The 57,671-nt window shown below is 72.3% G+C and carries 48 protein-coding genes, 2 tRNA genes and 1 pseudogene (1 of these 51 cut by a window edge); 43 read left to right on the forward strand and 8 right to left on the reverse strand.

All coding sequences use genetic code 11. The annotated features are described in order from the left end of the window. Window positions 1-303 precede the first annotated feature (303 nt). From rplU to ACZ404_RS06410, 13 genes and pseudogenes are all read left to right on the forward strand, one after another. On the forward strand, window positions 304-624 hold the full coding sequence (gene rplU, locus ACZ404_RS06350; RefSeq protein ID WP_004001309.1) for a 50S ribosomal protein L21: 321 nt from the start codon (window positions 304-306) through the stop codon (window positions 622-624). A 14-nt stretch (window positions 625-638) separates the two neighbouring features. Beyond that, window positions 639-893: a 50S ribosomal protein L27 gene (gene rpmA / locus ACZ404_RS06355; RefSeq protein WP_351064556.1), complete on the forward strand. Its 255-nt coding sequence runs from the start codon at window positions 639-641 to the stop codon at window positions 891-893. Window positions 894-1,001: 108 nt separating this feature from the next. Continuing rightward, on the forward strand, window positions 1,002-2,450 hold the full coding sequence (gene obgE, locus ACZ404_RS06360) for a GTPase ObgE (protein WP_468436465.1): 1,449 nt from the start codon (window positions 1,002-1,004) through the stop codon (window positions 2,448-2,450). Between the two features lie 800 nt (window positions 2,451-3,250). Then, entirely contained in the window at window positions 3,251-3,646 is a 396-nt protein-coding gene (locus tag ACZ404_RS06365) for an FG-GAP repeat protein (protein WP_468436467.1), read from the forward strand. A gap of 127 nt (window positions 3,647-3,773) precedes the next feature. Beyond that, window positions 3,774-4,920 (forward strand): annotated as a pseudogene (locus ACZ404_RS06370) (hypothetical protein). Between the two features lie 207 nt (window positions 4,921-5,127). Beyond that, window positions 5,128-6,624: a D-ribitol-5-phosphate cytidylyltransferase gene (locus tag ACZ404_RS06375; RefSeq protein ID WP_468436469.1), complete on the forward strand. Its 1,497-nt coding sequence runs from the start codon at window positions 5,128-5,130 to the stop codon at window positions 6,622-6,624. Window positions 6,625-6,811: 187 nt separating this feature from the next. Next, a complete protein-coding gene (locus ACZ404_RS06380) occupies window positions 6,812-8,926 on the forward strand; it encodes a hypothetical protein (RefSeq protein WP_468437164.1) in 2,115 nt (704 codons plus the stop codon). A 237-nt stretch (window positions 8,927-9,163) separates the two neighbouring features. Then, window positions 9,164-10,402, forward strand: coding sequence for a glycosyltransferase family 2 protein (locus ACZ404_RS06385; RefSeq protein ID WP_468436471.1), 1,239 nt, complete (start codon window positions 9,164-9,166; stop codon window positions 10,400-10,402). Window positions 10,403-10,621: 219 nt separating this feature from the next. Next, a complete protein-coding gene (proB, locus tag ACZ404_RS06390) occupies window positions 10,622-11,728 on the forward strand; it encodes a glutamate 5-kinase (protein ID WP_468437166.1) in 1,107 nt (368 codons plus the stop codon). A gap of 189 nt (window positions 11,729-11,917) precedes the next feature. Then, window positions 11,918-12,343, forward strand: a complete 426-nt coding sequence (locus tag ACZ404_RS06395) for a hypothetical protein (RefSeq protein ID WP_468436473.1) — start codon at window positions 11,918-11,920, stop codon at window positions 12,341-12,343. Between the two features lie 141 nt (window positions 12,344-12,484). Beyond that, window positions 12,485-13,771 (forward strand): glutamate-5-semialdehyde dehydrogenase, encoded by a 1,287-nt coding sequence (locus ACZ404_RS06400; protein ID WP_468436474.1) that lies wholly within the window; start codon window positions 12,485-12,487, stop codon window positions 13,769-13,771. A gap of 135 nt (window positions 13,772-13,906) precedes the next feature. Beyond that, window positions 13,907-14,479, forward strand: a complete 573-nt coding sequence (locus ACZ404_RS06405) for an SCO2584 family spore wall biosynthesis protein (protein WP_468436476.1) — start codon at window positions 13,907-13,909, stop codon at window positions 14,477-14,479. Window positions 14,480-14,568: 89 nt separating this feature from the next. Next, window positions 14,569-15,636 carry an SCO2583 family membrane protein gene (locus ACZ404_RS06410; RefSeq protein ID WP_468436478.1) on the forward strand — a complete coding sequence of 356 codons (1,068 nt, stop codon included), beginning with the start codon at window positions 14,569-14,571 and terminating at the stop codon, window positions 15,634-15,636. Window positions 15,637-15,657: 21 nt separating this feature from the next. Here the strand turns inward: ACZ404_RS06410 and ACZ404_RS06415 are convergent, their stop codons facing one another. Continuing rightward, window positions 15,658-16,752, reverse strand: a complete 1,095-nt coding sequence (locus ACZ404_RS06415; RefSeq protein WP_468436480.1) for a M48 family metallopeptidase — start codon at window positions 16,750-16,752, stop codon at window positions 15,658-15,660. 117 nt (window positions 16,753-16,869) lie between these two features. Between ACZ404_RS06415 and ACZ404_RS06420 the strand changes: the two genes are divergently transcribed. From ACZ404_RS06420 to ACZ404_RS06450, 7 genes are all read left to right on the forward strand, one after another. Next, entirely contained in the window at window positions 16,870-17,034 is a 165-nt protein-coding gene (locus ACZ404_RS06420; RefSeq protein ID WP_468436482.1) for a hypothetical protein, read from the forward strand. A gap of 143 nt (window positions 17,035-17,177) precedes the next feature. Then, window positions 17,178-17,333, forward strand: coding sequence for a hypothetical protein (locus ACZ404_RS06425; RefSeq protein WP_194293880.1), 156 nt, complete (start codon window positions 17,178-17,180; stop codon window positions 17,331-17,333). Window positions 17,334-17,389: 56 nt separating this feature from the next. Next, the gene (gene nadD, locus ACZ404_RS06430) at window positions 17,390-18,118 is read left to right on the forward strand and encodes a nicotinate-nucleotide adenylyltransferase (protein WP_468436484.1); all 729 of its coding nucleotides are present in this window, start codon (window positions 17,390-17,392) and stop codon (window positions 18,116-18,118) included. 16 nt (window positions 18,119-18,134) lie between these two features. After that, window positions 18,135-19,826: an LCP family protein gene (locus ACZ404_RS06435; RefSeq protein WP_468436486.1), complete on the forward strand. Its 1,692-nt coding sequence runs from the start codon at window positions 18,135-18,137 to the stop codon at window positions 19,824-19,826. Between the two features lie 100 nt (window positions 19,827-19,926). After that, the gene (rsfS, locus tag ACZ404_RS06440; protein ID WP_468436488.1) at window positions 19,927-20,373 is read left to right on the forward strand and encodes a ribosome silencing factor; all 447 of its coding nucleotides are present in this window, start codon (window positions 19,927-19,929) and stop codon (window positions 20,371-20,373) included. Next, window positions 20,370-21,038, forward strand: a complete 669-nt coding sequence (locus ACZ404_RS06445; protein WP_468436490.1) for a histidine phosphatase family protein — start codon at window positions 20,370-20,372, stop codon at window positions 21,036-21,038. Before rsfS ends, ACZ404_RS06445 begins: the two co-directional genes overlap by 4 nt. 109 nt (window positions 21,039-21,147) lie before the next feature. After that, a tRNA-Ala gene (locus ACZ404_RS06450) sits at window positions 21,148-21,220 on the forward strand. Between the two features lie 53 nt (window positions 21,221-21,273). Here the strand turns inward: ACZ404_RS06450 and ACZ404_RS06455 are convergent. Beyond that, entirely contained in the window at window positions 21,274-22,119 is an 846-nt protein-coding gene (locus tag ACZ404_RS06455; RefSeq protein WP_468436492.1) for a helix-turn-helix transcriptional regulator, read from the reverse strand. Between the two features lie 256 nt (window positions 22,120-22,375). Between ACZ404_RS06455 and ACZ404_RS06460 the strand changes: the two genes are divergently transcribed. From ACZ404_RS06460 to ACZ404_RS06470, 3 genes are all read left to right on the forward strand, one after another. Next, window positions 22,376-23,746 carry an MFS transporter gene (locus tag ACZ404_RS06460; RefSeq protein WP_468437168.1) on the forward strand — a complete coding sequence of 457 codons (1,371 nt, stop codon included), beginning with the start codon at window positions 22,376-22,378 and terminating at the stop codon, window positions 23,744-23,746. Window positions 23,747-23,815: 69 nt separating this feature from the next. Next, the gene (locus ACZ404_RS06465) at window positions 23,816-23,989 is read left to right on the forward strand and encodes a hypothetical protein (RefSeq protein WP_116151156.1); all 174 of its coding nucleotides are present in this window, start codon (window positions 23,816-23,818) and stop codon (window positions 23,987-23,989) included. Window positions 23,990-23,992: 3 nt separating this feature from the next. Then, entirely contained in the window at window positions 23,993-24,226 is a 234-nt protein-coding gene (locus ACZ404_RS06470; RefSeq protein WP_006136074.1) for a hypothetical protein, read from the forward strand. On the opposite strand, the gene ACZ404_RS06475 is transcribed toward ACZ404_RS06470, so the two are convergent. Then, window positions 24,205-25,428 carry a glycosyltransferase 87 family protein gene (locus ACZ404_RS06475; protein WP_468436494.1) on the reverse strand — a complete coding sequence of 408 codons (1,224 nt, stop codon included), beginning with the start codon at window positions 25,426-25,428 and terminating at the stop codon, window positions 24,205-24,207. The two genes, ACZ404_RS06470 and ACZ404_RS06475, sit on opposite strands and share 22 nt — an antisense overlap. 114 nt (window positions 25,429-25,542) lie before the next feature. On the opposite strand from ACZ404_RS06475, the gene ACZ404_RS06480 reads away from it, so the two are divergent. Next, window positions 25,543-25,615 (forward strand) — tRNA-Ala (locus ACZ404_RS06480). A gap of 125 nt (window positions 25,616-25,740) precedes the next feature. Here ACZ404_RS06480 and ACZ404_RS06485 read toward each other — a convergent pair. Further along, window positions 25,741-27,351 carry an NADH-ubiquinone oxidoreductase-F iron-sulfur binding region domain-containing protein gene (locus ACZ404_RS06485; RefSeq protein ID WP_468436496.1) on the reverse strand — a complete coding sequence of 537 codons (1,611 nt, stop codon included), beginning with the start codon at window positions 27,349-27,351 and terminating at the stop codon, window positions 25,741-25,743. Beyond that, a complete protein-coding gene (locus ACZ404_RS06490; protein ID WP_468436498.1) occupies window positions 27,348-28,673 on the reverse strand; it encodes a cytochrome b/b6 domain-containing protein in 1,326 nt (441 codons plus the stop codon). The genes ACZ404_RS06485 and ACZ404_RS06490 overlap by 4 nt, the downstream gene beginning before the upstream one ends. 401 nt (window positions 28,674-29,074) lie before the next feature. Between ACZ404_RS06490 and leuS the strand changes: the two genes are divergently transcribed. The 8 genes from leuS to holA all read left to right on the forward strand — a co-directional run bounded on the left by leuS (window position 29,075) and on the right by holA (window position 39,968). Next, entirely contained in the window at window positions 29,075-31,954 is a 2,880-nt protein-coding gene (gene leuS, locus ACZ404_RS06495) for a leucine--tRNA ligase (protein WP_468436500.1), read from the forward strand. A gap of 183 nt (window positions 31,955-32,137) precedes the next feature. Further along, on the forward strand, window positions 32,138-32,881 hold the full coding sequence (locus ACZ404_RS06500; RefSeq protein ID WP_468436501.1) for a hypothetical protein: 744 nt from the start codon (window positions 32,138-32,140) through the stop codon (window positions 32,879-32,881). A 72-nt stretch (window positions 32,882-32,953) separates the two neighbouring features. Further along, complete coding sequence (locus ACZ404_RS06505) at window positions 32,954-33,799, forward strand: DegV family protein (RefSeq protein WP_468436503.1); 846 nt, start codon at window positions 32,954-32,956, stop codon at window positions 33,797-33,799. A 119-nt stretch (window positions 33,800-33,918) separates the two neighbouring features. Next, window positions 33,919-35,019 (forward strand): ComEA family DNA-binding protein, encoded by a 1,101-nt coding sequence (locus ACZ404_RS06510; RefSeq protein ID WP_468436505.1) that lies wholly within the window; start codon window positions 33,919-33,921, stop codon window positions 35,017-35,019. After that, entirely contained in the window at window positions 35,016-37,685 is a 2,670-nt protein-coding gene (locus ACZ404_RS06515) for a ComEC/Rec2 family competence protein (RefSeq protein ID WP_468436507.1), read from the forward strand. Before ACZ404_RS06510 ends, ACZ404_RS06515 begins: the two co-directional genes overlap by 4 nt. Window positions 37,686-37,713: 28 nt before the next feature. Then, window positions 37,714-38,577, forward strand: coding sequence for an arylamine N-acetyltransferase family protein (locus ACZ404_RS06520; RefSeq protein WP_468436509.1), 864 nt, complete (start codon window positions 37,714-37,716; stop codon window positions 38,575-38,577). 10 nt (window positions 38,578-38,587) lie between these two features. After that, a complete protein-coding gene (locus tag ACZ404_RS06525) occupies window positions 38,588-38,833 on the forward strand; it encodes a hypothetical protein (protein ID WP_468436511.1) in 246 nt (81 codons plus the stop codon). 145 nt (window positions 38,834-38,978) lie between these two features. Next, on the forward strand, window positions 38,979-39,968 hold the full coding sequence (gene holA, locus ACZ404_RS06530; protein WP_468436513.1) for a DNA polymerase III subunit delta: 990 nt from the start codon (window positions 38,979-38,981) through the stop codon (window positions 39,966-39,968). A gap of 282 nt (window positions 39,969-40,250) precedes the next feature. Here the strand turns inward: holA and rpsT are convergent, their stop codons facing one another. Beyond that, entirely contained in the window at window positions 40,251-40,517 is a 267-nt protein-coding gene (gene rpsT, locus ACZ404_RS06535) for a 30S ribosomal protein S20 (RefSeq protein ID WP_055710488.1), read from the reverse strand. A gap of 226 nt (window positions 40,518-40,743) precedes the next feature. Here rpsT and lepA point away from each other — a divergent pair, with 226 nt between their 5' ends. The 4 genes from lepA (at window position 40,744) to hemW (ending at window position 48,091) form a co-directional block, all read left to right on the forward strand. Next, window positions 40,744-42,618 carry a translation elongation factor 4 gene (gene lepA, locus ACZ404_RS06540; protein ID WP_468436515.1) on the forward strand — a complete coding sequence of 625 codons (1,875 nt, stop codon included), beginning with the start codon at window positions 40,744-40,746 and terminating at the stop codon, window positions 42,616-42,618. A gap of 261 nt (window positions 42,619-42,879) precedes the next feature. Next, the gene (locus tag ACZ404_RS06545) at window positions 42,880-44,754 is read left to right on the forward strand and encodes an AMP-dependent synthetase/ligase (protein ID WP_468436518.1); all 1,875 of its coding nucleotides are present in this window, start codon (window positions 42,880-42,882) and stop codon (window positions 44,752-44,754) included. A 258-nt stretch (window positions 44,755-45,012) separates the two neighbouring features. Further along, on the forward strand, window positions 45,013-46,830 hold the full coding sequence (locus ACZ404_RS06550) for a SpoIIE family protein phosphatase (protein ID WP_468437170.1): 1,818 nt from the start codon (window positions 45,013-45,015) through the stop codon (window positions 46,828-46,830). 28 nt (window positions 46,831-46,858) lie between these two features. After that, a complete protein-coding gene (gene hemW, locus ACZ404_RS06555) occupies window positions 46,859-48,091 on the forward strand; it encodes a radical SAM family heme chaperone HemW (RefSeq protein WP_468436520.1) in 1,233 nt (410 codons plus the stop codon). Between the two features lie 73 nt (window positions 48,092-48,164). On the opposite strand, the gene ACZ404_RS06560 is transcribed toward hemW, so the two are convergent. Together ACZ404_RS06560 and ACZ404_RS06565 are read right to left on the reverse strand one after the other, a co-directional pair. After that, entirely contained in the window at window positions 48,165-49,025 is an 861-nt protein-coding gene (locus ACZ404_RS06560) for a DUF3097 domain-containing protein (RefSeq protein ID WP_468436522.1), read from the reverse strand. Window positions 49,026-49,059: 34 nt separating this feature from the next. Continuing rightward, entirely contained in the window at window positions 49,060-49,782 is a 723-nt protein-coding gene (locus tag ACZ404_RS06565) for an MBL fold metallo-hydrolase (protein ID WP_468436524.1), read from the reverse strand. Between the two features lie 162 nt (window positions 49,783-49,944). Here ACZ404_RS06565 and hrcA point away from each other — a divergent pair, with 162 nt between their 5' ends. From hrcA to ACZ404_RS06600, 7 genes are all read left to right on the forward strand, one after another. Beyond that, a complete protein-coding gene (gene hrcA / locus ACZ404_RS06570; protein WP_468436526.1) occupies window positions 49,945-50,961 on the forward strand; it encodes a heat-inducible transcriptional repressor HrcA in 1,017 nt (338 codons plus the stop codon). Continuing rightward, on the forward strand, window positions 50,962-52,095 hold the full coding sequence (gene dnaJ, locus ACZ404_RS06575; RefSeq protein ID WP_468436528.1) for a molecular chaperone DnaJ: 1,134 nt from the start codon (window positions 50,962-50,964) through the stop codon (window positions 52,093-52,095). It abuts the gene before it with no gap. A 79-nt stretch (window positions 52,096-52,174) separates the two neighbouring features. Beyond that, window positions 52,175-53,260 carry a nitronate monooxygenase gene (locus tag ACZ404_RS06580; RefSeq protein ID WP_468436530.1) on the forward strand — a complete coding sequence of 362 codons (1,086 nt, stop codon included), beginning with the start codon at window positions 52,175-52,177 and terminating at the stop codon, window positions 53,258-53,260. Then, window positions 53,257-54,006, forward strand: a complete 750-nt coding sequence (locus tag ACZ404_RS06585; RefSeq protein WP_468436532.1) for a 16S rRNA (uracil(1498)-N(3))-methyltransferase — start codon at window positions 53,257-53,259, stop codon at window positions 54,004-54,006. The genes ACZ404_RS06580 and ACZ404_RS06585 overlap by 4 nt, the downstream gene beginning before the upstream one ends. A 17-nt stretch (window positions 54,007-54,023) precedes the next feature. Next, on the forward strand, window positions 54,024-54,416 hold the full coding sequence (locus ACZ404_RS06590) for a VOC family protein (RefSeq protein ID WP_468436534.1): 393 nt from the start codon (window positions 54,024-54,026) through the stop codon (window positions 54,414-54,416). Between the two features lie 127 nt (window positions 54,417-54,543). Beyond that, window positions 54,544-55,098, forward strand: coding sequence for a hypothetical protein (locus ACZ404_RS06595; protein WP_468436536.1), 555 nt, complete (start codon window positions 54,544-54,546; stop codon window positions 55,096-55,098). 46 nt (window positions 55,099-55,144) lie between these two features. Continuing rightward, window positions 55,145-57,671, forward strand: partial view of a S41 family peptidase gene (locus tag ACZ404_RS06600; RefSeq protein WP_468436538.1) — the 5' portion only. 683 nt of this gene lie beyond the right edge of the window; the window shows 2,527 of its 3,210 coding nt (coding positions 1-2,527); its start codon is at window positions 55,145-55,147; its stop codon lies off the right edge, out of view.

The raw sequence follows: 57,671 nt of genomic DNA on the forward strand, positions 1-57,671 counted from the left end.
GGAAAAGGAATTCGAGGGGGGGGCGGGGCGAGAGAAACCTCCCACATCTTCCTCAGCGGGGGAAGGGGGGTGCGTCTGGTGGTGGGGGTCCTTTCTGCGCCCCCCCCCCCACACCCGGCGGGCCCGGTTTGACCCCTTCGGCCGCGGGCCCGTAACCTTGACCGTCGGCGTGTCCACTGAACACGCCACATCCCCGTAAACCTCTTCCTCCCGGACGCGCTGCGGGCCGGGAGAGGTCGTCCGTGGTGCATTCGGGCGGCTGGCCTGCGGGGGTGCCGTTCTTCGAGCGAAAGAGAGATCCGCGTGTACGCCATCGTGCGCAGCGGTGGTCGCCAGCACAAGGTTGCTGTCGGCGACATCGTTGAGGTTGACAAGATTTCCACCGCCAAGGTGGGCGACACGGTCGAGCTCTCGACCCTGCTCGTCGTCGACGGCGACTCCGTGACCAGCGACCCGTGGGTGCTGGCCGGCATCAAGGTCCAGGCCGAGGTCGTGGACCACCACAAGGGCCAGAAGATCGACATTCTGCGCTACAAGAACAAGACCGGCTACCGCCGTCGTCAGGGCCACCGCCAGCAGTACACGGCGATCAAGGTCACTGAGATCCCCACGGCTGCGAAGTAAGGGACTGAGAACAGATGGCACACAAGAAGGGCGCATCGTCCACCCGGAACGGTCGCGACTCCAACGCCCAGCGGCTCGGCGTGAAGCGCTTCGGCGGTCAGGTCGTCAACGCGGGTGAGATCCTGGTCCGTCAGCGCGGCACCCACTTCCACCCGGGCTCCGGCGTCGGCCGTGGTGGCGACGACACGCTGTTCGCGCTGCAGGCCGGTGCCGTGGAGTTCGGCACCAGCCGTGGCCGCAAGGTCGTGAACATCGTTCCGGTCGCCTGACCGGAAGTTTTTCGCGAGGCGGACCTCACTTCCCGGTCGGGAAGGCGGGTCCGCCTTTCGCGTGTTGCACCGTAGGCATGTCCGCACGTTTTCTGGAGGCACCGAACCATGACCACCTTCGTGGACCGCGTCGAGCTGCATGTCGCCGCGGGTAACGGGGGCCACGGCTGTGCCTCCGTGCACCGGGAGAAGTTCAAGCCGCTGGGCGGCCCGGACGGCGGCAACGGCGGCCGTGGCGGCGATGTGATCCTGACCGTCGACCAGTCGGTCACGACGCTGCTCGACTACCACCACTCCCCGCACCGCAAGGCCACCAACGGCAAGCCCGGCGAGGGCGGCAACCGCTCCGGCAAGGACGGCCAGGACCTGGTCCTGCCGGTGCCGGACGGCACGGTCGTCCTGGACAAGGCGGGCAACGTGCTCGCGGACCTGGTCGGTCACGGCACGTCGTACGTCGCCGCGCAGGGCGGCCGGGGCGGCCTCGGCAACGCGGCGCTGGCCTCGGCCCGCCGCAAGGCGCCCGGCTTCGCGCTGCTCGGCGTGCCCGGCGACCTGCGGGACATCGTCCTGGAACTGAAGACGGTCGCGGACGTGGCGCTGGTGGGCTACCCGAGCGCCGGCAAGTCCTCGCTGATCTCCGTGCTCAGCGCGGCCAAGCCGAAGATCGCCGACTACCCGTTCACCACTCTGGTGCCCAACCTCGGCGTGGTGACGGCCGGTTCGACCGTCTACACGATCGCCGACGTGCCGGGCCTCATCCCGGGTGCCAGCCAGGGCAAGGGCCTGGGCCTGGAGTTCCTGCGGCACGTGGAGCGGTGCAGCGTGCTGGTGCACGTCCTGGACACCGCGACCCTGGAGTCCGACCGCGACCCGCTCTCCGACCTCGACGTCATCGAGGCGGAGCTGCGCGAGTACGGCGGCCTCGACAACCGTCCCCGGATCGTCGTCCTGAACAAGGTCGACGTGCCCGACGGCAAGGATCTCGCCGAGATGGTCCGTCCCGACCTGGAGGCGCGCGGCTACCGCGTCTTCGAGGTGTCGGCGGTGGCCCACATCGGCCTGCGGGAGCTGTCGTTCGCCCTCGGTGAGCTGGTCGCGAAGGCGCGCGCCGCCAAGCCGAAGGAGGAGGCGACCCGTATCGTCATCCGGCCCAAGGCCGTGGACGACACCGGCTTCACGGTCACCCGCGAGGAGGTCGGCGGCGAGCCGCTGTTCCGGGTGCGCGGCGAGAAGCCGGAGCGCTGGGTCCGCCAGACCGACTTCAACAACGACGAGGCCGTGGGCTACCTCGCCGACCGGCTCAACCGGCTCGGTGTCGAGGAGGAGCTGATGAAGGCGGGCGCCCGGGGCGGCGACGGCGTCGCCATCGGCCCCGAGGAGAACGCGGTCGTCTTCGACTGGGAGCCGTCGGTCATGGCCGGTGCGGAGATGCTGGGCCGCCGCGGCGAGGACCACCGCTTCGACGCGGCCCGGCCCGCCGCGCAGCGCCGGCGCGACCGCCAGGCGGAGCGGGACGACGCCACACGCGCGTACGACGACTTCGACCCGTTCGAGTAGACCGTCCGCCCCGCCGCGCTTCGCCGAACGCCGGGCGAAAGCGCGGCGGGCCGCACCCTGCGACGCGCAGCGGACCTTGTGGCTCCCCGCGTCGCGCTTCTCCGGCTGCTGGAGCCATGGCTCGCTCGACGCGTAGCGGGCCCTGGCGCTCCGGGCGTCGCACCTCTCCGTCTCCCCGGCTGCCGGAGCCCACGGCCCCCGCCGACGTGTAGCGGGCCCTGGCGCTTTGGGCGTCGCGCCTCTCCGTCTCCCCGGCTGCCGGAGCCCACGGCCCCCGCCGACGTGTAGCGGGCCCTGGCGCTTTGAGCGTCGCACCTCTCCGTCTCCCCGGCTGCCGGAGTCAACGGCCCCCCCGCCGACGTGTAGCGGGCCTTGAAGCTCCCGGCGTCGCACCTCCCGGGCTGCTGGAGCCGACGGCCCCCTCTCGACGCGTAGTGGACCTTGAAGCTCCCGGCGTCGCACTCCTCCGTCTCCCCGGCTGCCGGAGCCCAGGGCCCCCAGCGGCGCGTAGCGGACCTTGAAGCTCCGGTGCCAGTTCCGCGCATCGCACCTCTCCGTCTCTCCGGGCTGCCTGAGCCAGCGGCCTCCTCCCGGCGCGCAGTTCGGAGCCTCCCGCAGCCTCCCTGGCGGAGTGACGCGGACGACGGGGGAGGGTGGCTGACCGCTCTCGCGGTGGTGCTCCTGGCGGCCGGCGCGGTGGTGCTGCCCCTGCTGCTCTCCACGGACACCGGACACGCCACGGCGAAGCCGCACGACGACTTCGACGGTGGCCGACCTTCCTCAACCAGGACAGCCCGAGCGTGCCCGGCGCGGCGAGGAGCGGCGACGCCTTCGGCACCGACGTCCGGGTCGCCGACGTCGACGGGGACGGGTACGCCGACGTCGTGCTGCGCGGCGGGGCGAAGGGCCCGACCGGGTCCCCGGTGTCCGGCCGGTCACGCCGGAGACGCCCGGTGTGCCGGGGGCGGCGCAGCGCGAGGTCCTCTTCGGTGCGGCCGTGCACCTCGCCGACGTCGACGGGCGGGCCGACCTGGTCGTCGGCGCGCCGGGAGCGGACGGCGGCGCCGGGTTCGTGTGGTCCTTCCGCTCCGGCGGGACGGGCGTCGTGGCCCCGACGGCACGACCGCCTTCGGCCCATCGGCGCTCGGCACACCCCCCCGGCGAACGGCCGGCTCGGCTCGGGTTTCGCCCCGTAACCTCCCTGCTGAGTATCCACCTTGACGATCAGTCAGGAGGCGCCGAGGGCGGTGGGAGCCGGGACTCATCCTGGTCCCAGCCTCCTCTCAGGACTGCCTCAGGGAGAACTTTTACCGTCCCCTAACCATGGAGACGGACGGTAAGAGCCACACCCTGCCCGCAGGCACGCGCCTGCTGCACATCGGCCCCACAAGACCGGCACCACCGCCCTCCAGGGCGCCCTGTTCGCCGCGAAGGACACGCTGCCCCGACACGGCGTGGAGTTCCCGGCGCACACCCGGCACCCCATGGAGGCCGCCCTCGCCGCCTGCGCCCGGCCCGCGATGATGGGCGACACCGCGCCCACCGAGCGGCACTGGACCCGGCTGCTGGAGCGGGTCCGGGCCACCGGCAGCCGGACCCGGTGGTCAGCAGCGAGTTCTTCGCCGACGCCCCCGACGACGGCACGATCACCCGCATCGTGCGCCAACTCGGCGGCGACCGCGTGCACATCGTGGTCACCCTGCGGCCGCTGACGCGCATCATGCCCTCGCAGTGGCAGCAGTACGTGCAGAACGGGCTGCGCATGGGCTACGAGGAGTGGCTGGAGCACATGCTCCGCAGGCCGCCGTACGAGAAGCCCACCCCCAGCTTCTGGCGGCGCCACCGGCACGAGCGGCTGGTGGAGCGCTGGGCCTCGGCCGTCGGACCCGGCCGGGTCACCGTGGTCGTCGTCGACGACCGCGACCGGGGCGGGCTGATGCGCACCTTCGAGGCGCTGCTCGGCCTGCCCGCAAATCTGCTCCAGCCGGTCACGTACTCCGTTAATCGTTCTCTTACCTTGGCCGAGGCAGAAATGCTGCGGAGCCTCAATGTGGAATTCCGCGGGAAAGGCCTGCCCGACGAGCTGTATTCACGTCTCGTGCACAACGGCGCCGTGGCACATATGAAGAACAGGTGTGATCCCGCGCCCCATGACGTGAAGATATCCACGCCCGGCTGGGCGGCCGGGGCGGCAGCCGCGATCGGGGCGGAGGCGGCGGCTGCGATCGGCGCGCTCGGCGTACGCGTCATCGGCGACCCGGACCTGCTGTCGGTGCCCGAGCCGCCCCGAACGGCCCTCTCCGAGCCCCGTATCGCCCCGGATGTGGCGGCTCGTGCACTCTACGGCGCGCTCGCCGCGGCCGCCGCGTCCCTCGCCGGCGGCCCCGCGCGCACCGTGCACCAGACGTCGTCGAAGGAGCTCGTCCGAGTACTCGGCCACCGCTGCCTGAGACGGCTCGGACGGCGCTGAACGGCCCCCGTGCGATCTCTGTGGAGCACCTGTGGACTTACTCACAACAATTTCATCGGCAGTTCAGGCAACCGTTCCGGGGTATCAGGAGTCCTAGGTAAATGACAGGTTGCGCGCACTTATGCATGAGCCGTCACTCACCTTGCATCGCGGTTAGCCCGAGTGGGACCATTCCACGGTTCCCTGTCGCCTTGAGGTAGGTCACCTGTGTCACAGCACATAGCCAAGCCCCGTACCACCGCAGTGATCCTGGCCGGTGGTACCGGTCAGCGCGTGGGCCTGTCGATCCCCAAGCAGCTGCTGAAGATCGCCGGCAAGGCAGTCATCGAGCACACCCTGACCACCTTCGAGAAGGCCGACTCGATCGACGACATCATCGTGCTGATGGCGCCGGGCTATGTGCCCGACATCGAGAAGATCGTCGCCAAGGCCGGGTTCACCAAGGTCAAGAAGATCATCGAGGGCGGCTCCACGCGGAACGAGACCACCGAGCGCGCCATCGACGCCCTCGGCGAGGGTCTGGCCGAGGGCGAGGACCTCAACGTCCTCTTCCACGACGCCGTACGCCCCCTGCTCTCGCAGCGCGTCATCGACGACTGCGTGACCGCGCTGGAGCGCTACCAGGCCGTGGACGTGGCCATCCCGTCCGCGGACACCATCATCGTCACGCGCACCCACGGCGAGGACGGCGAGTTCATCACCGAGATCCCGGACCGCTCGCGGTTGCGCCGCGGCCAGACCCCGCAGGCCTTCAAGCTGTCCACGATCCGCCGCGCCTACGAGGTGGCCGCCGGCGACCCCCACTTCCAGGCCACGGACGACTGCTCGGTCGTGCTCAAGTACCTGCCGGACGTGCCGATCCACGTCGTCGCGGGTGACGAGTACAACATGAAGGTCACTCAGCCCGTCGACGTCTTCATCGCCGACAAGCTCTTCCAGCTCGCCTCCACCGCCGCCCCCGAGCAGAACGGCGACGACGCCTACCGCGAGCTGCTCACCGGCAGGACCGTCGTCGTCTTCGGCGGCTCCTACGGCATCGGCAAGGACATCGCCGAACTCGCCGAGTCCTACGGCGCGAACGTCTACGCGCTCGGCCGCTCCACCACCGGCACCCACGTGGAGAACCCGGAGGAGGTCGACGACGCGCTGTCCAAGGCGTACGGGGAGACCGGCCGGATCGACTACGTCGTCAACACCGCGGGCGTGCTGCGCATCGGCCGGCTCGCCGAGACCGACAACGCCACCATCGAGGAGGCGCTGAAGGTCAACTACCTGGCCCCGGTGCAGATCGCGCGCTCCTCCTACAAGTACCTGGCCGAGACCAAGGGCCAGTTGCTGCTCTACACCTCCAGCAGCTACACCCGAGGCCGGGCCGAGTACTCCCTCTACTCCTCCACCAAGGCCGCCATGGTGAACCTCACCCAGGCGCTGTCCGACGAGTGGGCCGCCGAGGGCATCCGCGTCAACTGCATCAACCCCGAGCGCACCGCAACCCCCATGCGCACCAAGGCCTTCGGTCAGGAGCCGACGGGCTCGCTGCTCTCCTCCGAGGCCGTGGCGCGCACCTCGCTGGACGTGCTGCTGTCCGAGCTGACCGGTCACGTCATCGACGTCCGTCAGCAGGACCCGACGGCCGGCGCCGCCCAGGCCTCCGGCTTCGAGCAGGCGCTGGCTTCGGTGCTGGACCGTCAGGACGGCGTGTGATAATCGGGGTAATCGAGCTTTTGGGAATTCAGGCCTCTGTGGGTATCCGTTCAGCGGGTATGCGCAGAGGCCTGTGTCCGTACCCCACATGAACCGCCGGGCACTCCCGGCGTTACTGAACAAAACCGGCACTCCCCCTCCCAGAGCAGGTTCCTCCGTGATATCCACCGCTATTCGCGTGGCCCGGGTGGGCAGCGCGGCCGAGCTGGCCGCCGCGACCCTCGTGATGCTCGGCTTCCCGGCGCTCATGCTGGCCGCGCTCGTCCCGAGCGTGTACGCCTTCGCGGCCGCGGCCGCCGTGACATACCTGGCGGACCACTATCTCCACCGCAAGGGCAGCTACCTGATCAACCGCCTCAGCAAGGTCCGGGCCGGCCTGTCCATCCGGTTCCTGATCCGGCAGCTCCTGCTGGTCCTCCTGCTGGCCCGCCTGTCCCTCGCGGACAACCTGATCTTCTACGGCGCGATCGCCTGCTTCATCGCCTTCTACGGCCTCCAGGCCCCGCACGGCGCGCTGGTCACCCTGATCCGCAACCGGCGCCGGATGCCGGTCGCCACCCGCAACATCGACCTGAAGTCCCGCATCCGCATCCCGGACGCCCCGCCGCGCCGCCTGCTGCACCGCTCCGCGGAGAAGATCCTCCACCTCGACCTGTTCGCGGTCGCCGGCCTGCTGGTCTCCGCCGAGCTGGGATCGGCCGGGTTCGGCTTCTTCGGCATCGGTCTCACCGTGGGCCTGGGCACCGGCTACGTCCTGTGCCTCGTGCCGTACGTGCGCGGCCGGAAGATCCCGCCGAAGGCCGAGGCCGTCCTCGCCGCCGTCGACGACTGGCTGGCCGCCTACAAGCCCGAGACGGTCCTGTACTTCTCCGGCTCCAAGGACTCCGCGTACCAGGTCAACATGTGGCTGGAGACGATGGAGCAGCTCGACACCCGGCCGCTGATCATCCTGCGCGAGCGCGCCATCCTGAACCAGCTCGCGCCCACCACGGTCCCCGTCATCTGCGTGCCCGGAGGGGTGCACCTGATGAACCTGGACCTGTCGACCGTGCGTGTGGCCCTGTACGCGGCCAACGTCGGCAAGAACATCCACCTGCTGCGCGTGCCCACCATGAAGCACGTCTTCATCGGCCACGGGGACAGCGACAAGCTCGCCAGCGTCAACCCGTACAGCAAGGTGTACGACGAGGTGTGGACGGCCGGCCGCGCCGGCCGCGACCGCTACGCCATCGCCGACGTCGGCGTCCGCGACGAGGACATCGTCGAGGTCGGCCGCCCGCAGCTCGCCTCCATCCAGTACGGGCAGGGCGCGTCCGAGGATCCCCGCGGCGGAGCCGCCGACGGACGCATCCCCACCGTGCTGTACGCCCCCACCTGGGAGGGCTGGGACGGCAACCCCGGCAACACCTCGATCGTGCTGGCCGGCGAGAACATCGTGAAGAAGCTGGTCAAGGCCGACCCGCCGGTCCGGGTGCTCTACAAGCCGCACCCCTTCACGGGCACCGTGAGCGCCGAGGCCGGCGCCGCGCACCGGCGGATCACCGCCCTGGTGGAGGAGGCCGCCGCCGAGCGCGCCGCCGACGCCCGTTTCACCGCCGACACCGCCGCCCAGGAGCAGGCCGCGGCCGAGCTGGCCCGCATCGAGGCCCGCCTCGCCGAGCTGGCGGGCGCCGGCGGCGACAAGGGCGACGAGGCCGAGGCCACCCGCGACGGCGTGACCGACGTGCAGCGGCACGAGGAGATCGCCCGGCTGCGCGCCGAGTGGAACGACGCCTACTGGCGCTCCTTCCCGTCGTACGAGCACCGCGTCATCACGGGCGCCGAGCCGCGCCTGTACGACTGCTTCAACGTCTCCGACGCGATGGTCTCCGACATCTCCTCCGTCGTCTCCGACTTCATCGCGAGCGGCAAGCCGTACGCGGTCACCGACTCCGCCGAGGTCGGCATGGAGGAGTTCAAGCGGCAGAACACGGCCGTGCGCGCCGCGGTCATCCTGTCCAACAGCGCCAAGGAGCTGGGTGGCCTGCTGGACGCCGTGCGCGACCCCGCCGCCGACCCGCTGGCCGAGGCCCGCGCCGAGCTGAAGCACTATCTGCTCGGCCCGGACGAGCCGGCCTCCCTCGTCCGGTTCAACGCCGCGGTCGCCGACCTGGCGCTCAAGGCCGAGGCGCGCAACGTGGGCCAGCAGTCCCGGTCGGCCGCCGCGAACGCGGACCCCGCCGAGACGGCCGAGCTGACCAACGCGGTGCCCGGCCAGCGGGCCGTGTCCGCCGGAGAGACGGACGGCGTCAACGCGGGCTGACCGCCTGCCCTGTGGAGACCGGCCCCGGGAGCGATCCCGGGGCCGGTCCTTTTCCCTCCCCGGACCGGTGTCCTCGCCGGGCGTGAGCAGGTCTTACCGGCTCTGCGTACTCTCCGGTGGCGCCATGGCCCAGTCGCCCTGACGCTGTGTGACGTATGCCACTGCTCGCCCGGAGTGAGGCAACCGCTTCCTGTGGGAGCCCGTCTAACAGGGTGCGATTGAGGTGATACGGGGTAAATGTTCAATTGGCAAGGGGGAGATGTGACCGTCGTGACGCAGCCTGATGTGAGCGTGATCATCGGGGCGTACGAGGCGATGCCGTACCTGGTCGAGTGCCTTGCCTCCGTCGAGGCCCAGACCATCGACCCGGGGCGCATGGAGGTCATCGCCGTCGACGACGGCTCCACGGACGGCACGGGGGAGTGCCTGGAGGAGTTCGCGGCCCGCGCGCCCATGCCGGTCACCGTGATCCGGCAGGAGAACTCCGGCGGCCCCAGCGGCCCGCGCAACGTCGGCCTCGGCAAGGCGGCGGGACGCTACGTGTTCTTCCTGGACGCCGACGACCGGCTCGGGCCCGAGGCCCTGGAGCGCATGGTCGCCATGGCCGACCGGAACGGCACGGACGTCGTCCTCGGCCGCGTCGAGGGCATCAACCGCGTTCCGCCGAAGTCCATGTGGGGCAGGACGCTGGAGCGGACCGACGTCTTCTCCTCCAACATCAAGTTCACGCTCAGCGCCCAGAAGCTGTTCCGCCGCGCCCTGCTGGAGCAGCACGGCATGCGTTTCGACGAGTCCCTGTGGACCGGCGAGGACGCCCTGTTCACGATGGAGGCGTACCTCAGAGCCGGCGGCGTCTCCGTGCTCGCCGACTACACCTGCTACTACCTGGTCGGCCGCGAGGACGGCAAGCATGTCACGAAGGCGGGCAGTTACACGCTCCGCTTCGACTCCGCGCGCGCCCTGATGCAGCTCGTCGCCGACATGGTGCCGGCCGGCCCGCAGCGCGACAGCCTGATGGTCCGGCCCTTCCTCATCACCCTGCTGCCGCAGTTCGGGCCCAAGTTCCTCAAGGACAGCGACGAGGTGCGACGGCACAAGTTCGAGCTCGCCAAGCCGCTGATGGAGGCCTACTGGACCCCGGGCGTGGCCCGCCGGCTCAAGGTCCACGAGCGGCTGCGGCTGCACCTGGTGGCCGCCCAGCGGGCCGATCTCCTGCTGGACGTGGTCGAGTTCGTCAAGGCGAAGAAGCAGGCCGCCGCCGTGCTGGAGGGACGCGGCACCCGCGTCTACCTCGTCTACCCGCACTTCCGCTCCCCGGAGGCCGGCGTCCCCGACGAGGTCTACCGCGCCGAACCCCGCGAGGCCCGCGCCTTCGAGGGCTACCGCGAGGCCGCCGCCCACTCCTTCCTGCGCCGGGCGGCCCGCAAGCTCCGGCGGATGCTGCCGAGCGGAGGCATCGGAGCGGCGGCGGCCTGATCCCGCAGCTGCTGCGCGGTGAACTCGCCCCGCACCCCGACCGGGGCGCCGCGCAGTACACCCTGTTTGCCGCATGCAAACAGTGAACGAACGACTACTCCGGCTGTCCGGGGACTGAAACCCGCGCGCACCGCACCACCCCCTTCGCGTAGATTGCCGCACAGGCAGCAGGAAGCGCGCGAGGGGACGACAGGCAAGGTGGCAAGCGCAAGGCAGGCCGTGGGCGAGGCCCGCAGGATCGTCGTCAAGGTCGGCTCCTCGTCGCTGACCACCGCCACGGGCGGTCTGGACGCCGACCGCGTCGACGCGCTCGTCGACGTCCTGGCCAAGCACCGCTCCGGGGGCGAGCGCGAAATCGTTCTCGTCTCCTCCGGTGCCATCGCCGCCGGCCTGGCACCGCTGGGCCTGCGCCGTCGCCCCCGGGACCTCGCCCGCCAGCAGGCCGCCGCCAGCGTCGGCCAGGGCCTCCTCGTCGCCCGCTACACCGCCTCCTTCGCCCGCTACGGCGTCCGGGTCGGGCAGGTCCTGCTCACCAGCGACGACATGAGCCGCCGCGCCCACCACCGCAACGCCTCCCGCACCCTCGACAAGCTCCTCGCGATGGGTGCCTTCCCGATCGTCAACGAGAACGACACCGTCGCCACCGACGAGATCCGCTTCGGCGACAACGACCGCCTCGCCGCCCTCGTCGCCCACCTGGTCCACGCCGACCTGCTGGTGCTGCTGTCCGACATCGACGGCGTCTACGACGGCGACCCCGGCAAGCCGGGCACCTCCCGGATAGCGGAGGTGAGGGGGCCCGAGGATCTCGCCGGCGTCGAGATCGGCAGCGCCGGGAAGGCCGGCGTCGGCACCGGCGGCATGGTCACCAAGGTCGAGGCCGCCCGGATCGCGGCCGCCGCCGGCATCCCCGTGGTGCTCACCAGCGCCGTCCACGCGGCGGAGGCGCTCGGCGGCGGCGACACCGGCACCTACTTCCACCCCAGCGGCAAGCGCTCCGCCGACCGCCTGCTGTGGCTCCAGCACGCCTCCACCCCGCAGGGCTCCCTCACCCTGGACGACGGCGCCGTCCGCGCGGTCGTCGAGCGGCGCAAGTCGCTGCTGCCCGCCGGAATCGCCGCCGTCGAGGGCGAGTTCAGCGCGGGCGACCCGGTCGAACTGCGCGACGGGGCCGGGCGCGCGGTGGCCCGCGGGCTCGTCAACTTCGACGCCAAGGAGATCCCCCAGCTGATCGGACGTTCGACCCGGGAGCTGGCACGCGAGCTGGGCCCGGCCTACGAACGCGAGGTCGTCCACCGGGACGACCTGGTACTGCTGCACTCCTGACCGGCGCCGGGCGGTCTCCGGGGCGGGGCGCCGGGAGGGCCTTGGCCGGTGGACGTTCCGTAAAACCACCACGCGGAGCGCTGCGGCCTGCTCAACTTTGTCTCGGGACATGTCCGTCCCGGGCGAGGTGTCCCGGAGCACGGTGCGGGGACACGTTCCGTCAAGGGTCGTCGCGTGAAGGAGGCCGTCGTGAGACGAGTGCGCCCTGGGGCGGCGTCCCGCGGTGCTCTGACGAGCGTCGCGGCCGGGGACACCTACGAGGAGCCGAGGGACCTGCCCCGGCTGTGGCACGTCACCCTCAGCGTCTCCGGGGAGGACGTCCCGCTGCCGGACCTGCGGCGCGCCCTCGAGCAGCTGGCCCACGACCACCCCTTCCTGCTGACCAGCAGATACGCGAGCGACCACGCGGAGATCCGGTACTGGGAGGAGGCCCGCGACCTGCACGACGCGGCCGCCGTCGCGCTGCGCCTGTGGGGCGAGCACCGCCAGTCCGCCGGGCTGCCCGCCTGGGAGATCGTCGGCCTGGAGGTCATCGACCGCGCGACCTACCACCACCGCATCGCCGAGGGCTACGGCCCCGCACCGGCGACGCCGGTGGGCGTGCATCCGTTCTGACCGCGCCCGGGACGCCGGTGCGTGATCGCGAGGGCCGCGGATCGGCGCCGTTCCGGGCCCCCGGCCGTTCATCCGTTTTGCCCTGTCTCGCGCTGTGGGACGACGGCTGAACGGGCGCGCGCCGCGCACTACCCTTCCCTCATGACCACGCTCTCGCCGTACGACTCGATGTCCCCGGTCACCCAGGCCGCCTACCGGGCCAAGGCCGCCGCCGCCGACCTCGCGCCGCTGCCGCGCGCCGAGAAGGACGACGCGCTGCTCGCCATCGCCGACGCCCTGGAGGTCCGGACCGGCGAGATCGTCGAGGCCAACGCCAAGGACGTGGCCAAGGCCCGGGAGAACGGCACCAGCGAGTCCATCGTCGACCGGCTCACCCTCACCCCCGAGCGGGTCCGCGCCATCGCCTCCGACGTCCGCGACGTCGCGAAGCTGCCCGACCCGGTCGGCGAGGTCGTCCGCGGCTCCACCCTGCCCAACGGCATCGACCTGCGTCAGGTCCGCGTCCCGCTCGGCGTCGTCGGCATCATCTACGAGGCCCGCCCCAACGTCACCGTCGACGCCGCCGCCCTCTGCCTGAAGTCCGGCAACGCCGTCCTGCTGCGCGGCTCCGCCTCCGCCTACGAGTCCAACACCGCCCTCGTCCGCGTCATCCGCGACGCCGTCGGCGGCTCGGGCCTGCCCGCCGACGCCGTCCAGCTGGTGCCGGGGGAGAGCCGGGAGAGCGTGCGCGAGCTGATGCGCGCCCGCGGGCTCGTCGACGTGCTGATCCCGCGCGGCGGCGCCTCCCTGATCCGGACCGTGGTCAACGAGTCCACCGTCCCCGTCATCGAGACCGGCACCGGCAACTGCCACGTCTACGTCGACGCCGCCGCCGACATCGACATGGCGATCGACATCCTGGTCAACTCCAAGGCCCAGCGGCCCAGCGTCTGCAACGCCGCCGAGACCCTGCTGGTCCACCAGGACATCGCCCCCGAGTTCCTGCCCCGCGCCCTGGACGCGCTCGCCGAGGCCGGCGTGACCGTCCACGCCGACCCGCAGGTCATGGCGTACGCCGAGGACTCCAAGGCCACCGTCGTCGAGGCCACGCCGGACGACTGGGACACCGAGTACCTCTCGTACGACATCGCCGCCGCCGTCGTCGACTCCCTCGACAAGGCCGTCGCCCACATCCGGCTGTGGACCTCCGGCCACACCGAGGCGATCGTCACCACCTCGCAGCAGGCCGCCCGCCGCTTCACCCAGCTGGTCGACTCCACCACCGTCGCCGTGAACGCCTCCACGCGCTTCACCGACGGCGGCCAGTTCGGCTTCGGCGCGGAGATCGGCATCTCCACCCAGAAGCTGCACGCCCGCGGCCCGATGGGCCTGCCGGAGCTGACCAGCACGAAGTACATCGTCACCGGCGACGGGCACGTACGGCGCTGACCGGACGGCCCCACCGGGCCCGACCCGGCGCGCGGCGGCGGGGCCCGGGCGCGCGGCGGCGGAAAGGCGTCTCATCAGGCGGATGAATTTCCATACCGTCTGCCCAAATTGACCCCCCAGGTCTACTCTGGACCCGTGCCGGAGGACGTGGGGGGCACGCCGTTCCCTGACGGCTGGGAGCCCGACGACGACCACGACCACGGGGTGTCGGACGAAGAGTTCGCCTCCGTGGTCTTCGACGAGGCCTTCGTACGGGCGGCCGTGGTACACGAGCCGACCGCCGTCGAACGCCTCCTGGCCGCCGCGCAGGCCAGAGCCGAGGCCTCCGAGGCAGAAGCCCGCCGCGCCCGAGCCCGAGGCGAGCGCTACGACGACGGGTACGGCCCCGGGAGGACCTCTTTCGGTCATGATCCGGACGACGACGAACTGGACGACACCTACGTCCTCGGCGACCGCCACGGCCCCTTCGGGCCCTACGGGAAGCAGGTCCGCTGGCACCGGCCCGTCGCCTGGGTGCTCGCCGTCGTGATGGGCGTCGGCATGGTCGCGCTGGCCTTCGCCGCGGTCTACCGGGGCGCCTCCTCCAGCACCCGTGACCGGGTGCCGTCACCCGCCTCCACCGGACTGGAACAGGGCGCGGCATCGCCGCCCTCGGCCTCCGCCGACTCCATGCCGCCGGCCGTCTCGGCCATCCCGAGATCCCCCTGAACGCCCGCGCCCGCTCCTGGTGAGAACCTGTCAGAACTTGTGGTGCAGCGGGGCGTTTACCCGAGCCTCCCGGGACCTACCCTGAAAGTATGGGCGGGCCTGGAGACCCACCGGAGGGGACACCCGAGGGCGGCCCCGGAGGTGCAGAGGACGAGTACCGATCCGTCGTGTTCGACGAGTCGTTCGTCCGTGCTGCCCGGCTCCAGGAGTACTCCGCGCAGGAACGTATGGCCGACCACGCCCCCGCCGTACGCCGCCGCCCACCCCTGCACCGCGGACTGACCCGGCAGGCGCTGATCCTCCTCGTGCTGATCGCCCTCGCCTTCGGCACCGCGATCTACATGGGCGTCCGCCACCCCTACAGCGCCCCCCAGGCCCGGCGCCCCGTCGCGCCCCTGAGGATGAGCGTCGTCCCGCTGACCCCGCAGGGCAAGGTGCCCGGGGCGGCCGACGCCGAGTACCTGTACCGGCACAGCCCCGCCGCCGACTTCGAGGTGGGCGCCGAGGGCATCCCGATGCCGGCCTACCGCAGCACCGCCCACTTCTCCGAGAGCCAGGTCCAGGCCGCCCTGACCATCGCCCGGAACTACCTCGTCCGCTCCTCCCTCTACCCCGAGGTGCTCACCGGCCGCCAGGTCCGCCCCGCCCGGGCCCTGATCGACGCCGACCAGCTCGACCAGTTCGACCAGAGCTTCGACCACCCGGTGGCGGACGGCAGCCACGCCCCCACCGGCTGGCTGGTCCGGCTCGACCCCTCCCTGGTGCAGCTCGCCGACGACCGGATCCGCGTCCAGGGCACCCTGCAGGCCGCCGAGACCGACCCGGCCACCCTGGAGGTCGGCGCCGACACGATCTTCGTCTATGCCCTGCGCCGGGCCGGCGCCGCCGACGCCCCCGTGTCCCTGCTCACCGTCCGCCGCGAGATGACCTTCCGCTTCAACCGTGACGACCTGCGGGTGGGCCAGATCCAGCTGGTGACCTCCTCCACCCAGGCCGGCCCGCTGCCCTGCGCACAGGACGCCTCCGCCTATCTGCGCCCGCTGCTGGCCGGCCAGAAGGCCCGCGACGGCCACCCGGCCGACACGAACCCCTACGCCACGGACAGCGCACCGGCCCTGTGCGGCACGCTGGCCGCCGACGCCCAGCCGAAGGTGTGAGGCGCCGGCCCGCCCGCGCCGCTACTCCTGCCCGTCGCCCTGCCCGTCCCGGGGCGCCTCCTTCGACGGGGGCGGGCTGCGGAAGCCGTCGAAGCCCCGGCGGACCCGGCCGCCCAGGTCACCGGCACCGCCCGCGAGGTCCGTCACCAGCTTCATCAGCGGGTCCTTGGACGTCTTCACATCGCTCGCGTAGCTCGCCGCGGACTCGCGGAAGGAGTCACTGACCGAGGTGTCCTGGTCCGCGCTGCGCCGCGGGTAGTGCCCGTCCATGATCCGCTGGAAGTCCCGGGACTCGGACCACTTCTTCAGCTCGGCCGCCCGTATGGTGGCGAAGGGGTGCGAGCGGGGCAGCACGTTCAGGATCTTCAGCACGGAGTCCCGCAGGTCGCCCCCGGACTCGTACTCCTCGGCCTGCTCCAGGAACGCGTCCACGTTCATCTCGTGCAGATGGTTGCCGCCCGCGATCTTCATCAGGCCCCGCATCGAGGCCCGCACGTCCTGGCCCACCAGCAGCCCGGCCCGGTCCGCCGACAGCTCCGACTTGCGGAACCACTCCCGCAGCGCCGTCACGAGCGCCATGACCGCGAGGTTGCCCAGCGGGATCCAGGCGATCCTCAGCGCCAGCGTCGTCAGGAAGAGCAGAATCGTGCGGTACACCGAGTGGCCGGAGAGCGCGTGGCCCACCTCGTGCCCGACGACCGCCCGCATCTCCTCCTCGTCGAGCAGCTCCACCAGCCCGGTGGTGACCACGATGATCGGCTCGTCCAGCCCGATGCACATCGCGTTCGGCTGCGGGTCCTGGTTCACGTACATCGGCGGGACCTTCTCCAGGTCCAGGATGTAACAGGCGTCCAGCAGCATGTCGTGCAGGTGCGCGAACTGCCGCTCGGAGACCCGCACCGAGTCGGACAGGAACAGCAGCCTCAGGCTTCGCTCCGGCAGCAGCCCGCTGAGCGCCTTGAACACGGTGTCGAAACCGCTCAGCTTGCGCAGCGCCACCAGAGCCGACCGGTCGGCCGGATGCTCGTACGCACGCGAGGAGATCCCGGGGAAGCGCCTGCGCTGCCTGCTCGGCACGCGCTCGTGCCCCGTCTGCTCGCGGCCGTCGTCGGACATTGTGTCTCCCCCATGTGCGTGTGAGTGGCCTGTGCGTGTGCCTGCCCTGTGCCCCCCGAGGCGGAGCCCAGCCTAGGCGGAGATACCGTGGGGCAGTACAGCCGAAGGAGTCCCGTCATGGAGCACCACCCCGCAGCCACCTGGCTGACCGAGGCCGCCGCGAGCGCCGTCCAGCAGCACGGGGCGGGGAATCTGCTCCGGATCGTCCTGATCGTGATGGTCCTTGGCTGCGCACTGACCGCCTGGTTCCTGCTGCGCGGCTACAAGCGGAAGGACGACTGACGGGCCGCGGAAGTTCCCGGCCCCGCCACCGGCCCCCGCCCCCGCCCGCGCCGACAGCGGAGTCGGCGTGATCGCCGTCGGGCCGCCCGCATACGATGAGCCGACATCTTTATCCCGCCCACACGCGATAGGTCCTGCCGAAGATGAGCCTTCACAGCGCCGCAGCCCAGTTGGTCACCCTCGCCGAAGCCGAGGGCGGCCACCACAACAGCCTCAACCCGGCCGTCACCGGCGGCAGCGCCCTCGCCATCCTGCTGCTCCTGCTGTGGATCACCACCCGCTTCAACCGCGACCGCTGATCCCGCACCCCGTCCCCGGCCGGGGCCCTCAGGCCGGGCCGGTAGGGTCTGCACGCATGGGAGAGCAGGACATGCCTACCGGTCCGGCGCACGAGACGGCCGGGCCCGCGGCCGACGCCGCCGCTCAGCACGCCGGCCCGGAGGCCCGCACCGCGAGGGCCTCGGCGTACCGTCCGGGCCACGGGCCCGTGCGCATCGGCAAGCGCCGCCTCGGCGTCATGGGCGGAACGTTCGACCCGATCCACCACGGGCACCTCGTGGCGGCCAGCGAGGTCGCCGCGCAGTTCCAGCTGGACGAGGTCGTGTTCGTCCCCACCGGCCAGCCGTGGCAGAAGTCCCACCGCTCGGTCTCCCCGGCCGAGGACCGCTACCTGATGACGGTCATCGCCACCGCCGAGAACCCGCAGTTCTCCGTCAGCCGCATCGACATCGACCGCGGCGGCCCCACCTACACCGTGGACACCCTGCGCGACCTGCGGGCTCTCAACCCGGACACCGACCTGTTCTTCATCACCGGCGCGGACGCCCTCGCCCAGTTGCTGACCTGGCGCGACAGCGAGGAGCTGTTCTCCCTGGCCCACTTCATCGGCGTCACCCGCCCCGGCCACCACCTGACCGACCCCGGACTGCCGGAAGGCGGCGTCTCGTTGGTCGAGGTGCCCGCGCTCGCCATCTCCTCCACGGACTGCCGCGCGAGAGTCGCCAAGGGCGATCCCATCTGGTACATGGTGCCGGACGGAGTCGTGCGCTACATCGACAAGCGCGAGCTGTACCGCGGCGAGTGAGCCGAGAGGGGCACCGGTGAACGACCGATACGACGCTGGGTACGGGGACGGCCAGTACGAGATCGTCGGCTACGACGAGTACGGCCGGCCTGTCTACCAGCAGGTAGCGGCGCAGCAGACTCCGCACCAGCAGGCCTACGACCCGTACGCCCAGCAGGGCTACGGCTACGGTGCCTACGACACCGGGCAGCAGCAGTCCGCCGCCCCGGCCTACGACTCCTACGGCTCCCGCTCCCCGTACGACCCCTACGACCCGTACGGCACCGGCACCCAGGCGGCCGCCCCCTACGACCCCTACGGGCAGGCCGCGGCCGGCGGACAGCAGCCCCGCGTCGCCGAACAGACCGCGTACATCCCCCAGCAGGCGGGCCCCGTCGAGGAACCGCCGGCCCCGCAGGAGCCCGAGGAACGGGCGCCCGCGCGGGAACGGGAATACCACACCGAGCAGTTCGCCTTCGTGGAGGAGCCGGACGGTGACTCCGAGGACGTCATCGACTGGCTGAAGTTCACCGAGAACCGCACCGAGCGCCGCGAGGAGGCCCGCCGCCGCGCCCGCAGCCGGATCATCGCCCTCGCCGTCGTCCTGGCGCTCGTCGCCGTCGGCGGGGTCGGCTACCTCTGGTACGCAGGGAAACTGCCCGGTCTGTCCTCCTCCGGCTCGAAGCAGGGCACGGCGACACCGGTCGGCGCCCAGAAACGCGATGTGATCGTCGTCCACCTGCACAACACCGGCAAGGGCGGCACCTCCACGGCGCTGCTGGTGGACAACACCACCACCCGGCAGGGCACCACCGTCCTGCTGCCCAATTCCCTCGCGCTCACCGACGACGACGGCTCCACCACGACCCTCGCCAAGTCCGTGGACGACGACGGCGCCTCGGGCACCCGCGACCAGCTCGACACCGTCCTCGGCACCGACATCCAGGGCACCTGGCGGCTGGACACGCCCTACCTGCAGAACCTCGTCGACCTCGTCGGCAACATCGACGTCGACACCAATGCCGACGTCCCCGACCCGGACAGCAGGAAGAAGAGCACCTCCCCGCTGGTCCACCGGGGCAAGGGCCAGACTCTCAGCGGCAAGATGGCCGTGGCCTACGCCACCTACCGCGCCGCCGGGGAGTCCCCGAACGCCCAGCTCGAGCGGTTCGGCCAGGTCATGCAGGGCGTGCTGCGCAAGATCTCCTCCGACGCGGGCGACGCCACGGTCACCGTGCAGACCCTCGCGCAGATCCTCGACCCGCCGCTGACCGACAAGGACCTCGGCGCCTTCCTCGCCAAGCTCGCCGACCTGGCCAAGGGCGGCGACTACAAGACGGCCCTGCTGCCCGTGCAGCCCGACGGCACGCTGAGCGCCGGCACCAGCGACAGCGTCGTCAAGGACATCCTCGGCGGCACCGCCAAGAGCCCCGACGCGGGCTCCGCGGTCCGGGTCTCCGTGCAGAACGCCACCGGCCGGAAGGACGACACCGAGAAGGCCCGCGTGGTCCTCCTCAACGGTGGCTTCACCTTCCTCGACGGCGGCACCGCCACCGGCGCCCAGGCCGCCTCCAAGGTGGTCTACGCCGATGCCGCCGACAAGGAGAACGCCTCCGAGGTCGCCAAGACCCTGGGGTTGCCCGCCGGCTCCGTGGCCAAGGGCAAGGTGTCCTCGGGCGCGGACGTCCTGGTCGTCCTCGGCAGCACCTACAAGCCCTCCTCCCAGTGAGCGGCCCGGCCACCCCACGTGATGCCACTTATCACGTGGGGTGCGCCCGGCGGTCCGTGAGACCCTTGAGGTCAAGTGACCGCCGACGGAAAGCCATGTAGTGACCGCCACCGACCGTTCCCTCGAGCTCATCAACACCGCCGCCCAGGCGGCGGCCGACAAGCTCGCCCATGACGTCATCGCCTACGACGTCAGCGACGTGCTCTCGATCACGGACGCATTCCTGCTGGCCTCCGCGCCGAACGACCGCCAGGTCAGGGCGATCGTCGACGAGATCGAGGAGCGCCTGCTGAAGGAACTCGGCGCCAAGCCGGTACGCCGCGAGGGCGACCGCGAGTCCCGCTGGATCCTGCTCGACTACGTCGACATCGTCGTCCACGTCCAGCACAGCGAGGAGCGGGTCTTCTACGCCCTGGAGCGGCTGTGGAAGGACTGCCCCGAGCTGGAGCTGCCCGCCGACGCCAAGGCCACCCGCGGCAAGGCGGAGGAGCACGCCAGGCTGCAGGCCGCCGAGGCCGCCGACGAGCCGGACGGGGAGTGGCGATGAGCTCCACCGGCGAGGTGAGCGACCGCACGGGCCGGGGCCGCCGCATCATCCTGTGGCGGCACGGCCAGACGGCCTGGAACGTGGAGCGCCGCTTCCAGGGCAGCACGGACGTCGAGCTGACCGATACCGGCATCGGCCAGGCCCGCCGCGCCGCCCGGCTGCTCGCCTCCCTGCGGCCCGACGCGATCATCGCCTCGGACCTGCGGCGCGCCTCGGACACCGCCGCCGAGCTCGCGGCCCTCACCGGTCTCGACATCACCCGCGAGGAGGGGCTGCGCGAGACCTACGCGGGTGTCTGGCAGGGGCTGACGCACGAGGAGATCATCGCCCGCCACGGCGACGAGTACGCCGCCTGGAAGCGCGGCGAGGCGGTCCGCCGCGGCGGCGGCGAACTGGAGACCGAGGTGGCCGACCGCGCCGCCCCGGTCGTGCTGCGCCACGCCGAGAAGCTGCCCGAGGACGGCACCCTCGTGGTGGTCAGCCACGGCGGCACCATCCGCACCACCATCGGCCGGCTCCTGGGCCTGGAGGCCCGGCACTGGGAGAGCTTCGGCGGCCTCTCCAACTGCTGCTGGTCCGTGCTCGGCGAGGGCGCCCGCGGCTGGCGCCTGCTCGAGCACAACGCGGGCACCCTCCCGGAGCCCGTCCTCGGCGACGACGACTGAGCCGCCCCCGGGCACGCCGCCCCGGCCCCGGGGCCCCGGATTTCACTTTCCGGCAGGTCGCAGGCTAAAGTTCTTCTTGTTCGCCCCGCCGAGCGGGAAGAACGAGCGAGGGGCTATAGCTCAGTTGGTAGAGCGCCTGCATGGCATGCAGGAGGTCAGGAGTTCAATTCTCCTTAGCTCCACGGATCGGCACTCTGTTGAGTTGTCAAAGATCGGTGATGAGGATCCCGTCCCCTCAGGGGGCGGGATTTTCTGCTTCCCGCAGGACCACGAGCTTGTGGCGGCCCTCGTCGTCCACCGGCGTGTAGACGACGATCCGGCACTCCGGCATCCCGTCGATGGACAGCGACTGCGAGGTCATCCGTATCTCGCCCACCGCCCGGTGACGGAAGGTCTTCACCCTGGGCCCCGGAGGCGTCACCTCACCGCTCGCCCACAGCCTCGCGAAGCAGGGGCTCGCCGCCGACAGCGCGCGTATGAAGTCCTCCCAGGCGGGCTCGCCCACGTGTCTGCCGTACGCGGAGCGCAGCGTCGCCACCATCACCGGCAGCTCCCGATCCCGGTGCACCACCGGACAGGACTTCTCCGGCACGGTGAACAGCGTCCACAGCGCGTTGGGCATCCCGGAGGGGGCACATGGCACCGCGAACAGGTCCCGGTAGCCGGGGTTGGTGGCCAGGATGTCGTATCGCGCGTTGTAGACCACCGCGGCCAGCGGGGCGAGGGCGTCGATGATGCCCTGCACCCCCGGACTCACGCGCCGGGTCAGGCCTTCCGGTGCCGGCTCGAAGGGCACCTCCGCCAGCCGGTACAGATGCTCCCGTTCCGGCGGATCCAGCCGGAGCGTCCGCGCGACCGCGTCCAGCACCTGCGGCGAGGCGTTGATCGGCCGGCCCTGCTCCAGCCACGTGTACCAGGTCACCCCCACCCCCGAGAGCTGCGCGACCTCTTCCCGGCGCAGTCCGGGCGTGCGCCGGCGCAGCCCCGGCGGCATGCCCACGTCGGCCGGGGTCACCCTGGCCCGCCTGCTGCGCAGGAAGGCGGCCAGCTCCGGCCTGCGGCGCTGTGTCGTCGTTGCCATCCCCGGTCCCCCGATTCCCCCGTCGTCCGTTCCCATCGTCGGCACCCGGCCCGGGTGCTGCCAGGTGCTGGCAGTACCAGCATCGGCGGGCACTCGGCACCCGTACCGGCCCGTCGTCAGGCTCGAGGCCATGACGACCACATCCCGAACCGGGCCGAGTCCCGCACCCGTTCCGAGCTCTGCGCCCAGCGAAGCACCCGTCACCGACAGTGAAGCACCCGCCACTGACAACCGGCCCCGACTGCTGCTCGCGGTGCTGCTCACCGCCCTGTTCATGGCGGCTCTCGACGTCTTCATCGTGAACGTCGCCGCCCCGACGATCGGTTCCGAACTCGGCGCGTCGGGCGCCGAGCTGCAACTGGTGATCGCCGGCTACGCCATCACCTACTCCGTCCTGCTGATCACCGGTGCCCGGCTCGGCGACCGGCTCGGCCACGGGCGGGTCCACGTCGCGGGCCTCGTCCTGTTCACCGCGGCCTCACTCGCCTGCGGCCTGGCGCAGGGGGCCACCGAGCTGATCGTGTTCCGGCTGGTGCAGGGCGCGGGAGCGGCGCTGATGATCCCGCAGGTGCTCAGCCTCATCCAGCGCACCTTCACCGGCGAGGCGCGGGCGCGGGCGCTCGGCGCCTACTCGGCGGTCCTCGCCGTCGGTGCGGCCGCCGGGCAGATCGTGGGCGGCGTGCTGGTCAGCGCCGACCTGTTCGGCACCGGCTGGCGGCCGGTGTTCCTGGTCAACGTGCCGGTGGGTGTGCTCCTGCTGGTCCTCGGCAGGCGGGTCCTGCCGCCCCGGCCCGGGCGCGAAGCGGGAGGGGAGCGGGCACGCGCCCTGGACCTGCCGGGCCTCGTGCTGCTCGGCGCGGCCGTGTCGTTGCTCACCGTCCCGCTGGTCCTCGGCCAGGAGGAGGACTGGCCGCTGTGGTCCTGGGTGTCGCTGGCCGGCGCGGTGGCGCTGTTCGCGGCGTTCTGCGGCTACGAGTCCCGGCTGGCCCGGCGCGGCGGCGCCCCGCTGATCGCACCGCGGGTCCTGCGGCACCCCGGGATCGGCCTCGCCGTGTTCCGCATCCTGGCCGTCATGTCGGTCAACGCCGGTTTCCTCTTCGCGCTCACCCTGCACGTCCAGGGCGGTCTCGGCTACAGCGCCCTGCGGGCCGGGCTGAGCTTCGCGCCGACCGCGGTTGTCTTCGGCGCGGTCAGCCTGACCTGGCGGCGCTGGCCCGCGGCCTGGCAGCGGGCGCTCACCCCGGCCGGGTTCGCGCTCACGGCGGCCGGCGTGGCCGTGGTCGGCCTGGCCTTCCACGGCGGCGGCGACGGGGGTGCGCTGCTCTACGCGGGCTACGTCGGCGTCGGCGGCGGCCTCGCGCTCGCCTTCAGCCCGACGCTCACCCGGGCGCTGGCCACCGTGCGCCCCGAGGACGCGGCCGACGCCAGCGGGCTGCTGGCCACGGTCGTCCAGCTCGGTCAGCTCCTCGGGGTCGCGGCGTTCGGCACACTGTTCCTGAACCGGCTTGAGTCACTCGAGGCCCTGCGGGCGTATACCTCTGCGGAGGCGTTCTCGGTATGCGCTTGGGCGCTGGCCGGCACGGCCGCGGTGGGGGCTGTGTCCGGACTGGTACTGAGGCGTCGCTGACCGTATTGGCCCGGCCGTGGCAGAATCAAACGGCCGGAAGGGGGCGCGGCCCGACGGGAGGGAGTAGCGATGCCTGCGAGCATCCTTGAGGAGGGCGGCCACCTCCTCGGTGCGGCGTTGATACGGGACACGACCACCCGGCTCAGCTGCCCTTCCTGCGGTTCCGCGCACGTGGCGCAAGTTCTCGGCGACAACGGCGGAATCTCCTACGTGTGCACGGCCTGCGGCCACAGCTGGAGCTGATCGATGGGTGCACACAGGCGAAAGTGCGACTGGTGCGGCAGCGGCACGCCGATCGTCCGTGACATGGAACCGATCAACCCCGACTACCAGTACTGGTGCGAGGAGTGCGCGCGGGCGCTGATCATAAAAGGCGACCCGATCGAGACCTATCGGGAGCTGGAGGGCGAGCCGATCTACGGCCGGCTGCTTGAGGAGCACTGCACACTCAAGAGGTTCTACTCCTTCGTCACCGCTTGACGCGCCGCCGACCGCGACCGGGCTTCTGGCAACGATGTCCGGGCCAGGGCGAGGAACAGCGCGCCGGCTCCCGCGTAGAGGGCCGAGACCGCCAACTGCACGGCGCTCTGACGCAGTTCCGGCCGCGCGCTGCCGTGCGGCACCCACCAGGGGGCGTACGAGCAGAAGACCAGTGCGGTGCCCACGGCGGCCCTCCGGCGCGCGTGCGTCCACAGCAGCAGCACCATGGGCACGCACCACACCCAGTGGTGCGTCCAGGACACCGGGCTGACCAGCAGCGCCGTGACCGCGCACGCGCACACCGCCCAGGACCGGGTGCCGCGCAGCTCGGCCGACACCGCCACCGCGAGCCCCAGAGCGCCCACCAGGGCCGCGCAGGCGACCCAGACGGCTCCCGGGTCCGGGGTGTGCAGCAGGCGCGCCAGAACGCCGCGCAGGGCCTGATTGGCGCCGTCCTCGGTGCGCCCGACGCGGTCGCTGCGGAACACCATGACCGTCCAGTACCGCCAGGAGTCGTACGGCAGCGCCGCCGCGGCGAGCAGCGTCGCCCCGGCGAACACGGCGGCCGCCCCGCGCGCGTGGCGCAGCCACGGCCCCCCGTCACCGCCCCTGAGGCGGGCGACGACGCCCGTGGCGAGCAGGAACAGCGGGAAGAGCGCGGGCGTCAGCTTGACGGCGGCGGCGAGCCCCAGGCCCGCCCCGGCCCAACGGCGGCCCCGGCCCGCGGGCCGGCGGGACAGGTCCCACAGCACCACGACGGCCAGCAGCAGGTTGACCTGGCCGTAGCGCAGGGTCGTCCAGACCGGCTCGCACCACACGGCCACCGCCGCGACCCACCAGACGGTCTCCACGCGCGCGTGGCCGACGAGGTTCAGGGAGAGCCGGACGAACACCACCAGGAGTGCGAGATTGCCGGCCGTCGCCAGTGCGCGCAGGGTGAGCGGGTCCGGCACGGTCAGCGCGGTGAACAGCAGGGCCGCGAACGGCGGATAGGTGGAGGTCAGGTGGGCGGCCGTGGCCCGCAGCGCGTAGAGGTCGTCTCCCGCGCGGACGGCAGCACCCTCGGCCCGGTACGTCATCAGGTCGACCATCGACACGTGTGCGGCCCACTGTGCCAGCCAGCACGCCGTGAACGACACCAGGCACGCGGCGACGGCCAGCGACACCCGGCGCCTGGCTCCGGAGAACGCGATCAGGGTCACAAATGGGGACATTAGCGTCTGAATCGTGGCAGACGGGAAACCGATTTGGTGATGCACCCCGGTGACCGTGTAATGTTGGCGTCGCCGCCGGGGAAACCGGGCGGAACTCAGCAAGGGGCTATAGCTCAGTTGGTAGAGCGCCTGCATGGCATGCAGGAGGTCAGGAGTTCAATTCTCCTTAGCTCCACAGAAGTCGAAGGCGGACCGTTCGAACGGATGGTCCGCCTTCGGCGTGTTCCGGGTTGTCGTCGGGCACGGTGTGGCCCGAAAGACGCGACGGCGGGTCGCCGGTGTGACCCGCCGTTCGTGTGCTCAGCGTCCGAGGGCGCGGCGGCCGCGTCCCTGCGACAGCACCGGAAGGTTGCGCGACGGTGCCTGCCCGCGCGTGTCCTCCTCGATCCGCAGCGCCAGCGCCGGGCAGCGCCGCACCGCGCGCAGCGCCTTGGCCTCCGCGTACCGCGGCACCTGCGCCTGCGCCACCGTCGGGAAGCCGTCCGCGCCCAGCTCGAAGACCTCCGGCAGGATGTCCGCGCACAGGCCGTGGCCCCGGCACAGCGTCCAGTCGACGTAGATCTTCTGGCGGCTGGAGCCGGTCTCCGCGGGCTCTCCGCCGCCGGGGATGCCCGTCGGGGCCTTGCCGCCCTCGAAGAGCGGCAGAACGCCCTCCACGGGCCGTCCGCAGCCGTTCCCGAGGACGTGTGCGGCCAGGTCGTCGGTGAACGCCTTGATCGTCGACTCCAGGAACATCGCGGAGCCGTCCGGGTGCGAACACGCCCCCCGCCGCTTCACGTTCTTCGCGACCTGCTTCAGCGCCTCCAGGGCGGCCGGTCCGCCGCCGTTGAGGATGTCCTCCATGCCGCGAGCGGCGGCGGGCAGCCCCAGGTAGCAGGGTCCGCACTGGCCGGCGCTCTCCTCGGCCAGCCACTGAGCCACCCGCAGCGACTCGCCCAGCGGGCAGGTCTCCTGGCTGATCGGCAGGATCGCGCCGGCGCCCAGCGAACCGCCCACCGCGTCCAGCGAGTTGCGGGAGACGATCGCCTCGTTGACGGTGGCCGCGTCGATCCACTTGCCGTGGTAGCCGCCGGTCAGCACGCCCTGCGGCACCGGTGGGGCGCCGGCCAGCTGCAGGACGTAGCGCAGCGGCACGCCCGTGGGGACCTCGAGCACCATCGGGCGGGCGACCGCACCGGAGACCGTGAGCATGACGGTGCCCGGTTCGTCGTACAGGCCGGTGTTGCCGTAGCGCTCCGGGCCGATGCGGGCGGCGATGGCGAGCTGCGCGAAGGTCTCCGCGTTCGACAGCAGGGTGGGCGCCCCGCCGACGCCGCTCTGCGAGGCGCTGATCTTGCGGCCGGGCGGGATCGCGGGGCCGCCGTCGACCGAGCGGATCAGCGACGCGGCGGCGCCGGTGACCATGCGCACCGGGTTGCGCTGCACCCACGCGCGTAGAGCCGACCTGCGGCTGTTGCTCAGGCCCCGTTCGGCGAGCGCGGCCTCCATGGAGCGCTGCGTGGACTCGCGGGTGACGCCGATGACGAGGGTGCGGGCACCGAGCGCCTCGGCGCACAGCAGCGCGCCGTCCAGGATGAGGTGCGGGGCGCGGTTGATGAGCACCGTGTCCTTGCGGCAGGCCGGCTCGTCCTCGCTGCCGTTGACGACGACGACCGGCCGCACCCCGCGCTTGATCGCCGAGTCGGCGACCGAGCGGAGCTTCTTGTGGAACGGGAAGCCCGCGCCGCCGCGGCCCTTGAGACTGATGCGCTCGGCGAGCTGGGCGAGCTGTTCGCCGCCCAGGGGGTCGAGCGGCCCGTGCACCTTCAGGTGCATGGGCAGATCGAGCCGCTCCACAAGGTCGAAACCCGACGTGAGCTGGGGAAGGCCGACCACGCGGACTTCGGGGACGTCGGGCAGGGCCTCGTTCACCTATAGCCTCCGGAAGGCATGTTCCAAGGTTCGCCCGAACCCGGCGTGTCGAAGGACGCACCGGGGGTTGGTTCATTGGCGGGACCGCTGTTGTACGTGTCGTTCGAGTTGTACGTCCCGAAGCCGGCGTTCGTCTCACCGGTGTTGTACACATCACCCCCGCCGTACCCGCCTGCACCCGAATTGTTGTAGACCGGGATGGTGTTGTAGCCCGTGTCCGCGAGCGGGTCGTACGCCGACGGAGGCGCCTCGCCGACCGGCGGCGGCGACGGGACGGGCCAGCTGCCCGAGGTGCTGGAGGGGCCGTCCACGCGCGGCATCGCCTCCGTCGCCTGCATGTCCGGCGGCAGGTCCATGCGCGCGGTCCGGCCGGCCCCGAAGGGCTGCTGCGACGGGGAAGGCGTCGAGACGGCCCGGTAGGCGGCCGCGAACCCGGACGCGGGCTCCGGGGTCGCGGGGCGCGCCGGAGTGTCGTAGAGGGACGTGGAGGGCGCCGCCGCGCGGGGGGAGGCGCCGGTGTCGCCGAACGCCGCCTGCCGCTCGTAGCCCGGCAGCGCGGACGCGCCGGCGCCGACGGACACCGTCTCCGACATCCTGGCCCGGTTCGCGTCCAGGTCGTCGAGCTCGCGCCGGTCCTCGCCGCCCAGCATCCCGACGAGCCGGTCGGCGACCTTGCGCTTGAACGAGCGGGGCGCGGCGCGCAGCGCCAGGGCCGCCATGATGCCGAGCAGGCACAGCTCGTACGAGATCATGAAGAACGGCTTCGCCGCGCGGCCCGCGAACAGGCCGTGGATCAGCGCGGCGCACAGCGACGGGTAGGCCAGCATGTGCATGGCGCGCCAGCGCGCCGCGACCGGCGCGGGGGTGGCGAACTGGTTGCGCAGCGCGCCGGTGACGCCCACGAAGATCATGAGCAGGCCGGCCAGCGAGCCGAGGCCGATGAGTCCGCCGCTGCCCGAGACGCCGAGGCTGAAGGGGATCAGCGCGGCGATCAGGACGGTGTGCTGCAGCGCCAGCTTGATGGTGATGTGCACCAGGAGGAACGCGATCGAGGCGACGGCGAGTACCCGGTGGATGCCCTGGGCCACGATCCGCTGGCGCGTGTTGAGGAAGATCCGGTCCTGGGTGACCAGACCCCAGATCACCGAGCTGGTGAGGCTGACGAGGGACAGGACGCCCGCGCCGAAGTTCAGGAAGTCCTGGAGCCAGGTGCCTCCGTAGAGCACCACCACAGGTATGAGCAGCAGGACGACAGCCGTCGCCACCCCATAGGCCGAGCGGCCCGGTTTGGGGAGCGAGGTGTTACTGGAACGAGGGTTCATGGGGGCAACTCCGAGCAGTTTCGGGAAAGCGGTCCCGCTGCCGAACTCTAAGTGGCGCCATACCGATCAGTACGAGGTTTGAGTTATTGCGTTGTTATCAAAGGACAATGCGCCTGGGATGTTGTCCCTTAGGGGGTGTTACGCGGAGTAAGTTTTGACCTTGGTTCAGTTCTGGCGGGCTTCGTGACATGTCCCCCACGCATACGGAAGCGCGTCGCCGCTTGCTCAAGGCCTGCGGTACCCTAACGCCATGCGTGCCGTACGCCTTCTGCTTAGCGGGCCGCGCTGATCAGTACCGACCACGGTCGAGCCGTGTGGTCGGCATCGGCGCGGCGTCCCCTCCTGTGCGAGGGGTTTTTTCGTTTCCGCAGGCAGAGACGATCGATGGAGCTTTGAGGATCATGAGCGAGACGAACCCCGCTGCCACTGCCGAGGTGGCCGCGCCGCACCGCTACACGGCCGCCCTGGCGGCCGAGATCGAGGCACGCTGGCAGGACTTCTGGGACGCCGACGGCACCTACGCGGCGCCGAACCCCAAGGGTGACCTGGCCGGCGACCCGGAGCTGGTCGCCCGGCCCAAGAAGTTCATCATGGACATGTTCCCGTACCCCTCCGGCGCGGGCCTGCACGTCGGCCACCCCCTGGGGTACATCGCGACCGACGTCTTCGCGCGGTTCCAGCGCATGACCGGCCACAACGTCCTGCACACCCTGGGCTTCGACGCCTTCGGCCTGCCCGCCGAGCAGTACGCCGTGCAGACCGGCACCCACCCGCGCGTGTCCACCGAGGCCAACATCGAGAACATGAAGGCCCAGCTGCGCCGGCTGGGCCTGGGCCACGACAAGCGCCGGTCGTTCGCCACGATCGACCCGGACTACTACAAGTGGACCCAGTGGATCTTCCTGCAGATCTTCAACTCCTGGTACGACCCCGAGGCGCGCAAGGCCCGCCCGATCTCCGAGCTGATCGCCCAGTTCGAGTCCGGTGAGCGCGCGGTTCCGGGCGCCACGCGCGCGTGGGCCGAGCTGAGCGCCACCGAGCGCGCCGACGTCCTGGGCGAGTACCGCCTGGCCTACGCCTCCGACGCGCCGGTCAACTGGTGCCCCGGCCTGGGCACCGTGCTGGCCAACGAGGAGGTCACCGCCGACGGCCGCTCCGAGCGCGGCAACTACCCGGTCTTCAAGGCCAAGCTGCGCCAGTGGAACATGCGCATCACCGCCTACGCCGACCGGCTGCTGGAGGACCTGGAGGAGCTGGACTGGCCCGAGGCCATCAAGCTGCAGCAGCGCAACTGGATCGGCCGCAGCGAGGGCGCCCGCGTCGACTTCCCCATCGACGGCGAGCGCATCACGGTCTTCACCACCCGCCCGGACACCCTGTTCGGCGCCACCTACATGGTGCTGGCGCCCGAGCACCCGCTGGTGGAGAAGTTCACCCCGGACGCCTGGCCCGAGGGCACCCACGACGTGTGGACCGGTGGCCACGCCACCCCGGCCGAGGCCGTCGCCGCCTACCGCGCGCAGGCCGCGTCGAAGTCCGACGTGGAACGCCAGGCCGAGGCCAAGGACAAGACCGGCGTCTTCATCGGCGCCTACGCCACCAACCCGGTCAACGGCGACAGGATCCCCGTCTTCATCGCCGACTACGTCCTGATGGGCTACGGCACCGGCGCGATCATGGCCGTCCCCGCGGGCGACCAGCGCGACTTCGAGTTCGCGCGCGCCTTCGAGCTGCCGATCCACTGCATCGTCGAGCCGACCGACGGCCGCGGGACCGACACCTCGACGTGGGAGGACGCCTTCGCCTCCTACGACGCGAAGATCATCAACTCCTCCAACGACGACGTCTCCCTGGACGGCCTGGGCGTCGCCGAGGCCAAGGCCCGCATCACCGAGTGGCTGGAGCGCGAGGGCATCGGCGAGGGCACGGTCAACTTCCGCCTGCGCGACTGGCTGTTCAGCCGCCAGCGCTACTGGGGCGAGCCCTTCCCGATCGTCTACGACGAGGACGGCATCGCCCACGCGCTGCCCGAGTCGATGCTGCCGCTGGAGCTGCCCGAGGTCGAGGACTACAGCCCGCGCACCTTCGACCCGGACGACGCCGACACCCAGCCCGAGACGCCGCTGTCGCGCAACGAGGAATGGGTCAACGTCACCCTGGACCTGGGCGACGGCCGCGGTCCGCGCCCGTACCGCCGCGAGACCAACACCATGCCCAACTGGGCCGGCTCCTGCTGGTACGAGCTGCGCTACCTGGACCCGCACAACGAGCGGCAGCTGGTCGACCCCGAGATCGAGCAGTACTGGATGGGCCCGCGCGAGGGCCTGCCGCACGGCGGTGTCGACCTGTACGTCGGCGGCGCCGAGCACGCCGTGCTGCACCTGCTGTACGCGCGCTTCTGGTCCAAGGTCCTGTACGACCTGGGGCACGTCTCCTCGGCCGAGCCGTTCCACAAGCTGTTCAACCAGGGCATGATCCAGGCCTACGTCTACCGCGACAGCCGGGGCATCGCGGTGCCGGCCGCCGAGGTGGAGGAGCGCGACGGCGCCTACTACTACCAGGGCGAGAAGGTCACCCGGCTGCTGGGCAAGATGGGCAAGTCCCTGAAGAACGCGGTGACTCCGGACGAGATCTGCGCCGAGTACGGCGCCGACACCCTGCGCCTGTACGAGATGGCCATGGGCCCGCTGGACGTCTCCCGGCCCTGGGACACGCGCGCGGTGGTCGGCCAGTTCCGGCTGCTGCAGCGGCTGTGGCGCAACATCGTCGACGAGGCGACCGGCGAGGTGACCGTGGCGGACGCCGAGCCCGACGAGGAGACGCTGCGCGCCCTGCACAAGGCGATCGACGGCGTGCGTCACGACCTGGAGGGCCTGCGCTTCAACACCGCCATCGCCAAGGTCACCGAGCTGAACAACCACCTGACGAAGGCGGGCGGCGCGGTGCCGCGCTCCGTGGCCGAGCCGCTGGTGCTGATGGTCGCCCCGCTGGCCCCGCACATCGCCGAGGAACTGTGGCGCAAGCTGGGCCACACCGACTCGGTCGTCCACCGGGACTTCCCGGTCGCCGACCCGGTGTACGTGGTGGACGAGACCGTGACCTGCGTCGTGCAGATCAAGGGCAAGGTCAAGGCCCGCCTGGAGGTGCCTCCGGCCATCTCCGAGGAGGAGCTGGAGAAGGTGGCGCTGTCCGACGAGAAGGTCGTCGCGGCGCTGGGCGGCGCGGGCATCCGCAAGGTGATCGTGCGGGCGCCGAAGCTGGTGAACATCGTTCCCGCCTGACGCCTGACGCCTGACGCCTGACGCCTGACGCCTGACGCCTGACGCCTGACGCCGGGGTCCGTCGGGCGTCGGGGTAGTCCCCTACGGGCAGGTTCGGGGTTTTTCTGGAACTCCGGGCCTGCCCGCAGCGTTTACCGTGGAGAGCGCAGCGGCGCACGCCGTGCCGGCCGGAGGAGGAGCGTCATGGAAGCAGTGATCACCGTGTTCGCTCTGCTCTTCCTGCTCTTCGTCGCCCTCGGCGCGTATGTCACGGTCAAGGCGGTCGGCGCCGCCAAGCGAGGCGTGGACCGGACGATCGCGCAGGCCAGGCGCACGGTCGAGGACCACACCCTGCGCGCGAAGTCCTTCGCCCAGCCGGGCCCGGCCGGCGAGATCGCCCAGCTGCGGCTCACCCTGCGCACCTCGATGCGCGCCACCCACGACGCCCTGTACGTGGGCGCGGCCGAGGACGAGTCGCTGAAGGAGTCCCTCGGCCTCTTCGAGAGGCTGAGCGCGCACGGGCACGAACTGGACGCCGATCTCAAGCGCCTGGAGTCCGAGCCGGACCGGGCCACCCTCGCCGCCCAGCTGCCCGGGCTGCACCGGCGCACCGAGCGCATCACCAAGTCCGCCGACTCCCTGCGCTGGGCCGCCCGCGACCGCGCCCGCCGCTTCTCCGACGACGACCTGGACGCGCTCAGCGCCCAGATCGACGTCGAGGCCGGAGCCCTGCGGCACTGGACCCGGACCGACCCCACCGCGCAGGAACCCCCGCCGTGGCCCGACGCCCCGACCGCCGCCGACGCCCCCACGACACGGCCCCAGACCTGGCAGGAGCCGGCCGCCTCCCACCCGGCGCAGGAGCCGGCGGCCCCCGCGATCAACCCGGCGACGCCACGCCCCGCCCACCCCTGGCAGAAGAAGCCGCGCCCCGAGAGCACCATGTGAGCGAGCCCGTCCGGGACCGGCAGGCAGGGGCCGGGCTGCCGCGCCGCCACCACGGCAGGTAACCTCCAGCTCATGTCCCGCCATGTCGCGATCGTCACCGATTCAACGGCCTACCTGCCGCCGCGGACGATGGAGCGCCACGGCATCACCGCGGTGCCCCTGACCGTGGTCCTCGGTGACCAGGCGCTCGAAGAGGGCACCGAGATCTCGACCCGCTCCCTGGCCCAGGCGCTGCAGAAGCGGCGCCCGGTCACCACCTCCCGCCCCAGTCCCCAGGTGTTCGCGGAGACCTACCGCAAGGTCGCCGAGTCCGGCGCGAGCGGCATCGTCTCCCTGCACCTGTCCGCCGAGTTGTCCGGCACCTACGACGCGGCGGTGCTCGCCGCCCGCGAGGCACCGGTGCCGGTGCGGGTCGTGGACACCGGGATGATCGCGATGGCCCTGGGGTTCTGCGCGCTCGCCGCCGCCCAGGCGGCCGAGGCCGGAGGCACGGTGGACGAGGCCGTCACGGCCGCCGAGAAGCGGGCCGCGGGCACCTCCGCCTACTTCTACGTCGACACGCTGGACTATCTGCGCCGTGGCGGCCGCATCGGCGCCGCGCAGGCCCTGCTGGGCTCCGCACTCGCCGTCAAACCGCTGCTGCAGCTCGACGGTGGCCGCATCGAGCCGCTCGAGAAGGTCCGCACGGCGTCCCGGGCCATCGCCCGCCTCGAGGAGATCGTCGCCGACCGGGCGGGCAGCGGTGAGGTCGACATCGCCGTCCACCATCTCGCCGCCCCCGACCGGGCCTCCGCCCTCGCCGACCGGCTGCGGGCCCGGGTGCCCGGCCTGGCCGAGCTCCATGTCAGCGAGGTCGGCGCGGTGATCGGGGCGCACACCGGACCAGGGCTGCTGGGAGCGGTCGTCTCGCCGCGCTGAGGCCTCCGCCCTCAGGACCGCTCACTCGTGAGGGTGACAAAGTTTTCCACAACCGGGCGCTCGTCCCCGGGAATTGACCAAGATCATCGCCAAGTGACGGGATGTCCGATCCTCGTCCCATGGCACTTCGATCACGTTCACGCACCGCCACCGCGACCAGCGGACCGGGCCGCGGCCCCGCCTCCGACGGCCGCGTCCGCCACCGCCGACCCACCGAACACCGCCGCACCCGCCACCGCGCACCCGCACCGGCGGAGGAGCTGCGCCGCCGCGCGGAACTCCTCTTCGGCGAACGAGCAGTGCAGTGGCGGGAGTCGGGGAACGCTCCGCCGGACGAAGCGCAGACCGGGCGCACGGTGATGGCCACGGGTGTGGCCCCCGGGCTGCGGGCGGCGCCCGTGGGCCTTGCCGGGGCAGAAGAGGTGGCCGGCGAAGTCGGGCCGGCCTGGGCCCCCGAGGGGCAGCCGGCTCTTCCGCTGAGCGGTGCCGAGCCGCTGGAACCTCTGGTGCCGGGCCTGCGGGAGCGGGCCGCGCTCGCGCTGAGGGAGCGGCTGCCGCTGTGGCTGCAGACGCGGTGCGGGGTCGATCGACGGGGAGTGATCGCCCTTTCCGTGGTCCTCGTCATTGCCGCCGTGTTCGCCGTCCAGCACTTCTGGACGGGCCGGACGCAGACGGTGAGCGCCCCTCGAGTGGTCCGGGCCGAGGCCCCGTTCGCGAAGAAGGGTGAGGACAGCAAGTCCGGCGGCGCCGTGGCCGCCTCCGCGACACCGGCGGGGGAGATCGTCGTGGACGTCAGCGGCAAGGTCCGCAGGCCCGGCATCCGGCGGCTGCCGGCCGGCTCCCGGGTGGCGGACGCGCTGCGTGCGGCGGGCGGGGTACTGCCGGGCGCCGGCACCGAGGGGCTCAACCGGGCCCGCTTCCTGGTGGACGGCGAGCAGGTGGTGGTCGGCGCACCCGCCGGGGCCGCGCCCGTCCCACCCGCACCGGGCGCCGCGGCGGGTGCCGGACCGGCGGGCCCGGGCCCCGGGACCCCGGTCTCCCTCAACACGGCCACCGCGGACCAGCTTGACGCCCTTCCCGGAGTCGGCCCCGTGCTGGCCCAGCACATCATCGACTACCGCACCCGGCACGGCGGATTCCGCTCGGTGGACGAACTGCGCCAGGTCAACGGCATCGGCGACCGCCGTTTCGCCGATCTGCGCAGCATGGTGCGGCCATGAGCGGCGAGGTGGCCCGCTCGCTCCGTGCAGGGCGCCGTCGGGTCGCCGATGAAGCGTCCGGCGAGGAGCAAGCAGGCACCGATGCCCGCCCCCGCCGACCGGCCCCGGCCGACCTGCGGCTGGTGCCGCCCGCACTCGCGGCCTGGGGGACGGCGGCGCTGGTCATCGACATGCCGCCCGTGTGGAGTGCCGGCGTCGCGGTCGCCTGCCTGATCGCGGGGACGGTCCTGCTGTCGGCCGGGTCGGTTCGGTCGGTTCCGTCCGTTGGGTCGGCTCGGCCGGCCCGGTCAGCCCGGTCCGGTCGACGGAAGGTGAGGCCGGTCGGGCCGTTCATGCGGCTTCGCCGGTCGCGTGCTCCGATCGCCGCTGTGCTGCTCTGCGTGGCCGCGGCCGCCGCCTCCGCAGGGTTGCACGGGGCGGATGTGAGGCGGGGACCGGTGCCCGAGCTGGCGCGGCGGTTCGCGACCGTGAGCGCCGAGGTCGAGCTGAGCGGCGACCCCTGGCTGAGCCGGCCACGGGTGCGCGGTGATCACGCGGCACCCGTGGCGGTCCTGGCCCGCGGCGAAGTGCGGTGGATCGAGAAGGGGGACGGGGAGGGCGTACGGACGCGGAGTCCGGTGCTGTTGGTTGTCGGCGGAGACGTTCCGGTGCCGCGGGCGCCACCCCTCGGGGACGTGCCTGCCCTGCAGGACGGCCGCGGTGCGCGTTCGGTCTGGCTCGGGTTGCTGCCGTCCACGCGGCTGCGGGTGACCGGGCGGCTGGCGCCCGCCCTGACCGGCGGTGACCGGACGGCGGCCGTGCTGCGGGTGCGGAGCAAGCCGGCCCCCGAGGTCGTCGCGGGGCCGAGCGGTCCCCAACGGCTGGCGGGCCGGCTCAGGGCCGGGCTGCGGGAGGCGACCGAGGGGTTGCCGGCGGACGCCAGGGCGCTGCTTCCCGGGCTGGTCGTCGGCGACACCTCGAGGATCACGCCGGACCTGGACGATGCCTTCAAGGAGACGGACCTGGCGCACACGCTCGCCGTCTCGGGCAGCAACCTCACGATCCTGCTCGCCCTGCTCATCGGCCCGCCCGGCCTCGCCCAGCGCACCGAACGGCGAGGTCTGGCCCCGCGCCTCGGGCTGTCGCTGCGGGCGACGGCCCTGGGCGCGGGAGCGCTCACGCTCGGGTTCGTGGTCGTGTGCCGGCCCGACCCGAGTGTGCTGCGGGCCGCGGCCTGCGGCTGCGTCGCGCTGGTCGCCCTGGCGACAGGGCGTCGCAGATCCCTGATCCCGGCCCTGGCCACGGCCGTACTGCTGCTGGTGCTGTACGACCCGTGGCTGGGCCGCAGTTACGGCTTCCTGCTCTCGGTGCTGGCCACCGGGGCGCTGCTCGTGCTGGCCCCCGGCTGGAGCGAGGCGCTGCAGCGGCGCGGGGTTCCCGCCCGGCTCGCCGAGGCGCTGGCCGCGGCCGCAGCGGCTCAGGCCGTGTGCGCGCCGGTCGTGGCGGTGCTGTCGGCGAGGGTGAGCCTGGTGGCGGTGCCGTGCAATCTGCTGGCCGAGGTGGCGGTCGCCCCGGCCACGGTGCTGGGGTTCGCGGCGCTGGCCACGGCACCGGTGGCGATGCCGGTGGCCAGGCTGCTCGCCTGGTGCGCGGGCCGGCCCGCCGGATGGATCGCGCAGGTCGCCCGGACCGGTGCGGCGCTGCCCGGCGGCGCGGTGGACTGGCCGGGAAGCTGGTCCGGGGCGCTGCTGCTGGCGGCGGTCACCGTGGCCGTCGTCCTGGCCGGGCGGCGGCTGCTGCGGCACCCCTGGTGGTGCGGTGCGCTGGCCGTACTGTTCCTGCTCGCGGTGGTGCGGCCCGCGCCGCTCACCCGGGTGGTCACCGGCTGGCCGCCGCCGGGCTGGCGGTACGCGATGTGCGACGTGGGCCAGGGCGACGCGACCGTGCTGGCGGCGGGGGAGGGGACCGGGGTGGTCGTGGACGCCGGACCCGATCCGGCGCCGGTGGACCGCTGCCTGCGGGAACTGGGCATCACCCGGATCCCGCTGCTTGTCCTGACCCACTTCCACGCCGACCATGTCGCGGGGCTGCTCGGCGTGCTGCGGGGCCGCTCGGTGGCCGCGATCGAGACCACCGACTTCGAAGAACCGCAGGATCAGGCGGCGTTGGTGAGAAAGGAGGCTGCGGCACGGCACATCCCGCTCACCCGCGCCGCCGCGGGAGAGCAAGGACGCACCGGACCGCTGAGCTGGCAGGTGCTGTGGCCGCCCGCCGCCCCGGGGCCGGGCCAGGCCCCGGCCCCGGAGCCGGACGGCCCGAACGACGCCAGTGTCGCCCTGCTCGTCCGCTCGGGCGGCCTGCGGCTGCTGCTGCTCGGCGACCTCGAACCCCCCGCCCAGCAGGCCCTGTTGCATTCCCCGGCCGCGGCCGAGCTGGCCGGTGTCGACGTGCTGAAAGTCGCCCACCACGGCTCGGCGTACCAGGATCCGGACCTGATACGGCTGGCCGCCCCGCGGGTGGCGCTGATCTCCGTCGGCGCGGACAACACCTACGGCCACCCGGCACCGGCGACCGTCGCCGCGCTGCGGGCCGGCGGGGCGGTGGTGCTGCGCACGGACCGGGACGGGGCACTCGCGGTCGGCGGGGGCGGCGGGCCGGACCGGGAACTGCGCGTGACGAGAGACTGAGCGGCCGGTGTTCGCCCAGACTGGGTGCATGGACTCAGCACGGGCAGACGCCTACCTCCACCGTCTCGGGGCCACCCGCCCGCAGCACCCCACCAGCGAGGCGCTGCGTGAATTGCACCTGCGCCATCTGCGGACCGTCCCGTTCGAGAACCTGTCGATCCACCTCGGCGAGGAGATCGTGCTGGAGGAGCAGCGGCTGCTGGACAAGGTGGTCGACGCCCGCCGGGGCGGCTTCTGCTACGAACTCAACGGAGTGTTCGGCGCGTTGCTGGTCGCTCTCGGCTTCGAGGCCGAGCTGCTCGCGGCGCGGGTGTACGGGGACGAGGGACGTCTCGGCATCCCGTACGACCACATGGCGCTGCGGGTGCGGACGGCGGACGGCGGTGACTGGCTCGCCGACGTGGGCTTCGGGGCGCACAGCCACTTCCCGCTGGCGTTCGCGGACCGCGGCGACCAGGCGGACCCCGGCGGGACGTTCCGGCTGGCGGAAGCCGGTCCGGACCCCGCCGGAGTGCTCGGCCCGAGTCCCGCGGGAGGGGCGGGCGGCGTCGCCGCTCCGGCCGCGGCGGACCTGGACGTCGTGCGGGACGGCCGGCCCCAGTACCGGCTGGAGACACGGCCCAGGGCTCTCGGCGACTTCAGGGCGGGGGCCTGGTGGCACAGCACCTCGCCGCGGTCGCACTTCACCCGGTCACTGGTGTGCTCCCGGGTGACGGAGGACGGAGGGCGGATCACCCTCAGCGGGCGCGCGCTCACGACGACGGCCTCCGACGGGACGAAGCAGACGGAGGAGTTGGGCACGGACGAGGAGGTACTGAACTCGTACCGGGAGTACTTCGGCGTGGAACTGGCCGGTGTGCCCACGGTGCGGGGCCGGGACCGCGACAGTTGAGAATGGGCCCGTGAGCGATGTGAGACATGTGCTGGTGCTGCCCGACCGCGACGCCGCCGAGGAGGCGGCTCACGCGCTCGGGGAGCGTTTCGGCGTCGACGAGGAGCCCCGGCTCGTCCGCGACGCCCTGGCCGGCGAGGACGACGCCGAGGACGCCCAGTGGCTGGTGCTCCTGCGCGACGAGGACGGACGCCTGGACGCCGCCGAACTGGACGCGTTCGCGGGGCAGTGGGACGGCTGGCGCGAGGAGCCGTGACCTCGGGTGGGCCCCGGCCGGATCGCGGAGAGGGCCCGGTCACGGTGCAGCCGCGGAACCCCGAGACGGAGTCGGGGTCGGGTCCGGGACCGGTCGGGGTGCCGAGGCCGGTCCGTTGTCAGTGCCGCGTGGGATGCTGTGAGTGATGGCAAGAAAGACTGCGAATGACGACCCTCTCGCCCCGGTGACCTTGGCCGTGGGCCAGGAGGACCTCCTGCTCGACCGTGCCGTGCGGGAGGTGGTGGCCGCCGCCCGGGCCGCCGACGCCGACACGGACGTACGGGACCTGACCCCGGACCAGTTGCAGCCCGGCACGCTCGCCGAGCTGACGAGTCCCTCGCTCTTCGCCGAGCGCAAGGTCGTGGTCGTACGCAACGCGCAGGATCTCTCGGCCGACACGATCAAGGACGTGAAGGCGTACCTCGGGGCGCCCGCGGAGGAGATCACCCTTGTGCTGCTGCATGCGGGCGGTGCCAAGGGCAAGGGGCTGCTGGACGCCGCGCGCAAGGCGGGCGCGCGGGAGGTGGCCTGTCCCAGGATGACCAAGCCGGCGGACCGGCTGGCGTTCGTGAGAGGGGAGTTCAGAGGGTTCGGGCGGTCGGCCACGCCGGAGGCCTGCCAGGCTCTGGTCGACGCGATCGGCAGTGACCTGCGCGAGCTGGCCTCGGCGGTGGCGCAGCTCGTCGCCGACGTCGAGGGGACGATCGACGAGGCCGTCGTCGGGCGATACTACACCGGGCGGGCCGAGGCGTCCAGCTTCACGGTCGCCGACCGGGCGGTGGAGGGCCGGACGGCGGAGGCGCTGGAGGCGCTGCGGTGGTCGCTGGCCACCGGGGTGGCGCCGGTGCTGATCACCAGCGCGCTGGCGCAGGGCGTTCGGGCCATCGGGAAGCTGTCGTCGGCGCGCGGCGGACGGCCGGCGGATCTGGCCCGGGAGCTGGGGATGCCGCCGTGGAAGATCGACCGGGTGCGGCAGCAGATGCGGGGGTGGACGGCCGAGGGGGTTTCAGTGGCCATGCGGGCCGTCGCGGAGGCCGACGCCGGAGTGAAGGGCGGGGGTGATGATCCCGAGTACGCGCTGGAGAAGGCGGTCGTGATCATCTCGAGGGCCGCCCGGTCCCGCGGGCGCGGCTAGCTGTCCTCGGGGCCCCGCCCGCCCCGAACCGGGCACGGGGCTGCGGCCGAGACCCCTTCAGCGGCCGCACCGCCCGACTCGCTCGGTGGCGAGCGACGGCACAGCCAAAAACCCCGTCACCCGCCCTGGGGAAGGGAAGGATGCCGGGGTCTGTGGTTCACGCTGTTGAGCCCGTTCCCGCGTGGCGAACGCAGGCCGCGAACAGGCTCTGGGGTGCCGGGCGGGAGCGGATGAGAGAGGGCCCGCTCTGGGTCCGTCCGGCGGTCAGATCAAAGGGAGAGCTCAGCCCTGGAGGGACGCGACCTTGGAAGCAAGCGCCGACTTCTTGTTGGCGGCCTGGTTCTTGTGGATGACGCCCTTGGAGACGGCCTTGTCGAGCGCACGCGCGGCAGCGCGCTGCAGCTCGGTGGCCTTCTCGACGTCACCCGCGGCAGCGGCCTCGCGGGCCTTGCGGATCGCGGTCTTCAGGGAGGACTTGACGGCCTTGTTGCGCAGCCGAGCCTTCTCGTTGGTCTTGATCCGCTTGATCTGGGACTTGATGTTCGCCACGAAGGAGCCTTTTCAGGTTCTGGTGCGGGGCCGCTCGGGTCCCGTACCGGTGATCCAAAATTTCTCTGACGTGCCTCGCGCTGAGAGGGCATGAGGCACAGCCATCTACAGTACCAGCGGCCCTGCGGGCGGCCCAAAACGGTCCCCGGTCGCTCCCCGTGGGACCATGGAGACTACGTATCGATCCGACCCGAGGCATAAGGCGCCTCAAGAGACAGGACCCTGCGTGCCCGCGACCCCTAACCATGTGCCCGAGCCGAGCCGTACCGACCCGGCTCTGATCCGCAATTTCTGCATCATCGCGCACATCGACCACGGCAAGTCCACGCTCGCCGACCGGATGCTCCAGCTGACCGGTGTGGTCGAGCAGCGGCAGATGCGTGCTCAGTACCTCGACCGGATGGACATCGAGCGCGAGCGCGGTATCACGATCAAGTCCCAGGCGGTGCGTCTGCCCTGGGCCCCGACCGAGGGCCCCGACCAGGGCACGACCCACATCCTCAACATGATCGACACCCCGGGGCACGTCGACTTCACCTACGAGGTCTCGCGGTCGCTGGCCGCCTGCGAGGGGACCATCCTCCTCGTCGACGCCGCCCAGGGCATCGAGGCGCAGACCCTCGCCAACCTCTACCTGGCGATGGAGAACGACCTCACGATCATCCCCGTGCTCAACAAGATCGACCTTCCAGCGGCCCAGCCCGAGAAGTTCGCCGAGGAGCTGGCGAACCTGGTCGGCTGCGACCCGGCGGACGTGCTCAAGGTCTCCGCGAAGACCGGTCTCGGCGTCGACGCGCTGCTGAACAAGGTCGTCAAGGAGATCCCGGCGCCGGTCGGGGTCGCCGACGCACCCGCCCGCGCGATGATCTTCGACTCGGTCTACGACTCCTACCGGGGTGTCGTGACCTACGTGCGTGTCATCGACGGCCAGCTCAACAAGCGCGAGCGCATCCGGATGATGTCCACCGGCGCCACGCACGAGCTGCTGGAGATCGGCGTCAACTCGCCGGAGATGCTGCCGGCCGACGGCCTCGGCGTCGGTGAGGTGGGTTACCTCATCACCGGAGTGAAGGACGTCCGCCAGTCCAAGGTCGGTGACACCGTCACCAGCCAGAGCAAGGGCGCGACCGAGGCGCTCGGTGGTTACAAGGACCCGAAGCCGATGGTGTTCTCGGGCCTGTATCCGCTGGACGGCTCCGACTACCCCGAGCTGCGCGAGGCCCTGGACAAGCTGCAGCTCAACGACGCCGCCCTGGTCTACGAGCCGGAGACCTCCGCGGCCCTCGGCTTCGGCTTCCGCGTCGGCTTCCTCGGCCTGCTGCACCTGGACGTGATCCGGGAGCGGCTGGAGCGCGAGTTCGGCCTCGACCTGATCGCCACCGCCCCCAACGTGGTCTACCGCGTGGTCATGGAGGACGGCAGCGAGCACACGGTCACCAACCCCAGCGAGTTCCCCGAGGGCAAGATCAGCGACGTGTACGAGCCCGTCGTACGCGCCACGATCCTCGCGCCCACCGAGTTCATCGGGTCGATCATGGAGCTGTGCCAGACCCGGCGCGGCACCCTGCTCGGCATGGACTACCTGTCCGAGGACCGCGTCGAGATCCGCTACACCCTCCCGCTCGCGGAGATCGTCTTCGACTTCTTCGACCAGCTGAAGTCCAAGACGCGCGGTTACGCCTCGCTGGACTACGAGCCCACCGGCGAGCAGACCAGCTCGCTCGTCAAGGTCGACATCCTGCTGCACGGCGACAAGGTGGACGCCTTCTCGGCGATCACCCACAAGGACCAGGCGTACGCCTACGGTGTGCGGCTCGTCGCCAAGCTGAAGGAGCTCATCCCGCGGCAGGCCTTCGAGGTGCCGGTGCAGGCCGCCATCGGCTCGCGGGTCATCGCCCGCGAGACCATCCGCGCCATCCGCAAGGACGTCCTCGCCAAGTGCTACGGCGGTGACATCTCCCGCAAGCGGAAGCTGCTGGAGAAGCAGAAGGAAGGCAAGAAGCGGATGAAGATGGTGGGTTCCGTGGAGGTTCCGCAGGAGGCCTTCATCGCGGTGCTCTCCAGTGATGACAGCGCGGGGTCGGCCAAGGGCAAGAAGTAACTACGGGTAACTCCGGGTTACGTCCTCAAACCGGCCACAAAGGGGGCTCGTCGTGCGAAAGTGCGGCGGGCCCCTACGCGTGCGTAAGGTCGCTCTGCGTGGAAAGTGACAGGCCGAGGCCCCTTACGCAGCGGCCGGTCGCGGCTTACTCTGATCCCTGCTCGATAGTTACTCGCGAGTTAAACAAGTAGCTCGAACCCCACCGTGAGTTAACCCAGCCGCACCGAGTCAGCCGCACTGTCGCGGGCCCCGGAGGATGTCGTGAGCGACACACAGACCCTGATCGAGAACCGTCCGCCGTCCGTGGCGGCCCTCTTCCTGGAGCGCGTCGCGGCCACACCGGACGCGGAGGCCTACCGCTATCCGGTGCCGCCGGCCTCGGGCCAGGGCCCCGACGACTGGAAGTCGCTGAGCTGGGGCGAGGCGGCCGAGCGGGTCTACGCTCTCGCGGCCGGGCTCATCGAGCTCGGCATCCAGCCGGAGCAGCGGGTCGCCCTCGCCGCCTCCACCCGCGTCGAGTGGATCCTCGCCGACCTCGGCATCATGTGCGCGGGCGGTGCCACCACCACGATCTATCCGCAGACCAACGCCGACGAGTCCGCGTTCATCCTCTCCGACTCCGAGAGCCGGGTACTGATCGCCGAGGACGCCGGCCAGCTCGCCAAGGCCCTGGAGAAGCGCGCCGAGCTGCCCGCGCTGACCAAGGTCGTCGTCGTCGACCCGGCCGGTGTGGAGACCAGCGACTGGGTGACCACCCTCACCGAGCTGGAGCAGCGCGGCGCCGCCTATCTCGAGAAGCACCCCGAGCTGATCAAGGAGCGGGTCGGCGCGATCACCCGGGACCAGCTCGCCACCCTCATCTACACCTCCGGCACCACCGGCCGCCCCAAGGGCGTGCGCCTGCCGCACGACAACTGGGCCTACATGGCGAAGGCCATCGCCGCGACCGGCCTGATCAGCGGCGAGGACGTGCAGTACCTGTGGCTGCCGCTCGCGCACGTCTTCGGCAAGGTGCTCACCTCGGGCCAGATCGAGGTCGGGCACGTCACCGCCGTCGACGGCCGCGTCGACAAGATCATCGAGAACCTTCCGGTGGTGCAGCCGACGTACATGGCGGCCGTGCCGCGCATCTTCGAGAAGGTCTACAACGGCGTCGCGGCCAAGGCCCGCGAGGGCGGCGCGGCCAAGTACAAGATCTTCCAGTGGGCCGCCGAGGTCGCCCGCGAGTACGCCAAGGTCACCCAGGACAACTTCCGCCGCACCGGCACCCACTCGGCGCCGTTCGGCCTCGCCGCCAAGCACAAGGTCGCCGACACCCTCGTCTACGCCAAGCTCCGTGAGGCCTTCGGCGGCCGGCTGCGCGCCTGCGTCTCCGGCGCCTCCGCGCTCGCGCCCGAGATCGGCTACTTCTTCGCCGGCGCCGGCATCCACATCCTGGAGGGCTACGGCCTCACCGAGTCCTCCGCGGCCTCCTTCGTCAACCCGGGCGAGGCCTACCGCACCGGTACGGTCGGCAAGCCGCTGCCCGGCACGGAGGTGCGGATCGCCGACGACGGGGAGATCCTGCTGCGCGGCCCCGGCATCATGGAGGGCTACCACCAGCAGCCCGAGAAGACCGCCGAGGTGCTGGAGTCCGACGGCTGGTTCCACACCGGCGACATCGGCGAGCTGTCCCCCGACGGCTACCTGCGCATCACCGACCGCAAGAAGGACCTCATCAAGACCTCCGGCGGCAAGTACGTCGCCCCGGCCGAGGTCGAGGGGCAGTTCAAGGCGGTCTGCCCCTATGTCTCCAACATCCTGGTGCACGGCGCCGACCGGAACTACTGCACCGCGCTCATCGCGCTCGACGAGCCCTCGATCCTGCAGTGGGCCGCCGACAACGGCCTGGGGGGCAAGTCGTACGCGGAGGTCGTGGCGGCGCCGCAGACCGTCGAGATGGTCGACGGGTACGTCAAGCAGCTCAACGAGGGGCTGCAGCGCTGGCAGACCATCAAGAAGTTCCGGCTGCTGCCGCGCGACCTCGACGTGGAGCACGGGGAGATCACGCCGAGCCTGAAGCTGAAGCGGCCGGTGGTGGAGCGGGAGTACAAGCACCTCATCGACGAGATGTACTCCGGAGCCCGCGAGGCCTGACCCGTCCGGGCGAATACGGTGGGGGCCCGCCACCGGCCACGGACCACCGTCCGCGGCCGGCCGGGCAGCGCCCCCACCTGCCCGGGAGAGTCCGCCGGGACGGGCCGGCCCGGGCCGCGCGCGCATCGCTTGCGTTCGGCGTCGCTCGAAAGTGTGCGTCTTCTGGTGCTGCTGTAGCACAGTTCCCCGTCATTGCTGGCCGCTTCGGTGACTCAGTGCTCTCGGGTCCGCGCGCTCTGTCACCCTGGCCGCATGGACATGGCGGCCATACCGACGCAGCGGGAGAACGAGACCCACGCCCGTGGGGCGCAGGGGCACGCCACGCTGCCCGGAAGCCCCTTCTCGCCCGGCTCGGCCCGCGCCCTGGTGCGCGCGTGGCTGGCCGGGGAGCCGCAGGTGGCCCAGCGGCTCGTGGACGACGCCATGGCGGTCGTCAGTGAGCTGGTCACCAACGCCGTCGTCCACGCCGGAACGCAGGTGGAGGTCGACTGGCGCCTGGAGCGGACCGGCGCCTTCGTCGTGGAGGTGTGCGACCGTCACCCCGCGCGCTCCCCGCGCGACCCCGCCCCGGGCGAGGTGCCGTACGAGACCCCCGACCACGGGCGCGGCCTGCGCCTGGTCGCCACCCTCGCCGAGTCCTGGGGCGTCACCTACCGCCCCGGCAGCAAGACGGTCTGGGCCCAGCTGCCCCCTGGCGGCAAACCCGACCCGCAGGTGCCCGCCCCGGAGCACACCCTGGAGACCGCCGAGGCCCTCGCCCCGCACCCGCAGCGCCCCGGAGCGGACCGGGACTGGCTCGGCAGGGGCGCGCTGTCGTTCCTCGCCGAGGCCTCCGACCTGCTCGCCGGACAGCTGGACGAGAACCTGGTGGCCGCCCTCACCGGCCAGCTGCTGGTGCCCCGGCTGGCCGACTGGTGCGCGATGTGGCTGGAGGACGAGGCGACCGTACGCGGCGGCGACGGCAGCGCGCCCTCCCGGGTCTGGCACGTCAGCGAGGACCGCATCGAGGAGCTGGCCCGGGCCCTGGAGAAGGACCCGCCGAGCCCCGGGGACGGGCTGCGCTCCGGACCGGCGCCCTACCCCTGGCCCGGTGACGCGCTCGGCCCGCAGGGCGCGGACGGCACGGCGCTGGCGTACCGGCTGATCGCGGGCGGCAGGCCGCTCGGCACCCTGGTCATCGGGCGCTGCGGGCCGGTCGGCTTCCCCGACGAGGTCACCGGCCTGGTCGAGGACCTCGGCCGCCGGGTGGCCCTGGCCATCGGCGCGGCCCGCCAGTACGCCCGGCAGGCCACCATCAGCGCCGTCCTGCAGCGCGGCCTGCTGCCCGGCGCGGTCGCCGAGATCCCCGGCGTGAGCAGCGCCCTCGTGTACGAGCCCTGTGACAAGGGCGGCCCGAGCGGCGACTTCTACGACCTGTTCCCGGCCGGCGACGGCCGCTGGTGCTTCGCCGTCGGCGACGTGCAGGGCAAGGGCCCCGAGGCGGCGGTCGTGATCGGGCTCGCCCGGCCCTGGCTGCGCCTGCTCGCCCGCGAGGGCTACCGGGTCGCCGACGTCCTCGACCGCCTCAACCAGCTCCTGCTGGACGACGCCACGGAAGCCGCCGACGCCGCCGCCCGTGCCCTGGTGGCCGGCCGGCCCGTCCTCCCCGGCGAGGGCCCGCAGAACCGCTTCCTGTCCCTCCTCTACGGCGAGCTGGCCCCCCGCGAGGGCGGCGGCGTCCGCTGCACCCTCGCCTCAGCCGGGCACCCCCTGCCGCTGGTCCTCGGCCCCGACGGCGAGGTCCGCACGGCCGCCCGGCCGCAGACGCTGCTCGGGGTCGTCGAGGACGAGACGTACACCAGCGAGACCATCGAGCTGCGCCCCGGCGACAGCCTGCTGTGCGTCACCGACGGGGTCACCGAGCGGCGCTCGGGCTCCCGCCAGTTCGACGACGGCGACGGGCTCGCCCGCGCCCTGTCCGGCTGCGCCGGCCTCAGCGCCGAACTGATCGCCGAGCGGATCCGCCGCCTGGTGCACGACTTCGGCGGCGGCCAGCCCGAGGACGACCTGGCGCTGCTCGTGCTCCAGGCGGGGTGACGCGGTCCGGTGCTGGACAATGGAGGGCATGCCTTCCGCACTCCCCGACGGCGAGCCCGTCCCCGCCGACGGCGCGCTGCCCGACTCCGCGCTCACCGGGGCCGCCGACCGCCCTCTCGGCTTCTACCTGCACGTCCCCTACTGCGCGACCCGCTGCGGCTACTGCGACTTCAACACCTACACCGCCACCGAGCTGCGCGGCACCGGCGGGGTGCTCGCCTCCCGCGACAACTACGCGGACACTCTGACCGACGAGATCCGGCTGGCGCGGAAGGTGCTCGGCGACGACCCGCGCCCGGTCCGTACGGTGTTCGTGGGCGGCGGCACGCCGACGCTGCTGGCCGCCGATGACCTCGTGCGGATGCTGGGGGCGATCCGCGACGAGTTCGGGCTGGCGCCGGACGCGGAGATCACCACGGAGGCGAACCCGGAGTCGGTCGACCCGGCGTACCTCGCCACCCTGCGGGCGGGCGGCTTCAACCGCGTCTCCTTCGGCATGCAGAGCGCGAAGCAGCACGTGCTGAGGATCCTGGACCGCACCCACACCCCCGGCCGCCCCGAGGCGTGCGTGGCAGAGGCGCGGGCGGCCGGCTTCGAGCACGTCAACCTGGACCTGATCTACGGCACGCCGGGCGAGTCCGACGACGACTGGCGGGCGTCCCTGGACGCGGCGATCGGCGCCGGACCGGACCACGTCAGCGCCTACGCGCTCATCGTCGAGGAGGGCACCCAGCTCGCCCGCCGGATCCGCCGGGGCGAGATCCCGACGACCGACGACGACGTCCACGCCGACCGCTATCTCATCGCCGAGGACGCCCTGTCGGCGGCGGGCTTCGAGTGGTACGAGGTCTCCAACTGGGCCACCTCGCGGGCCGGGCGGTGCCTGCACAACGAGCTGTACTGGCGCGGCGCCGACTGGTGGGGCGCGGGCCCCGGGGCGCACTCGCACGTGGGCGGGGTGCGCTGGTGGAACGTCAAGCACCCGGGGGCGTACGCGGCGGCGCTGGCGTCCGGCCGGTCGCCGGGGGCCGGGCGCGAACTGCTCTCGGACGAGGACCGGCGCGTGGAGCGGATCCTGCTGGAGCTGAGGCTGCGGGAGGGCGCGCCGCTGTCGCTGCTGAAGGAGGAGGGCCTGGCGGCCTCCCGGCGCGCGCTGGCGGACGGCCTCCTCCGGAAGGAGCCGTACGAGGAGGGCCGCGCCGTGCTGACCCTGCGCGGACGGCTGCTGGCGGACGCGGTGGTCCGGGACCTGGTGGACTGATCGTTGATCGTCGTACCGGATACGTTCCCGGCGATGCTCTCCGGCAGGCGCGTCCGCAACGCCGCCGCCGGGGTCACTCGGGAGCCGTGACGAAGTCGATCAGCTCCTCGACCCTCCCCAGCAGCTCCGGCTCCAGGTCCTTGTACGACCGCACCCGTGACAGGATCTGCTGCCAGGCCGCGCCCGTGTTCTCCGGCCAGCCGAGCGCCCGGCACACGCCCGTCTTCCAGTCCTGGCCCTTCGGCACCGCCGGCCACGCCGGGATGCCCAGGGACGCCGGCTTCACCGCCTGCCAGATGTCGATGTACGGGTGGCCGACCACCAGCGCGTGCTCGCTGGTGACCGACTCCGCGATGTGCCACTCCTTCGTGCCCGGCAGCAAGTGGTCCACCAGGACGCCCAGGCGCGCGTCCGGGCCCGGGGCGAACTCGGCGACGATCGCGGGCAGGTCGTCCACCCCCTCCAGGTACTCCACGACCACGCCCTCCACGCGCAGGTCGTCGCCCCACACCCGCTCGACCAGCTCCGCGTCGTGCCGCCCCTCGACGTAGATGCGGCCGGCGCGGGCCACGCGCGCGCGTGCGTTCGGGACGGCGACCGAGCCGGAGGCCGTGCGGGCGGGCCGTGCCGGGGCGGCGGACGGCCGTACGAGGGTGACGGCCCTGCCCTCCAGGAGGAAGCCGCGCGGCTGCAGCGGGAACACCCGGTGCTTGCCGAAGCGGTCCTCCAGCGTCACCGTGCCCGCCTCGCAGCGGATCACCGCCCCGCAGAACCCGGTACCGGGCTCCTCCACCACCAGACCGGGCTCCGCCGGCACCTCCGGGACGGGCTGCGGCTTCTTCCAAGGGGGAGTCAGGTCGGCGGAGTACACACGAGGGCGCGGGCCCGAGGGGCCCTCGTGGGAAGGGCGGTGGCGGGAGACGGGTGGGCGCATTCGGATGACGATAGGAGAACCGCCGGAGCCGTGCTCACGACACGCCGAAACGCGCGGCCAGCGCGTCCCGTTGACGTCGGACGAAGGCCGCGTCGACCACCGCTCCGTGACCGGGCACGTACAGCGCGTCCGGGCCGCCCAGCGCGAGCAGGCGGTCCAGCGCGTCCGGCCAGCGGGACGGTACGGCGTCCGGACCCGCCTGCGGCGCGCCGGACTCCTCGACCAGGTCGCCGCAGAAGACCACCTCCGGGGAGCCCGGGACCAGGACGGCCAGGTCGTGGGCGGTGTGGCCGGGCCCCACGTTGGCCAGCAGGGCCTGACGGCCGCCGCCGAGGTCCAGGGTCCGCTCCCCGGAGACCGGGTGACGGGGCGCGGCCAGGGCGTCGACGGCCTCGTCCGCGTCGGCCACCGGCAGCCCGTTGCGGATCGCGTCCAGGCGCAGTTCCTCGCGCTGCCGGGCGAACACCGCGTCCATGCCCACCGCCGCGTACACCTCCGCGCCGGCGAACGCAGGGGCGCCGAGGACATGGTCGAAGTGGGGATGCGTCAGCGCGAGATGGGTCACACGGCGGCCCGCGAGCCGCTGCGCCGCCTCACGCACCCGCGCGCCCTCCGCCAGGCTCGACCCGGCGTCCACCACCAGCGCCGTACCGTCCCCGACGACCAGCCCGGCGGTGCAGTCCCAGCCGGGCAGCCGGCACCGCCCGACCCCGGCGGCAAGCCGCTCCCACCCCAGCTCTTCCCAAGTCACGGTCATACCGCGACGCTATCGGTGGAGCGGGCAACGAGCCGGACCGACCTTGCCCGGTGAGTACCCCACGGCCGTACACTGGGCCGGGAACGCTGGCACTCACCGATGCAGAGTGCCAGGCGGCCGACCCGAAGGGCCGAGGGGACCGGATGCTGGAGGTGCGCGCGGATGCTGAGTGAACGCAGGCTTCAGGTGCTGCGCGCCATCGTCCAGGACTATGTGGGCACCGAGGAGCCGGTGGGCTCCAAGGCGCTCACCGAGCGGCACAACCTCGGCGTCTCCCCGGCGACCGTGCGCAACGACATGGCGGCCCTGGAGGACGAGGGGTACATCGCGCAGCCGCACACCAGCGCGGGGCGCATCCCCACCGACAAGGGCTACCGGCTGTTCGTGGACAAGCTCGCGGGCGTCAAGCCGATGACCGCGCCCGAGCGGCGCGCGATCCAGAACTTCCTCGACGGCGCCGTCGACCTCGACGACGTGGTGGCCCGGACCGTACGGCTGCTCGCGCAGCTCACCCGGCAGGTCGCCGTCGTGCAGTACCCGTCCCTGACCCGGTCCACCGTGCGCCATGTGGAGCTGCTCTCACTCGCCCCCGCGCGCGTGATGCTCGTGCTGATCACGGACACCGGCCGGGTCGAGCAGCGGATGGTGGACTGCCCCGCGCCGTTCGGGGAGTCCTCGCTGGCGGATCTGCGCGCGCGGCTGAACAGCCGGGTCGCCGGCCGCCGGTTCACGGACGTGCCGAAGCTGGTCGAGGACCTGCCGGAAGCCTTCGAGGCCGAGGACCGCGGTACGGTCTCCACGGTGCTCTCCACCCTGCTGGAGACACTGGTCGAGGAGAACGAGGAGCGGCTGATGATCGGCGGTACCGCCAATCTCACCCGCTTCGGACATGACTTTCCCCTCACCATCCGGCCGGTGCTCGAGGCGCTGGAGGAGCAGGTCGTGCTCCTCAAGCTGCTCGGTGAGGCGAAGGATCCGGGCATGACCGTGCGCATCGGGCACGAGAACGCCCACGCAGGACTCAACTCCACCTCCGTGGTGTCGGTCGGTTACGGTTCGGGCGGCGAGGCGGTTGCCAAGCTCGGCGTGGTCGGACCGACCCGCATGGACTACCCGGGAACGATGGGAGCGGTACGCGCAGTGGCACGGTACGTCGGACAGATCCTGGCGGAGTCGTAAGTGGCCACGGACTACTACGCCGTTCTCGGCGTGCGCCGCGACGCGTCGCAGGATGAGATCAAGAAGGCGTTCCGGCGGCTCGCGCGCGAGCTGCACCCGGACGTCAACCCCGATCCGAAGACCCAGGAGCGGTTCAAGGAGATCAACGCCGCCTACGAGGTGCTGTCGGACCCGCAGAAGAAGCAGGTCTACGACCTCGGCGGCGACCCGCTCTCCCAGGCCGGCGGCGCCGGCGCGGGCTTCGGGGCGGGTGGCTTCGGCAACTTCTCCGACATCATGGACGCGTTCTTCGGTACGGCGTCGCAGCGCGGCCCGCGCTCGCGCACCCGGCGCGGCCAGGACGCGATGATCCGCATCGAGGTCGAGCTGGACGAGGCGGCCTTCGGCACGACCAAGGACATCCAGGTCGACACGGCGGTCGTCTGCAACACGTGCAACGGTGAGGGCGCCGCTCCCGGCACCTCCGCCCAGACGTGTGACATGTGCCGGGGCCGCGGTGAGGTCTCGCAGGTCACCCGGTCCTTCCTGGGCCAGGTCATGACCTCCCGCCCCTGCCCCCAGTGCCAGGGCTTCGGCACCGTCGTGCCGACGCCGTGCCCCGAGTGCGCCGGTGACGGGCGGGTGCGCTCGCGGCGCACCCTGACCGTGAAGATCCCCGCCGGTGTCGACAACGGCACGCGGATCCAGCTCGCCGGCGAGGGCGAGGTCGGGCCCGGCGGCGGCCCCGCCGGTGACCTGTACGTCGAGATCCACGAGCTGCCGCACTCCACCTTCCAGCGGCGCGGCGACGATCTGCACTGCACGGTGACCATCCCGATGACCGCGGCGGCCCTCGGCACCAAGGTGCCGCTGGAGACGCTGGACGGCATGGAGGAGGTCGACATCCGGCCCGGCACCCAGTCCGGGCAGTCCATCCCGCTGCACAACCGGGGCGTCACGCATCTGCGCGGCGGCGGCCGGGGCGACCTCGTCGTGCATGTCGAGGTGCAGACGCCGAACAAGCTGGACCCGGAGCAGGAGCGGTTGCTGCGGGAGCTGGCGAAGCTGCGCGGTGAGGAGCGGCCCCAGGGCCAGTTCCAGCCGGGGCAGCAGGGGCTGTTCTCACGGCTGAAGGACGCGTTCAACGGGCGCTGACCCGGCCGGTCGGAAAGTGGCATGTGCCGGTGGGGAAGCCCGATTCGGCGTTGTTCGGAGGACGTGACAACATGCCGTCATGTCCTCCGCGCTGACCGATCTCTTCCCCCACCCGATCGTGCAGGCTCCCATGGCGGGCGGGGTCTCCGTGCCGCGGCTCGCCGCCGCCGTGTCCGGGGCGGGCGGCCTCGGATTCCTCGCCGCCGGGTACAAGACGGCCGACGGCATGTACCAGGAGATCAAGCAGCTGCGGAGCCTCACGGCCCGCCCCTTCGGCGTGAACGTCTTCATGCCGCAGCCGGAGTACGCCGAGTCGGGCGCCGTGGAGGTCTACACCCACCAGCTGGCCGGTGAGGCCGCCTGGTACGAGACCGAGCCGGGCGACCCGGACAGCGGCCGGGACGACGGCTTCGACGCCAAGCTCGCCGTCCTCCTCGACAACCCGGTGCCGGTGGTCTCCTTCCACTTCGGCGTGCCCGGCCGGGAGGTCATCGACTCCCTGCACCGCGCCGGCACCTTCACCCTGGTCACCGCCACCACCCCCGAGGAGGCCCGCGCCGTGGAGCGCGCCGGGGCCGACGCGGTGATCGCACAGGGCGTGGAGGCCGGCGGCCACCAGGGCACCCACCGGGACTGCGCGGAGAACGACGGCGCCGGCATCGGGCTGCTGTCCCTGATCGCGCAGATCGGTGAGGCGGTGCGCCTCCCGATCGTCGCCGCCGGCGGCATCATGCGCGGCAGCCAGATCGCCGCCGCGCTCGCCGCCGGCGCCACCGCCGCCCAGCTCGGCACCGCGTTCCTCGCCACTCCCGAGTCCGGCGCCCACGCCCTGCACAAGCAGGCGCTGACCAACCCGCTGTTCGCCCGCACCGAGCTGACCCGCGCCTTCTCCGGCCGCCCGGCCCGCGCGCTGGTCAACCGCTTCCTGCGCGAACACGGCCCGTACGCCCCCGCCGCCTACCCCGAGGTCCACCACCTCACCTCCCCGCTGCGCAAGGCCGCCGCCAAGGCCGACGACGCGCAGGGCATGGCGCTGTGGGCCGGCCAGGGGCACCGCATGGCCCGGGAGCTGCCGGCCGGGGAGCTGGTGGAGGTGCTGGCCGCCGAACTCGCCGCCGCCCGGACAGCGTTGTCGGACGGACCGGGCGGAGGTGACGCGCGATGACGGCACCCGTCTTCGTCGTCGAGCACTTCCGCGCCCAAGGGGGCGGCCGGTACGTCCTGGACGGGCCCGAGGGGCGGCACGCGGTCTCCGTGAAGCGGCTCCAGCCCGGCGAGGAGGTCGTCCTCACCGACGGCGCCGGACGCTACGCGGTGTGCGACGTGGTCGGCACCGAGGGCAAGGACCGGCTGATCGTGCACATGGGCGGCATCGAGGAGGAGCCGGAGCCCGCGCCGCGCATCACCGTCGTGCAGGCGCTGCCCAAGGGCGACCGCGGTGAACTCGCCGTGGAGACGATGACCGAGGTCGGCGTCGACGCGATCGTGCCCTGGCAGGCGGCCCGCTGCATCACCCAGTGGCGGGGCGACCGCGGGCTGAAGGCGCTCGGCAAGTGGCGGGCCACCGCCCGCGAGGCCGGCAAGCAGTCCCGGCGGGTGCGCTTCCCCGAGGTCGCGGACGCGGCGACGGCCAAACAGGTTGCCGCGCTTCTCGCCAGGGCCGACTTCGCCGCCGTGCTCCACTCGGACTTCGAGCACGAGAGCCGGCCGCTGGCCACCGCCCCGCTCCCCGCCGAGGGTGAGATCGTGCTGGTCGTGGGCCCCGAAGGGGGCGTCTCCCGGGACGAGTTGGCGCTCTTCGAAGGGGCGGGTGCGCAGGCGTACGTACTCGGTCCTACGGTGTTGCGTACATCCACCGCCGGCACCGCCGCCGCGGCCCTCCTGCTGGGACGCAGCGGCCGCTGGTCATGACACCAGGGGGAACACCGATGGAACTCGCCCAGGTACGGCTCCTCGTCACCGACTTCACCGCCTGCTACCGGTTCTACGCCGAGGTGCTCGGCCTCAAGCCGCAGTCCGGGGCGAGCCAGGGGCCGTACGAGAAGTTCAGCCCGCACGCCGGCTCCGCCGGCATCGCGCTGCAGGACCGCGCCATGATGGCCGGGCTCCTGGCCGAGCTGGGCGAGACCGCCACCGGCCACCGCTCCCTGGTCGTGCTGCGCGTCGACGACCTCGACGCCTACTGCGCCGGCATCACCTCCCGCGGCGCCACCCTGCTCCACGGCCCCGCCCCCATGACCGACCGCATGCGCGTCGCCCACCTCAAGGACCCGGAGGGCAACCTGGTGGAACTCCAGGAGTGGCTGCTCCTGCGCACCTGACGGCGACGCCGCGTGGCGCAGGCGGACCGGCCGAGCGACGGCGCCGGGGCCACGGCGTCTGCGCACGAACGGGTGAGTGGCTGTTTGCGGCCTTTCGTCCGGGCGGGGTCGGTGGGACGCTGCCTGCATGGGGGTATCGAGGCGGATCGGGCGTCGGGTGTGGGCCGTGCCGGCGGCGGGGCTCGTGGTGGTGGGCGGGGGTGCGCTGGTGGCGTGCGATCCGGGTGGGCTGAGTTCCGCCACGGCCGCGTACACCACCGACACCACCGCGACCGCCGAGCTGAAGCGGCAGCACGTGGACGTCAGTTGGCTCACCTGCACCGGGAACTACGCCAAGGGCGGCTTCACCGCGGGCAGGTCGCCCTCGCCGTCGGAGAGCACCGTCGTCTCCGTCGACTGCCAGGGCCGGACCAGGGACGGACAGAGGATCAGCGTCAAGGGCAAGGTGACCAAGGCGGTCAACGGCGCCTGCGTACGCGGCGATCTGACGGCCACGGTCGGCGGCCGGCGGGTCTTCCACGTCGACGGGCTCGGCAACTGCGATGCCGCTCCGGGCCCGACGTACCAGCCGCCCGTCACCCACCGGCCCACCGGCGGCCCCCGGCCCACCGTCACGGTCACCGTCACCCGCACCCTCTGGTGCAAGGGCGACCCGACCTGCTGGCCCGTCGAGGGCAAGTGATCGGAAACGAGGGCGGGAAGCGGCGGTCGCTGCGTACTCTGACGGGGTGACTCAGGGCGCTTCGACAGGAACCTCCGGCTACCTCCGATTCCCCTCACTCCACGGCGATCTGGTGACCTTCGTCGCGGAGGACGACGTATGGCTCGCCCCTCTCGACGGCGGGCGGGCCTGGCGGGTCAGCGCCGACAACGTGCCGGTCAACCACCCCCGCATCTCGCCCGACGGCACGACCGTCGCCTGGACCTCCACCCGCGACGGCGCCCCCGAGGCGCACGTCGCACCCGTCGAGGGCGGCCCCGCCAAGCGGCTGACCCACTGGGGGAGTGGGAAGACCCAGGTGCGCGGCTGGACCCCCGACGGCGAGGTCCTCGTGCTCAGCACCCAGGGCCAGGCCAGCCTGCGCCGCACCTGGGCCCGCGCCGTCCCGCTCGACGGCGGACCGGCGGCCACGCTGCCGTACGGGCCCGTCGGCGACGTCGCCCACGGCCCGCACACCGTGCTGCTGTCGGCGCTGATGGGCCGCGAGGCCGCCTGGTGGAAGCGGTACCGGGGCGGTACGGCGGGCAAGCTGTGGATCGACCGGGCCGGCGACGGTGCGTTCGTGCGGCTGCACGAGGAGCTGGACGGGAACCTCGAGTACCCGCTCTGGGTGGGCGACCGCATCGCCTTCCTCTCCGACCACGAGGGCACCGGCGCCCTCTACTCCTCCCTCGCCGACGGCACGGACCTGCGCCGCCACACGCCTCTCGACGGCTTCTACGCCCGGCACGCCGCCTCCGACGGCACCCGCGTCGTGTACAGCAGCGCCGGTGAGCTCTGGCTGCTGGACGACCTGGCCGGCGCCGAGCCCCGCCGGCTCGACGTACGACTCGGCGGCCCGCGCGTGGACCTGCAGCCGTACCCGGTGAACGCCTCCCGCTGGTTCGGCTCCGCCGCCCCCGACCACACCGCGCGCGGCAGCGCGGTCTCCGTGCGCGGCGCCGTCCACTGGGTCACCCACCGCTCCGGCCCCGCCCGCGCCCTCGCCGCCCAGCCCGGCGTGCGGGCCCGGCTGCCGCGCACCTTCCGCGCCGAGGGCGAGGAGTGGGTGGTGTGGGTGACGGACGCCGAGGGCGAGGACGCCCTGGAGTTCGCGCCCGCCACCGGCCCCGCCCCCGGCACCACTGCGCGCCGGCTCGCCGCCGGGCAGCTCGGCCGCGTCCTGGAACTCGCCATGGCGCCCGACGGCAGCCGCGCCGCCGTCGCCGCGCACGACGGACGGCTGCTGCTGGTCGAGCGCGAGACCGGTGAGGTCCGCGAGGTGACCCGCAGCGACCACGGCGACGTGTCCGACCTCGCCTTCTCGCCCGACTCCGGCTGGCTCGCCTGGTCCCACCCCGGCCCCTCCCCGCTCGCCCAGCTCCGCCTCGCCCACACCACCGACCTCACGGTCACCGAGGCGACCCCGCTGCGCTTCCGGGACTACGCGCCCGCCTTCACCCTGGACGGCCGGCACCTCGCCTTCCTCTCCAGCCGCTCCTTCGACCCGGTCTACGACGAACACGTCTTCGACCTGGCCTTCGTCGAGGGCGTCCGCCCCTACCTGATCACCCTGGCCGCCGCCACGCCCTCCCCGTTCGGGCCGCAGCGCCACGGCCGGCCCTTCGGCGCCCCCGACAAGGACGAGACCCCCGACAGCGAGGGCACCCCGGCCACCCGCATCGACCTCGACGGCCTCGCCGACCGCATCGTGCCCTTCCCGGTCGAGGCCGCCCGCTACAGCAACCTGCGCGCCGCCAAGGACGGCGTGCTCTGGCTGCGCCACCCCGTGCGCGGCGTCCTCGGCGCCTCCCGCGCCACCCCCGACGCCCCCGACCCCAAGACCGAGCTGGAGCGCTACGACCTCGCCCAGCAGCGCCTGGAGCACCTCGCCGCCGACGCCGACCACTTCGAGGTCAGCGGCGACGGCAAGCGGATCCTGCTGTGGACCGACGGCCGGCTCAGGGTGGTACCCGCCGACCGGCGCCGCTCCGACGACGAGGACAGCGACTCGAACATCACCGTCGACCTCAGCCGCGTCCGCCAGACCGTCGACCCGGTCGCCGAATGGCGGCAGATGTACGACGAGACGGGCCGCATCATGCGGGACAACTTCTGGCGCGCGGACATGGGAGGCGTCGACTGGGACGGCGTCCTGGACCGCTACCGCCCCCTCCTCGACCGCCTCGCCACCCACGACGACCTGGTGGACCTCCTCTGGGAGGTGCACGGCGAACTCGGCACCTCGCACGCCTACGTCACCCCGCGCGGCGGCTTCGGCAACGGCGAACGCCAGGGCCTGCTCGGCGCCGACATCTCCCGCCACGAGGACGGCAGTTGGCGCATCGACCGCATCCTGCCCTCCGAGACCTCCGACCCCGACGCCCGCTCCCCGCTCGCCGCACCCGGCGTCGCCGTACGCCCCGGGGACGCGATCGTCGCCGTCGCCGGCCGCCCGGTCGACCCGGTCACCGGCCCCGGCCCGCTGCTCGTCGGCACGGCCGGAAAGCCGGTCGAGCTGACCGTCTCACCGGTCGGCGGGGGCGATCCGCGGC

The organism is Streptomyces sp. NPDC030798 (assembly GCF_055572275.1).

Coding starts and splice junctions, on each gene's coding strand:
- rpmA (WP_351064556.1), top strand. CDS start 639: ATGGCACACAAGAAGGGCGCATCGTCCACCCGGAACGGTCGCGACTCC.
- obgE (WP_468436465.1), top strand. CDS start 1,002: ATGACCACCTTCGTGGACCGCGTCGAGCTGCATGTCGCCGCGGGTAAC.
- ACZ404_RS06385 (WP_468436471.1), top strand. CDS start 9,164: ATGTTCAATTGGCAAGGGGGAGATGTGACCGTCGTGACGCAGCCTGAT.
- ACZ404_RS06400 (WP_468436474.1), top strand. CDS start 12,485: ATGACCACGCTCTCGCCGTACGACTCGATGTCCCCGGTCACCCAGGCC.
- ACZ404_RS06410 (WP_468436478.1), top strand. CDS start 14,569: ATGGGCGGGCCTGGAGACCCACCGGAGGGGACACCCGAGGGCGGCCCC.
- ACZ404_RS06415 (WP_468436480.1), bottom strand. CDS start 16,752: ATGTCCGACGACGGCCGCGAGCAGACGGGGCACGAGCGCGTGCCGAGC.
- ACZ404_RS06420 (WP_468436482.1), top strand. CDS start 16,870: ATGGAGCACCACCCCGCAGCCACCTGGCTGACCGAGGCCGCCGCGAGC.
- ACZ404_RS06425 (WP_194293880.1), top strand. CDS start 17,178: ATGAGCCTTCACAGCGCCGCAGCCCAGTTGGTCACCCTCGCCGAAGCC.
- nadD (WP_468436484.1), top strand. CDS start 17,390: ATGGGAGAGCAGGACATGCCTACCGGTCCGGCGCACGAGACGGCCGGG.
- ACZ404_RS06445 (WP_468436490.1), top strand. CDS start 20,370: ATGAGCTCCACCGGCGAGGTGAGCGACCGCACGGGCCGGGGCCGCCGC.
- ACZ404_RS06455 (WP_468436492.1), bottom strand. CDS start 22,119: ATGGCAACGACGACACAGCGCCGCAGGCCGGAGCTGGCCGCCTTCCTG.
- ACZ404_RS06465 (WP_116151156.1), top strand. CDS start 23,816: ATGCCTGCGAGCATCCTTGAGGAGGGCGGCCACCTCCTCGGTGCGGCG.
- ACZ404_RS06470 (WP_006136074.1), top strand. CDS start 23,993: ATGGGTGCACACAGGCGAAAGTGCGACTGGTGCGGCAGCGGCACGCCG.
- ACZ404_RS06490 (WP_468436498.1), bottom strand. CDS start 28,673: ATGAACCCTCGTTCCAGTAACACCTCGCTCCCCAAACCGGGCCGCTCG.
- leuS (WP_468436500.1), top strand. CDS start 29,075: ATGAGCGAGACGAACCCCGCTGCCACTGCCGAGGTGGCCGCGCCGCAC.
- ACZ404_RS06500 (WP_468436501.1), top strand. CDS start 32,138: ATGGAAGCAGTGATCACCGTGTTCGCTCTGCTCTTCCTGCTCTTCGTC.
- ACZ404_RS06505 (WP_468436503.1), top strand. CDS start 32,954: ATGTCCCGCCATGTCGCGATCGTCACCGATTCAACGGCCTACCTGCCG.
- ACZ404_RS06510 (WP_468436505.1), top strand. CDS start 33,919: ATGGCACTTCGATCACGTTCACGCACCGCCACCGCGACCAGCGGACCG.
- ACZ404_RS06515 (WP_468436507.1), top strand. CDS start 35,016: ATGAGCGGCGAGGTGGCCCGCTCGCTCCGTGCAGGGCGCCGTCGGGTC.
- ACZ404_RS06520 (WP_468436509.1), top strand. CDS start 37,714: ATGGACTCAGCACGGGCAGACGCCTACCTCCACCGTCTCGGGGCCACC.
- holA (WP_468436513.1), top strand. CDS start 38,979: ATGGCAAGAAAGACTGCGAATGACGACCCTCTCGCCCCGGTGACCTTG.
- ACZ404_RS06550 (WP_468437170.1), top strand. CDS start 45,013: ATGGCGGCCATACCGACGCAGCGGGAGAACGAGACCCACGCCCGTGGG.
- hemW (WP_468436520.1), top strand. CDS start 46,859: ATGCCTTCCGCACTCCCCGACGGCGAGCCCGTCCCCGCCGACGGCGCG.
- ACZ404_RS06560 (WP_468436522.1), bottom strand. CDS start 49,025: ATGCGCCCACCCGTCTCCCGCCACCGCCCTTCCCACGAGGGCCCCTCG.
- ACZ404_RS06565 (WP_468436524.1), bottom strand. CDS start 49,782: ATGACCGTGACTTGGGAAGAGCTGGGGTGGGAGCGGCTTGCCGCCGGG.
- hrcA (WP_468436526.1), top strand. CDS start 49,945: ATGCTGAGTGAACGCAGGCTTCAGGTGCTGCGCGCCATCGTCCAGGAC.
- ACZ404_RS06580 (WP_468436530.1), top strand. CDS start 52,175: ATGTCCTCCGCGCTGACCGATCTCTTCCCCCACCCGATCGTGCAGGCT.
- ACZ404_RS06585 (WP_468436532.1), top strand. CDS start 53,257: ATGACGGCACCCGTCTTCGTCGTCGAGCACTTCCGCGCCCAAGGGGGC.
- ACZ404_RS06590 (WP_468436534.1), top strand. CDS start 54,024: ATGGAACTCGCCCAGGTACGGCTCCTCGTCACCGACTTCACCGCCTGC.
- ACZ404_RS06595 (WP_468436536.1), top strand. CDS start 54,544: ATGGGGGTATCGAGGCGGATCGGGCGTCGGGTGTGGGCCGTGCCGGCG.